This window comes from Rouxiella sp. T17 (genome assembly GCF_036663475.1).
In the GTDB taxonomy this organism is placed as follows: Bacteria; Pseudomonadota; Gammaproteobacteria; order Enterobacterales; family Enterobacteriaceae; genus Rouxiella.
The window spans coordinates 1-57,671 of record NZ_JAWUEA010000033.1; the positions used below are offsets into that span (position 1 = coordinate 1).

Consider the following 57,671-nt stretch of genomic DNA (forward strand, 5'->3'; position numbering starts at 1 on the left):
GTGGGGGTCCAGGGGGTGTTGGCCTTGGAAGACCCCATGGGCGGTCTGCGCCGCCGCGCAGTAAGCGAAGCGCATGCAGTTGAATTTGAACTTGAACTTGAACTTGAACTTGAACTTGAACTTGAACTTGAACTTGAACACAAAAAAAGGGATTTTGATTTTAAAGAAGAATTTTAATTTAAAAGAAGAGATTTTGAATTTAAAAAATCCAGCTTTGATTTCTCAAAGCAAAAAAAAACCCGCTTTCGGCGGGTTCATTTGCGATGGGCTTATTTAACTGCTCGGGTTTACACCGTCTTCGCTATCGTAAATACGCCCCGCTGTTCACTTATTACAGTGCAACAACGTTTACAGCTGATGGGCCTTTAGCGCCGTTCTCGATAGAGAACTCAACTTTTTGACCTTCATCAAGAGTTTTGAAATCGCTGCTCTGAATGGCAGAGAAGTGTACGAACACGTCTTTGCTGCCGTCTGCAGGAGAGATAAAACCAAAACCTTTACCAGCGTCAAACCACTTTACCAAACCAGTCATTTTAGTAGACATAATAATTTCCTTTAATTTAAAACCGCCATAAGGCGAGGGAGGTCTGTTTTTTTAGTTGTGATACTTATGGGGCACTAAAGAAGGAAATTCGCGGTGAAGAGATATCTAGTGAGGATAACGCTAATACAGTGAACTACTTTACTAAAATTGCTTTCATAAGGTCTGTACTACAAACCGAGGAGTGCATTAACGCACGGCAGAAAATTTTACGCAAGCTTTATTTTAGTAACGCATTTAGGCTGCTTTGTTAAACATCTTTTAAAGATTCGATAACAAATTTGCCAGAATTCTATCTAGCTCACATAAAAATCTCTGTTTTCGTACCACTATTTGTCTAACAAATGGAGGCACACTATGAATATCACACACGGTAAAGCGCTTAGCAAAGTCACTATTCAAGATGTTGAAGTCATGGTAGCCATGTTGGCGATTATCGGGATCATTCTTTGGGAGCTGCTGGCATAGCACTTATTAATGTTAAAAGCGTTTAATTACAGCGTTAGCTGCATTCAATGCTTCATTCAATAAAGTGGAAATATACGCGTGAATGGATTTCAGCGTGGTCACTTGGGTTTGGGGATCCCCTACCCGTTATGACCGCGCCGTAAAGGCTATAAACCGCTAGCTTGCATAACAAATGGCAGGTCAATCACCAGATTGGCAAACAGCACGGCCAGGCTGGAGTAAATCACTAATTTCAACATTGAAACCTCGAAGCGCAGCAACAATGACGAAGAAATCAATTCTGTTCGCGAGTCATTTGCCGTAAACGTTTAGTTAGCTACCATGAACCGCCAATCCATCATGACCAACAACGCCAGACTCGCAGCACAGGCAATAAGTGTTAATTTCATTTTAATCCTTTAAAAACAATCAAATAAAATCAAGCCAGCTTAGCTTTTCACGTTGAGACAAGGCTTCATGCCTCGGGTCATTTTCACTTGAAAACGCAAAACCCTCAATATTTGCGCTAGTAATATCAAAAAGCTTAATTGTGATCAATATCACAATTAGCGATGAGCACTTTTTGATTTTTGCTTAAGCACTGTACAACCCACAGTACGATTTTCGTTCGGGTTGCTGTCGATTCTTGCGTCATGCAAAATGGTCCCTTAAAGCGTTACTTAATCTGAACACTAACTGCCTTTCAAGGATCCTCGCGTGACCAAATTGACTCAACAACAGTGCATCATTCTGACTGGTTTTACCGGCATCCTGCACGGCGAATTCGAGTGGTTTTTCAGCGATCTGCAAAATAGATTGGGCCGCGATGTTCAAACCTCCGAACTGGGCTATCCCGAGTTTATGGAAGAGTGCAAAGCGTTATATGAAGAAGATTTCTCCGCCCTAATGCCTGATTAACGAATTTGCCACACTGGCCAACGCCAACAGTTGGCCATAACCTCTTAAAAATCTTTCTTTTGTCTGACTTATTCCGCACCGTTTGCGCCCCGATATTTAATTATTCTTACCTCAGTCCATTATCATTAAAGAAATACCAACGATAGGACGAGTACGGAAAACGCTCGCGATCTCGAAATCCCGTTGTAGAACATCTCACATTACTATTTAATACCTGCAGTTTAACAAACGAAGGTTATCTTAAAACCCTTATTTGAACGAGATATTAAAGGGCAAGAAATCCTTTACCTTCGTAAATTCAATTTAATTAAATTCGGGTGATAATGTGATAATAAAATCTGCAATACCTACTGTTTTACTTAATGATCCGTTTGAAGATTTTGCCATGGTTGATTGTAAAGGAAATACGATGACCATTAACAATCAATCTTTCGAGGTCACTGAAAAGCATAAACGATTGGTTATTTGCCTTCTCAAAGATATAACGCTAAAAAATGACATTATTAATGTCGTCTGGTTTGAGCAGGCAGGAATGGTGAGTGATAACAATTACCATCAATTAATTCACAAGTTCCGCAATTTACTTTGTGCCAATAATTTACCTAAGGCAATGTTAAAAACTATTCCACGCCACGGTGCGATGCTCGACCTGTCGCTGCTGCCCGCTATTCAAAACGCTGTACCTTTAGAGACAAAAATTCGTGAGAAAAAAACCAACAATCTAACCACGATAAGCAATTTTTTCACCGCGACTTTCTCTATGATTTCAAAATCAATTCACCGGTAAACGCTTTAATCTCAGCATGTTGAGAAAAATAGTGAAAGATATTTTCATATTTGCAGCTAAACAATGAAATGAATTTTTTTAAATGTGTCAATCTACACTGACCACTTATTTTACGGGACCGAAAATATATCGAGATGAAAACGCCATATTCAGGATTTCGAGACCCTTTACCTCACGCTTTTTCGAATGAAAGCCTGATAACGGCATGGCCTTTGCCGGTAAAGTGGTTTCTTTTTGCGGTGAGTTATTTCTTTTTGGCTTACCTGTGTCTCGAAACTCGTGATTCTGGCAGTCTTTCATCAACAATCTGGTTACCTGCCGGACTTACTTTGGGCGTACTGAGCCGATCCCCCCTTTCGCGCTGGCCGCTGTGGATTATTAGTGCGGGTTTGCTGCACGTGCTGGTCAGTTTCCTGCACGATCGTCCTACCGATATTGCGTTAATCTTTGCTTTAAACGATTTGATGACGCTTAGTCTTACTGCCTATATATGGAAAGTTTTCATAAAGCACGGTGATAATCATCGTCGTAAAATCAGCATGATTTTCTTTATAATTTTGGTATTCTTAGCCAGTATTTTAGGGGGAATTTCAACGATAATTTCTTTAAATGCGCTGGCCTATCCTACCGTTTTCCTGCACTTTGTTATTTGGAGTATTTCCAATGCCACAGGATGTCTGGCAATAGCGCCTATTTTTGTATTGCATAATAAATATCAGGCACAGGAAATTTTCAATAGAAGACCTTGGCAACTGTTGACTCTTTTTATTGCCATTGTAACGACACTGTTAATATTCATCCCCTCTGCCGAAGAAATACAGCGCTTTAACCAAATAGAATTCGCGCTTTATTCCCTTATCGGAATTATGTTACTTTGCTCGTTCTTTTTAAACGCTCATCAACTTTGTTTTGTTTTCATTGTGTTAGCTATTATTACCAGCACGGCTACGCTTTATTCTCACGGCCCTTTTTCCACACAAGATTACTCAGCCAACGAATTTATTACGTCTTCTCAGCTTTATTTACTGATTATCTTTACTTTCGGCTTACTGTTTCATAGCCTTGTTGGTCATTTACAAAGCTTTAGAAAAATAAGTCAGCAACAGGTTATGCTCATTTCTGCTGGTTTGAGTCAACAAAAAATCTATTCTTTTAGTATAAACATGACCACACAAAGCATAATCTGGTCGAAGAACGGTAATAAAGAAGATCAAAACCCATTCTTTTCAGTGAAAACTGCCGCTCAATTATTAGGTAGAGTACATACTGATGACCGTTTAATCCTTGCTCCCTGGTTTAAGGGTATTAAAACCGTTTTTTTGCAGCCACATTCATGCCCTGTGCGACTATTATTTACCTGTGAACCCTTTTCTTTAAACAGTAATACTTTTACTCAAGCCCATTTAGCGTTGATAAATGATTGTGATGATGCCGCGAGCCTGTTGTTAAACGGTGTACTGATCGTTTTCGAAGACGCTATCGTTAAGCCCATAGGAACCACAGAATGAAAACAGTGCTGATTGCCGACGATCATCCCGTCTATCTTCTTGGGCTTAAAACGCTGCTAGAAACACAATTTGCTGCCGATTTTAGTCTGCACGGAACAGCGAGTACCGTTGATGGACTCCTTGCCTCGCTCAAAAATAGCCTTCCCGATCTGTTACTTACCGATTTCACTATGCCCGGCGTTCAACATTCGGACGGACTACACCTTATTCAGTATTTGCGCAGGACTTACCCCGCGCTGCCGATCGTCGTCATCAGCGTATTGTCTAACAAAGCGATTGCTAATTTGATGCTCAAATCCGGCGTTATTGCCGTTATCAATAAACAAAGTTTAAGTACCGAGCTGAATGCCTGTCTTAAATCATTGCTTAGCGGAGGCGATTTCGCGTCCAGTAGTAAAATGAAGATGTTTAAGCCGTTGATAAATAACAACGCAACGCAAGTGCTGCGGATTAGCCCGAAAGAAACTGAGGTGTTGCGCTTAATGAAGCAGGGGCAAACCGTCAATCAAATCGCACAGATGCTTCACCGCTCCAAACAGACTATCAGCGGCCAGAAGAAAAGCGCCATGAGTAAGCTGGATCTCGTTTCCGACGCCGAACTTTTCGAATACCTGCTCAAGATAGACCTCTAATGCGTTGCCTAACGCTCTGGATATCCTGGCTGCTGCTCGGCGCGTTATTCCCGGCTCATGCCGAAAATTTGCGGATAGGTATCGATAACGTCAGTGCGCGTTACAGTGAAATTAATACCCAGATTCAAAATGACGATACCGAACCCGCTCTACTGGCTTTGGTTAATGAGCAGCTTCGTTCGAAAGGCAGCGTAGACGCTTTACTCGATGCCGTGCCTTTGAAAACGACTGAGGAAAAGCTACAACTACTCCTCACCAATAAAATTGATGGCTTCTTTGCTGAAGAAACTGTTACGGGCCCAACCAACGCTCTGCTAGCGTCGCAGCCGCTCTATTCTACGCATTGGCGCATCGTCTCATTGGCCGACAGTCATTCGAGAACCGATTTTAATGCTCAAGACCTCAACAAACGCAAAATTATTGTGGTCAGTGATGCGCCTATCCAAACCTTGAAGCAGCGTTACCCTGATATTTTCCTGATAATTACCCCGTCGTTGTCAGAAGCGATAACATTACTCAGGGCCGGAGCAGCCGAGGGCGTGCTTTGCCGACAGGTTGCAGCGAACGTGTTGGCAGAGAATGTATTCCCCGACCTGTTAAAAGTCAGCGCTATCGATAGCCTAACCACTGAAACACGTTTGATAGTTCAGGCAAGGCATTCGAAAGCGTTATCAGCGTTGAATAATGCTATTGAGCAGTTACCCCAAAATACCTTTCAGAACTTGCTCAGCCGTAATTTTACCGTACTTACGCTGATGAATATTGTTCCCCCGTTAAAGCAGAATCACCGCAACTTTGATCTTGCCGCTATCATCGTTGGCGTAGTGTCGCTGTTTCTTATTGCCTATCTTATTGATCAAATTGCCCATCGCCGCACCACGGAACGACGCCTCAATGACGGCGTACTGTTTTGGCAAACCTTGTTAAACAGTCTTTCAACGCCGGTGTTGGTATGTGACTCGGCGGGAATGGTGACGCACGTCAATCAGGCACTGTGCGACGACCTGCAAGTTTGCCGCGTGACGTTGCGAGGTAAGTCGGTTGAGCATTTTAATCAGCTATTTTTCAACAGCATGGCGCTGGATACGGCTGGCTTGCTGCAAGCCAGCAGCAAAAATGAGCCGACTTTTTTTGAAGGAAAATATCTGCTTAACGGGCAATCTCACAGCATTAGTGGTTGGATAACGCCTTATACCAACACGAATAAGGTACCGCAGGGGTTGGTCATTGGTTGGTTTGATTTAAGTGAAAGAATCGAGCTTGAGGCAAAATTGGCGTTAGCGCTGACGGAGGCAAAACGCGCCAGTCAGCAAAAAGGGGAATTTTTGGCGCGAATGAGTCATGAGATCCGCTCGCCGATGAATGTCATCATGGGAATATTGGAGATGGAGAATCAGCGTGCATTTTCATCTGAAAATCGGCTTTCCAACCCTTTACTTTCAAATTCTTCAATTTCAAATGCTTCGCTTTCAAGTCCTTTACTTTTGACTCCTTCACTTTCAAATACTCCATTGCCAGCCTCTCCTCCCCTTGCCATAGCGTATCAAGCGTCGCGCAATCTGTTGCAGATTATTGGCGACGTGCTTGATTTGTCGAAGATTGAAGCGGGTGAAATGCTATTGGCACCCCAACCCGTTTCGCTACATGCTTTGCTGACCAGCAGCGCCGAAACGTACAAGACGCTTGCCGCTAAAAAGGGGCTAGGTTTTGAAACCGACCTTACGGCCTGTTTTGAACAGTATTACCTGCTCGATAAAGGCAAGTTAGCCCAAATAGTGAACAACCTGCTGAGTAACGCGATTAAATATACTCAACGAGGTGAGGTTGCGCTTTCTGTAGTGACAGACTTCGCCGATAAAACCGATCCTCAGGAAAAAAATCAGGAAATAATCATTAGCATCAGGGATAGCGGCGTCGGAATCGACCCTGCTTTATTGCCGTCGTTAATCAAACCTTATCGGCAAATATCGGCTTCCAGCCCTGATAGCAGCGGGCTTGGGCTAACTATTTGTCATCAACTGATTGAACTGATGGGCGGAAGATTAGAGATGATCTCCACACCTGATATTGGATCTGATTTCAGGGTAATCCTGCCCTTAAAAACGGCCATTCCAGATGTTTTGCCGGCGCCACATCAGGCGTTGCCTGTAGACACTCCCCGTTATCAACTGTGGATTATCGATGACCTGCCGGCGAATTTACTGGTCATGCAATTACAGCTTACTGCACTCGGGCATCAGGTGACCTGCTTTGACAATGCTCGAGAGGCTTTAAACCTTTTAAAACAGCACCCCGTTCCGCCGGTAGATTTAATCTTCACGGATTGTCAGATGCCCATACTTGACGGTTATCAATTCGCCACCGAACTTAGGCTGGCTGAATGCGCAAACGAAATTCCACAGCATCTGCCACTGATTGGTTGTACGGCCAACGCATTTTCGGATGAAGAGAAAAAGTGCCTGTTTGCCGGCATGGACGGGCAGTTAACCAAGCCTGTCGCACAAGCGGATCTCGCTGATTGTCTGCGTAATATGCTGCAAAACCGCCGGGTCGATCTTGCAGAAATCGTGGCGCTCTCGGGGGGACAAGCCAATATTATTGATAAACTCATCAGCGAGTTACAGAAAAGCAGTGCTGAAGATATTCAACTGATTGAAAATGCCTGGCGACAAGAGAACGCGTCAGAATTGAAAAGCCGAGTGCATCGATTGAAAGGTAATTTTGCGCTCACGCAGTTTGCCGAAGGGCAACGTCTTTGCGTGGCTATCGAACAAAAAATAGAGTCAGATGAAAGGGTTTCAGAGCGGCAGATATTGCGGCTCCAGCGCGTAACCCAGCATTTTACTAGCCTGCTACAGCGTTTTTCGTCCATTTAAGGGCTGCACGGCTTTAATTTGTCTAAATTTCGTCCTATTATCTTATAAGAGATTTAAAGCTTTAATAGATTGAAAGCCGCTGCCTCTAGAGAGAAAATAAGGTTGGCTGATTTATTCGCATCCCGTTCAAAAACACATTTTCGAACAAAAATTATGAGCTTGAGCAAACCCCGTCGTCCCCATGGGCGCTGGACCTATTACATTCTTTATGAAGACATTCTGTGGCCTTGCCCAGTCCGTTGGGAGTGGGAAACCGGCTACGGCGGCTGGCTGCCTTTTTATTACTCCCCCACGCTCGAATTCGTCGCTGGCGATCCGGATAAAGCGACCAAAATGCCGCCCGCTCGACGTACAATGCCTCCCCGTACTCGTCAGCTCGCCTATCACTACGACGATTAACCCGTTTACGCTTAGCGCACGCGAACGAGGGCAAACATCCTTTTGATTGATTCGGCTTATTTAGATAGTCAGCCATTTTGAAATGACGGTTTATTTTTAATGAATCTCGCACAAAAAGACTTTGCATAATTACTGTTCTTTGATCATGCTTATTTAGTGGAATTCACCTTCTGTTAAAGCTGGAACTATTTTGCAAAACCTTAGAGCCTCTGCGCTCAACGCTATCAAGCGTACTCCATGGTATCCAAAACGGCGTTCCTATCGAGTCTTGTTCTGGCGAGAAATCACTCCGCTAGCCGTGCCGATTTTCTTCGAAAATGCCTGTGTGCTGCTAATGGGGGTGTTAAGTACCTTTCTGGTCAGTTGGTTAGGCAAAGAAGCGATGGCCGGCGTCGGTCTGGCTGACAGCTTTAACATGGTCATTATCTCCTTTTTTGCCGCCATCGATCTCGGCACAACCGTGGTGGTCGCCTTTAGTCTCGGCAGGCTAAATCACGAGCGCGCCCGCGATGCTGCCCGCCAATCGCTAATCATCATGACGCTGTTTGCCGTGGTATTGGCCATTGGTATCGAGTTTTTTGGTCAGAGCATTATCGATGCGATAGCCGGAAACGCCGCGCCGCAGGTTAAAGCGCTGGCACTGAGCTATTTACACGTCAGTGCGTGGAGTTATCCTGCCGCCGCCATCGCCCTGATTGGCTGTGGTGCACTGCGCGGGGCGGGCAATACCAAGATCCCGATGCTTATCAACGGCGGGATGAATATTCTCAACATCGTTATTACTACCGTGCTGATTTATGGCTGCTTTTCGTGGAAAGGGCTGGGTTTTGTCGGTGCGGGACTAGGTTTGACGATTTCCCGCTACATCGGTGCGGCGGCTGTCATTTATGTCTTAGCCATCGGTTTTAATCCAGCGTTGAAGATCTCCCTAAAAAGCTATTTCACCCGTATCAATACCAGCATTTTGGTTGAAGTGTTGGGCATTGGTATTCCCGCCAGTATCGAATCGGTACTGTTTAACGGCGGTAAATTATTGACGCAGGTTTTCGTTGCGGGAATGGGCACCAATGTCATTGCCGGTAACTTTATCGCTTTCTCAATCGCCTCATTAATCAACCTCCCCGGCAATGCACTGGGTTCTTCTGCCACTATTATCGTTGGAACCCGGCTCGGAAAAGGGCAGATTGCGCAATCCGAATTTCAGTTACGCCACGTCTATTGGCTTTCGGCGATCGGCATCTGTTCGCTGGCGCTGCTCTCCGTGCCGCTGGCAGGATTACTTGCTTCGTTTTATACCCGTGAAGAAGACGTCATCGACGTTGTAAAAATTCTAGTCTGGCTGAATGCCGCTTTTATTCCTTTCTGGGCGGCGTCATGGGTGCTGCCTGCGGGGCTGAAAGGCGCGCGCGACGCCCGTTTCACGATGTGGGTTTCACTGCTCGGCATGTGGGGCTGCCGTATTGTGGCGGGTTATACCCTGGGTGTGGTGCTTGGTTTTGGCGTCGTTGGCGTCTGGCTTGGCATGTTCCTCGACTGGATCGTGCGCGGCGCGTTTTTCTATTGGCGCATGGCGAGCGGCCGCTGGCTGTGGAAATATCCACGTCCCGAAAAAAACGTAATTACAGAAACAGTTTCAGTTGAAAACGACACGACTTCTGGAAAACAGCACACGACCGTGGAGGGATAAATGGCCGAAAGTTCTAAAAAAACGTCTCACCCGCCCTATCTCAAGCCCGGTGAACGGGTGGTCATCTACGATGGCCAATGCAAACTGTGCAACGGCTGGGTAAATTTTTTGCTGCGTCACGACAAACGGCACAGCGTGCGATTGTCGCCGGTGCAGTCCGAGGCGGGCAAAGCGTTGTCGACGTGGGCAGGAATGTCACCTGAAAATGTTAACACTATCGTTTTGATAGATAACGAAAACGTCTACAAGCGGTCAGATGCCATTTTTCGCGTGATGTCTTTCTTGCCTCAACCCTGGCGCGCCGTTTCGGCACTGCGAGTATTTCCCCTTAAATTCAGGGATGCCTGCTACAACCTGATTGCGCTTAATCGCTACAAAATTTTCGGAAAATATGACAGCGTCAAGCATCTCGAGGCCGATCATAGCGATCGCTTTATCAAGGATTAAGTTAGGGATTAAATAGGGAATTTAGTAAGTTAGTAGACATTTCAGAGGTTTAATAGAGACCACTGAGAACCCAGTGGCCTTTAAAGCGATTTACTGCTTTTTCTACATGCTTCATTTTGCATGCAAAGTTCTGCATGCAAAGTTCTACATGCCTAACTCTAGGTGCTTAGTTGGTCAGGGTGTACTCAAGGCTGATATCAGCATTAAGAACCTGTGACACTGGGCAACCTTCTTTGGCTTTTTTGATGATTTCATCGAACTTGTCATCAGAAATGCCCGGCAAGGTTACTGCACTTTCTAACTTGATCGCTGTGATAGCAAAACCGCCACCGACTTTATCAAGTGAAACCGTTGCTTTGGTGTCGATGCTTTCCGGCGTAAAGCCTTCTTCACCGAGCATCAGGGAAAGCGCCATCGAGAAGCAGGCTGCGTGTGCGCCGCCAATCAACTCTTCCGGGTTGGAACCCGCTTTGCCTTCGAAACGCGTATTAAACCCGTAAGGTTGGTCTTTCAGAGCGCCACTTTCTAACGTGATCGTTCCTTTACCTTTCTTGATGTCGCCTTCCCAATGAGCCTGTCCATACTTATGAATAGTCGCCATAATTTCCTCTGCTCTGTTTAACACAGCGTTAAGTATAGACACAGATTTGCAGCTCTATGGAAAGAGAGGTTAATTTAGGACAATCCCTTACGTAAACTCATTCAGAAACCAAGGATCCCTTATGGAAAAGCTTCCGGCAATCACCATCAAATATTGTTCCCAATGCAACTGGATGCTGCGCGCCGCGTGGATGGCGCAGGAGTTGCTCAACACTTTCAGTACCGATTTAGGGTCGGTAACGCTGGTGCCGGGCACGGGCGGCATTTATGAAATTACGCTCGATGAACACCTTATTTGGGAACGAAAAAGAGACGGCGGCTTTCCAGATGCGCCACAAATTAAACAGCGCGTGCGCGACATCTGTTTTCCGGAACGTTCTTTGGGCCACGTCGATGGCAAAAAGATTGAGAAATAATTGCATCAGTTCAGTTGATACTTTTTTTAAATGCAGTTAATACAGTTATCTAAGTAATACCGTTATTTAAGCTGATAACGTTTGTCCGGCAAAAGCTTTGCAGGCAGTTCGGTTTCGTCATTCATCTCTAACAGATTGATTTCCATATTCTTACACATCGCGTTTAACGGGAGATCGTTAGGCGCGGTGCCAAAAGGATCTTCAAGCTCTTCGGCGAGCGCGTCGAGCGAGATGAACGTGTAAGAGATAAATACGGAAACCAGCGGCGTCATATAGTGCAGGTCAGGCACCAGCGCAAAAGGCAGCAAGGTACAAAATAGATAAACAGTACGATGAACAATCAGGCTATAGGCATAAGGGATCGGCGTATTGGAAATACGTTCGCAGCCTGCCAGTACGGCCGACAGCTTGTTTAAATTTTCATCGATACTTTGAAATATAATATCCGAAATCTCTCCCGTCTGGCGTTTTTCGCCCAGCCATTCGCCCATCAGCAATAGAATTCGATTACACGGCGCACTGCTCGCCACCAGCGTTTTCCAGTCATGATCAGGCAAAATTCGGGCTAAATCGTCATTCATTGCCGTGCCACGCAGTTGGTGCTTCAAGCAGTAGCTGAAAGCAATTTGTAGCGCTGAAAACTCCTGTGCCAGCTCCCGTCGCTGCGGAAAGATACTTTTGATTTGCCTTAACAGTGAGCGGTTAACGATGAGCAGGCTGCCCCATAACACCCGCGCTTCGGTAAAACGGGCATAACTTACGCTGTTTCGGAAACCAAGAAAGATAGCGATCGCCACGCCAAGCAGGCTGAAAGGTGCAAGCGTCAGCTTAATGCCGAGCGCTTCATACCATTGAAAGCAGAGAATCGCGACTATCGACATTCCAAGGTTAAGACTAAGACGGAACAGGATTTCGGAAAGTACGGATCCGTGCCAAACAAACAGTCTTCTAAACCAGTGTTGCTTTGGTCTGACAATCATAAAATTAATAAAATAAAGTGGGGTTAAGTTTCTGTTATAGCAGATTGAATTGAGAAAGTTCAAATAAGCGGTTAAGGAAAAATTAAGGACGCCGATGAAGGAGAAAAAGGCGTTAAGGGATGAACAAATTTTTATTAATCGCTCATAACTCTCCTTAACCGTTTAAAACACCTTAATTTAAGGGCAGAAAACGTGCAAGCCAAAAATTGCGGAGATAAAATACTGACTTATTAAGCAAACTCAATAAGTTAAGGAATTTTTAATATGTCGTTCAAAGGCAAAGTTTGGCTTGGGATATTTATCTCATTGGCGATTTTTTGGACCTCCGTGGTGTACGCTGCTTTCGCGCTTTTTGCTGTCTAGCAGGCAAATTTCCCTCTTTGCCTGCAACTTTTAGCGCCCAATCTTAATCATTACTATTAGCCATCAACGCTAGCCATCAATGCTAATCATCAGTGTTTAGCATCATTGTTAAACGTTAATACCCATAAGCTTTCGGTAAATTAACCGCGCTTAAATTTCAGTTTGGTTTAAAACGACCGAGTGACCGTTGACGAGATTCGCGCGCACGGTTTGCTATCTCGGCATCTGAAGAGCCATTAAAGCCGTGGAATGCGCCCGGATAAACGTTTAACTCCACTTCAACTCCTGCACGAATCAGCCTTTTCGCGTAGTCCATATCTTCATCCAAAAACAGATCGATGCTGCCAACGCCTATCCAAACTGGAGGCAAACCCTGTAAATCCTCTGCCCTTGCCGCCGCCGCGTAGCACGACACCTTTTCGTCGCCGGGCCGCTGCTGGCAATCCGTTCCAGCTGCCAACGCTTTCGCCAACGTTTCCAAAGGCTGCCGCTGTGTTTCCGAAGACCTGCCCGAAAGATAGGCTTCCCAACCAAAAGCGTTGCATTGTCGGGTCCAGACAAACTCGCCGGTCACAGGATTCGGATGGCTTTCAACCACGGTTCGGTCATCCAGCATGGGAAACATCAGGTTCTGAAACGCCAGTTTCGGACCATTATGATCGCGAGTATAAAGCGCTAACGCCGCCGCCAAACCTGCCCCAGCACTGTCGCCCATAACGCCAATAGATTGCGGATTAATGTCTAATTTCTCGGCATTATTGGTCATCCACACCAGCGCTGCAAAGCTGTCATCGAGGGCGGCCGGATAAGGCGATTCGGGGGCCAGACGGTAATCAACGGAAACTATTACGCAATTTTGACGGGCCGCCGTCGCGCGAGTCAGGCTAAGCGATTGTTCAGGACTGCCAAAAATATATCCTCCGCCGTGAAGATGCAGAATCCCCATGCAGGCAGGGTCAGCATTTTTCGCGCTGACGATCAGCACTCGCACTGGGGTTGCGCCCTCTTTTGGCGTGATGATCTGCTCCCGAACCGTGACTGCCAGACCATCATCGACGGCGGCATTTTGCAGCGCCGCATTCTGCCGCCTGTCGCGCACTTCCTGCAATGTATGGTGTTCAAGCTTGAGTTCGGGGTAGCTTTCCAAAAGCGGTTTTAACTGCGGATCGACCAGCGAATAAGTGCTCATTTTTGAAAATCCTGTTCAAATGGAGGTGAAAACTGAGTCAATCTCACCATAACTTTTTTGACCCCCTGAGAAAATAGAAACCTCGACTGTGTCACAAAATTCATTTTTCGCTTTCTCGTTAAAACAAGAAACCTATTTAATTACAATCAATTATAGCTTAATTTCTTTTTTTCAAACGATTTCATAATTTGTAGCCGCCCTCACATTTGTGAAATGAATCATTCACTATTATTTGTTTGCGAATTTTTATTTCAATTTGAAATTTAACCAGAACGTCTCATCAACCTGTACAGAAACCTTTCATCATTCAGCTGTTCACTGAAGGTGATAAGGGAGGGTAAAAATGGCTACAAACAAGACACAATACAATATGGTTTACCTGATGCTCTGTTGTACCGTCGCCGCCTTTGGTGGCCTGCTGATGGGTTACGACAGTTCAATCATCTCCGGGGCGATTGAACCTCTCAGTACTTATTTCCAACTTTCTCCGGCCGAAACGGGCTGGGCAGTCTCCTGTATTCAGTTGGCGAGTCTAGTAGGTTGCTTGATTGCCCCTAAAATCAGCGACCATTTCGGCAGAAAACGTTCACTTTGCGTGACCGCATTTATCTTTGCGATATCGATTATCGGTACCGCGCTGGCGCACAACTTCACCACCTTCATCCTCTTCCGCCTGTTCGGTGGCTTGGCAATTGGTCTGGCCTGCGTTATTTCGCCTATCTATCTAGCCGAACTTTCGCCTTCCAGATATCGCGGCCGCACCACGGCGCTGTACTCCATCTGCTGCGTTGGCGGTCAGAGCGTGGTGATGCTGACTAACTTCTTTATCAGTAAATCAATGACTTCAGACGCACTGGTTGATACCGGCTGGCGTGTCATTCTCTCCTCGGCGCTGGTGCCGTGTGCTGCGCTGCTGGTGTTTATAGCCTTTATTCCCGAATCGCCACGCTGGAGCGTATTTAAAGGCCGCGACAAAGAGGCGATGAATACGCTGGGCAAAATCTCCAACCCCGAGCATGCAAAAACCGTGTTTAGCGAAATCAAAGATTCCATCAAAGTTGACCCAACCAATTTGAAAGGCAAACTGCGCCTGAACAAAAAAACCATTCCACTGCTGATTATCGGTATTGGTCTGGCCTTGGGTAACCAGCTTAGCGGCGTCAACGTGATTCAGTATTTTGGCCCAACGCTGATGAAAAACATCTCCAGCGATAACAACACCGCCATGTTCCTGGCCTTTGTGCTGGCATTTGCCCAGTTTATCGGGGTCGTAGTCGGGATGATGCTGCTCGATAAAATCGGTCGTCGCAAACTGCTGCTGTGGGGCGCCCTGGCTTCTGCTGTCTGTCTTGCTTACTCGTTCGCGGCGTTCTATCTGCGCTTTCCGGGCGCATTTTCGGTGCTGGGGCTGTTCGGCTTCATGTTCGCCTTTGGCTTAACCTGGGGTCAGATTGTCTGGACCGTGCTGGGTGAAATCTTCCCGATGGAAATCCGATCTGTTTGCGTCGGTATCTCAATTTGTGCCATGTCTTTCGCCAACTTCGGCGTGAGCACCACTTTCCCAATGATGAACAGTAACCCTTATCTGCAAGAAGTCTTCCACGGCGGCTTCCCACTGCTGCTGTTCTCAGGCTTCTCGCTGCTGATGTTCCTGTTTACCTATCGCTTCGTACCAGAAACCGCCAACGTGCCGCTGGAAAGAATCGAAGGTATCGTGCTGCAGAAATACTATGGTCGTGACATCGAGGAAGATGTTGTTCCTGTTAATGCCAAGATTATCAGCAACCTGGGTGACAGCATCAAGTAAGTCATAATCTGTAACCTACCCTCAATGGCCTGAATTCGCTTTAATGAATTCGGGCCATTTTTCTTTTTGGAAAGCGTGAATGACGATTTGGAAAGCGTAAATGGCGACAAAATGGACCGTAAAAGCCAAAAAAGGAAATTTCATTTCATTTTGCTTGCCACATCACACTTTTCATTTAATCCATTTATTTTCAACTAATTAAATAAAAAATACTTATCTGCAATGCTTTTCATTTCGGCAATTTGTGACCCTGATCATAAAAACAATAGGCTATAAAATTTCATTTTTATTGAAAATGAAATATATAATCCTTAATATACTTTAAAGGCCAATCAGCTTGGGTTGAGGATAGGATCAATGAACAATACGCAAAAGAAATTGGATGTTATCTGTTTGGGACGCATAGCTGTCGATCTCTATGGACAGCAAATTGGTGCGCGTTTGGAAGATGTCGGTACCTTTGCCAAATATCTTGGCGGCTCCTCGGGCAACGTCGCCTACGGCACCGCTATTCAAGGACTGCGCTCCGGGATGCTGGCGCGCGTCGGTGACGAACACATGGGCCGCTTCATTCGTGAAGAGCTCACCCGCGTCGGCGTTGACACTCAATATTTGATCACCGATAAAGATCGTCTGACCGGCCTGGTGCTGCTTGGCATCAAGGATCAAGACACCTTCCCGCTGGTTTTCTACCGTGATAACTGCGCAGACATGGCGCTGAAGCCAAGCGATATTGATGAAGATTACATCGCGTCTTCACGCGCGCTGGCTATCACCGGCACCCACCTTTCTCACCCCGATACCCGTCAGGCTGTATTGACCGCGCTGGAGTATGCCAAAAAACATGGCCTGCGCCGCGCGCTGGATATCGATTATCGTCCGGTGCTTTGGGGTCTGACTTCTTTGGGCGACGGCGAAACCCGTTTCGTTTCATCCGAAAAAGTAACCCGCGAAATTCAGGAAGTGCTGCATCATTTTGACCTGATTGTCGGCACGGAAGAAGAGTTCCACATTGCGGGCGGCAGCACCGACACGCTGACCGCGCTGGCTCGCGTGCGTGAAAAAACCAACGCTACGCTGGTCTGTAAACGCGGTGCGCAGGGTTGTTCAGTATTTGAAGAGCAGATTCCTTCGTCCTGGGAAGAGGTTAAATTGCAAAGCGGCGTGCGCGTCGACGTGCTGAACGTGCTGGGCGCGGGCGATGCGTTTATGTCTGGCCTGCTGCGCGGCTACATGAATGATGAAGGTTGGGATCAGGCCTGTCGCTATGCCAACGCCTGCGGTGCGCTGGTGGTTTCGCGTCACGGCTGCGCGCCTGCCATGCCGACCAAAAAAGAGTTGGACGACTATCTGCTGCGCGACAAATCCGTGCCGCAGCCTGACAAAGACACGCGCCTCAACCACCTGCACCGCGTCACCACGCGTAAACAGCAGTGGCCCGAGCTGTGCATCTTCGCCTTTGACCATCGCAAACAGCTGGTGGACATGGCGCAGGAAGTTGGCGCTGATATTAATGAAATTCCACGTCTGAAAGTCTTGCTGCTCGAAGGCGCACGTCAGGCAGCTAAAGAAGCCGGATTGCGTAACAACAGCGGTATTCTTGCCGACACGACCTTTGGTCAGAATGCACTAAACGCCATTACCGGCGAAGGCTGGTGGATTGGTCGCCCAATCGAGTTGCCAAGTTCCCGTCCGCTGCGCCTCGAGCACGGCAATCTGGGTTCCCAGCTGATCGACTGGCCGTTGGAACACGTGGTGAAATGCCTGATGTTCTACCATCCACACGACGACGCTGCCATGCGTGCAGAGCAGGAAGCGCTGGCGCTCGAAGTTTATCAGGCGTGCTGCAAGTCAGGTCACGAGCTGCTGCTTGAGCTGATTTTACCGGCCGATAATCCTGATCGGAACGAAAAATATTACGCGCAAATTGTCGAACGCTTTTATTCGCTGGGCATTCAGCCAGACTGGTGGAAACTGCCGGCGCAGAGCGTTGAAGGTTGGAAAGCGATTAGCCAGCTGATTGACGATAACGATCCTGAGTGTCGCGGCATCTTGATTCTGGGGCTTGATGCCCCGGAATCTACGCTGAAAGCCGGTTTCGCCGCCGCCGCCGACATTCCGTGGGTGAAAGGTTTCGCAGTTGGACGCACTATTTTTGGCGAAGCTTCCCGCCAGTGGTTAGCCAATAAATATGACGACCAGCAGCTTATCAATGACGTGAAACAACGTTATCTCACGCTGATTAAATACTGGCGCGAATACCGTCCGGCACGTTAATTCCCTGCCCTTTCGGCCTGACTGTTTACGCAGTCGGGCCGATTGTTTTTGCTGAGTTTTTCACGTTCAGCTTTCTACTTTATGCCCCACACTTTCTATACTCACTCTCTGTACCTTTCTTTTAATTTCTTACAACGGTAATCGCCGATGAGCACATTGATTCAGGAGCAACACCCGCGCCGACTTTTATTACGCATCAGCATCGCGATGTTTATCGCCTATCTTTCCATCGGGCTGCCGCTCGGCATTCTTCCTTTATATGTTCACCAGCAGCTTGGCCTCAGCGACGTACTGGTCGGCATAGCCATTGGCGCGCAATTTATTACGACCCTGCTCACCCGCAGCACCGCCGGACGTCTGGCCGACAGTCACGGCGCGCGGCGCACCGCGTTTATGGGCATGGCAAGCTGCGCCGCGTCGGGAGCCGTTACTCTGGCTGCCGCGCTGATGCCGCAAGGATCGGTCGAGCTGGCGTTTAGCCTGCTGATTCTGGGCCGCGTGCTGCTCGGCGTGGGTGAAAGTCTGCTGCTGACCGGTAATCTCACGTGGGGAATGGGTCTGGCGGGCGACGGGTTGGCGGGCAAAGTGATGTCGTGGAACGGCATGGCAACTTACGGCGCGATGGCCGCCGGTGCGCCACTCGGGCTGGCGCTCTACCATTCACAGGGCATGGCGACCACGGCGGGCGTTATGCTGGTGCTGCCATTGATTGCCTTGCTGGTGGATCGCGGCGTGCCGCCGGTGGCACCTCACGGTGGAAAACGTCAGCCTTTGAGCAGCATCTGGCTTAATATCTGGCGACCGGGATTAGGGTTGATGCTTCAGGGGATCGGCTTTTCGGTGCTCAGCGTGTTTATCACCTTGTATTTCAACCAGTTCGGCTGGTCCTACGCGGGTTTTGCACTGACGGCCTTTGGCTGCGCCTTTATTGCCGTGCGCATGGTTTTTGGTCACCTGCCCGACAAGTTCGGCGGTATTCGCGTGGCGCAGTACTCTTTATTGGTCGAATGTGCCGGACTGCTGCTGATTTGCCTGGCCGTCAATCCCTTAATGGCCTTGGCTGGCGCGGCGCTTACCGGCTGTGGCTGCTCACTTATCTTTCCGTCACTGGGCGTGGAAGTCGTGCGGCGCGTTCCGCCGGAAGCCAGAGGCACCGCGCTGGGCGGCTATTCGGCCTTTCAGGATCTGGCGTACGGCGTTACGGGCCCTTTAGCGGGCATCCTTTCGAGCCATGCCGGTTATCGCAGCGTGTTTATGCTGGCGGCGGCCTGTGCCTTTATCGGCATGCTGCTGGTAAAACTTGGTCTAGGTCGGCGACGTCCATAAAAAAACCGGTGCTTTATGCACCGGTTAGTCAAGTATTCTCCTGTTAATATCAGAAAACTCATAACAATATCAGACAAAAATCAGAGAAAAATCAGGTCTGATGTTGCTGATTTTTATAATCTTGGGGTGTTTTCGATAATCCGCATGGTCGCCAACGCCTGCTCGACTTTCACCGGCGGCTCGCCTTCTCCGCGCAGCGCATCGCGCAGCTGCAAATAAAAGGCCGGATAGTTACCACTAACGCCCTGATAAGTCGTTTCGATCACCTGATCGCCTTCGCGGCGATGAAGTTTACCCGGCTGCTCGTCATAGCCCCAACCCGGACTGCCCGGCTGAGTGCCTGCCACCAGCGCCTCTTCCTGCGGATCTTGTCCATATTTCACAAAGCTGCCTTCAGTCCCGTTGATACGAAAACGTGGCGGCTCCCACGCGCTAAGCAGCGTGCCGTGCAACACGACGCGCAGCGACGGATAAACGAAAGTGCCGTGGAAGAAATCAGGGCTGCTGGCGCCTTCGCGCTGGGTGTCGAAGGTCACAAAACTCTGCTGCGGCTCGCCGAACAGCTGCACCATCTGGTCAATCAGGTGAGCCCCCAAATCGAACCACACGCCCGAACCCTGAGTATTTTTCTCGCGCCAACCCGCATTCACGCTCGGCTGGAACATGGTGTAGTTGGATTCGAAATAGCGCACCTCACCCAATGCCTTTTCTTGCAGCAGCTTACGCACGGTCAGAAAGTTATTGTCGTAACGACGATTCTGGAACGGGCACAGGATGCGCTGTTGAGTAATGGCCAACGCAGCCAACTCTTCGGCTTCGGCTACTGTCACGGTAAAAGGTTTGTCGACCACCACGTTTTTACCCGCCAACAGCGCGGCTTTGGCGAGGGGGAAATGGGTAATATTGGGCGTGGCGATCACCACCAGCTCAATCTCGGGGTCTGAAAACACCGCCTCGACATTGTCGACCAACGTAAACGGATAGTCATCTTGCAGTGACGCGTGCTGATCGCAGACTTTTTTGATTTCAAGCCCGGGCGTCGCCGCTATCAGGCGTGAATGAATATTTTTACCGGAAAATCCGTAACCAATAATGCCGACTTTGATGTTCGGCGATGAGGCATTTTTATCTAAATTTATGTTATCTGACATGGCTCAAATCCTCTGCGTGGAAATGCTTGGCTTTGCAAATTAACTCAATAATGAACTTTTTATACCGTTTTTTTGAAATAAAAAACGTTGTCTGGATCATAAAACCCGTTTGACACGCTTGCCGCAGCATTGAAAGCATAGGATAAACTTCTTTATGAAATTAAAGAGCTTAAATCAATGGTATAGCGATTTTAACCCCATTAATAAGCGGGTAAATCCGCCGTGTTGCAGACCAAAATTCAGCTACCGATCACAGAAAAATAAATTCTATAAAATTTAATTTGAAATATTTAGTTCAAAGTAATATGTTTAATTCTGTCGGTGACCCTTAGACGGGTCCAAAAACTCATCACGGTCCTGAGGTAAGGTAGAAGATGGAAACAATCGCGAATTTCATTAATGGCCAACGTACTATCAGCAGCAGCAAAGAAACGCTGCCGGTCACTAACCCGGCCACCGGTCAGGTTATCCGCCAGGTAACACAAAGTTCCGAACAGGAAGTGTTGCAGGCTATCGAACATGCACATAACGCCTTCCCGGCGTGGGCGAAAACGCCTCCGCTGCGCCGCGCGCGCATCCTTTTTGAATTTAAGGCGCTTATCGAGAAAAACCGTGACGAGCTGGCCGACCTGATCGTTAGCGAACACGGAAAAGTGTTCTCCGACGCACTGGGCGAACTGACTCGCGGTCTGGAAGTCGTAGAATTTGCCTGTGGCATTCCGCACCTGCAAAAAGGCGAATATTCCGGCAACGTCGGGACTGGCGTCGACAGCTTCTCTGTCATGCAGCCGCTGGGCGTTGTGGCGGGTATCACGCCGTTTAACTTCCCGGCGATGGTGCCGATGTGGATGTTCCCTGTCGCCCTCGCCTGCGGTAACACCTTTATTCTGAAGCCGCCAGCGCCTGCGCCTTCTGCCTCTCTACGTCTGGCCGAATTGCTGAAAGAAGCCGGTCTGCCGGATGGCGTATTCAACGTGGTTCACTGTGGCAACGACGCAGCCAGCCTGTTGACTACCGATGAACGTATTCAGGCGGTGAGCTTCGTCGGCTCCTCTTCCGTTGCACAGCACATTTATGCTACTGCCAGCGCGCACGGCAAACGTGTTCAGGCGTTTGGCGCAGCGAAAAACCACGCAATCGTGATGCCGGATGCCGATCTCGATGCCACCGTGCAGGCGATTATGGGCGGCGCATTCGGTTCAGCCGGTGAGCGTTGCATGGCGTTGCCAATCGTTGTCGCCGTGGGTGATGATACCGCCGACAAACTGATCGCCAAACTGACCCCGCTGGTTAATGCTCTGCGCATTGGCCCGGGCAATCTGCGCGGCAAAGAAGAGAATGAAATGGGCCCGGTGATTTCCAAGGCGCATCAGACCAAAGTGCTCGGCTATATCGATCACGGCGTATCTGAAGGTGCCAAACTGGTTATCGATGGTCGTAACCATAAAGTGGAAGGTCATCCGGAAGGTTTCTACGTGGGCGGCACGCTATTCGATAACGTCACCACCGATATGAAAATCTATCGTGAAGAGATCTTCGGGCCTGTTCTCGGCATTGTGCGCGAGAAGGATTTCGAATCGGCACTGGCTACGGTAAACGGCCACGAATTCGGAAACGGCAGCGCAATTTTCACCACCAACGGCCATTACGCGCGTGAATTTGTGCAGAACGTTGAAGCCGGCATGGTTGGCGTAAACATTCCCGTGCCTGTGCCTGTTGCTTTCCACTCCTTTGGCGGCTGGAAACGTTCCGTATTTGGCGCGCTCAACGTGCATGGTCCAGACGGCGTTCGCTTCTATACTCGTATGAAAACCGTGACCACGCGCTGGCCGACCGGACAACACACCGTTGCCGAGTTCAGCATGCCTACGCTGGGTTAAAATTTTCAACACAAGGAGAGGAACATGTCCCGCTTGCTCAGTAAGTACGCGCCGTCGAAAGACGGGCGTATCCAGCACGTTACGCCAGAAAGTGCGGGCTGGAAGTACGTTGGTTTTGACGTTTATCAGCTCGAAGAGGGTCAGACTTTAACCCTGCCTGCGGATGATAAAGAACGCTGCCTGGTACTGGTATCAGGTCGGGCAAGCGTGGTCACGCCGGCAGAGACTTTCGAAAATATCGGCGAAAGAATGAGTCCTTTCGAACGCATTCCAGCATGGTCAGTTTACGTGCCGCACAATACAACTTCGCAAGTGAAGGCGGAAACGGCACTCGAGCTGGCAGTATGTAGCGCACCCGGTTTTGGTTCGCTGCCGGTGCGTTTGATTGCTCCGAAAGACGTAGGCGTAGAGCGTCGTGGCAAGGGTCGCAATCGTCGTCTGGTTCACAATATTCTGCCTGACGATCAGCCTGCAGACAGTCTATTAGTGGTTGAAGTTTATACCGATGAGGGCGACAGCAGCTCTTATCCGAGCCACAAGCACGACACGCCGGTTGAGGGTAAGGAAACCTATCTCGAAGAGACTTACTACCACCGTTTTGATCCGCCACAGGGTTTTGCGATGCATCGAGTTTATACCGACGATCGCAGCCTTGATGAATGTATGGCGCCTTACGATCGTGACGTGGTGCAGGTCCCTCGTGGTTATCATCCGGTAGCCACCATTGCCGGATACGATAATTACTACCTGAATGTGATGGCGGGTACGGAGCGTAAATGGCAATTCACCTGGGAGAAAGATCACGCCTGGGTCAATACGGAAGAGTATCCTCGCAACAAGGATTAGTCTTCTCGGTGACATTCCCGCTCTAAATTTCAAGGCAGCCCTCGGGCTGCTTTTTTAAGAAATTTTTTTGAGGAAAAGACAATGTCTCTACAGCACGACTCCCCTTTTCAACTGGCCGTTTGCGCCGAAATGGTCTTTCTTGACCTGCCTTTTGTCGAGCGTGTAAAGCGCATTCATGAAGCCGGATTTGCGGTTGAAATCTGGGATTGGACGAAAAAGGATATTGACGCGTTAGCCGCCACCGGCGCGCGTTTCACCTCAATGACCGGCTACATCAGCGGGAATCTGCTTGATGACGATCAGATTGAAAAGCTGCTGGAAACGGCCGAAATTTCTATCGAGATCGCTCAGCGATTGAATTGCCCCTGCCTGAATCTGCACGGCACTGGCCTCGACGGTCAGGGCTTGCCTATCGCGCCATTGAGTGAGGTCACAGGTGCGATGTGGATCAAAGCCTATAAAACGTTGTGTAAAATCGCCGAGCTCGGGAAACGTTATCAGAAAGTCTTTCTATTAGAGAATCTCAACACGCTGGTGGATCACCCCGGCACGCCGTTCGCCAAGGCAAGTGATACGTTGGCCCTGATTTCAGCGGTAGACAGCCCTTGGCTGAAGATGAATCTTGACCTCTATCACGCGCAAATAGGCGAAGGGAATCTTATCGAGATCATCCGCAAATCGGCGCCATACATTGGCGAGATTCAGGTCGCCGACGTTCCGGGCCGCAGAGAACCCGGCACAGGAGAAATCAACTACCCTGCCGTAGCGAAGGCGTTATACGAGACGGGATATCGGGGAGTGGTTGGGATGGAGGCATGGGGAGAAGGGGACGAGGCAATCGAACGCTTTTCAAAAGCTTTTTCTTTTTAGGTCAAGGGATTGATTTAAGGTCTTTTGATTCAAAGTCTTTTGGTTCAAGGTCTTTTGGTTCAAGGTCTTTTGGTTCAAGGTCTTTTGGTTCAAAGTCTTTTGGTTCAAAGTCTTTAAAAGCAAAGTCTTTAAATTCAACTGCATGCGCTTCGCTTACTGCGCGGCGGCGCAGACCGCCTCAAGGATGTTCCTAAGCGAACACCCTTGAGAATCCCGCGCTTTTTCCACAGCTGCAACTTGAGGACTACATTCGTAGATCTTTCCAGCAGCCTCCGCGCGTGGCGTAGGTCGCGGTGCTTCGCACTCCCTTCATTACGTTCGCAAGCCAAAAACGTCTTGCTCGACTCCATTCCGCGCCGCCCTGAAGCCGCCAATTACGGCCTCAAAAGAAAAACCGATAACTCTTAAGCGGTCAAAAGCCGATCCCTCAAACAATAATTTTTAGGTTAAAAGATCGGTCCTTGACCGCTTAAAAGTATCCGCCCTTATCGTAAATGCTGTAATTGCTTGAGGAGTCGGTTCTTGACCTCCCGAGAGTATCCGTTTTTTCTGTTTAGGCTGTAATTGGCGGGATCAGGGCAGTGCTGAGCGGAGTGGAGGGAGACGTTTTTGGCTCCCGACCGGAGTGAAGGGACCGCAGAGCGGCACGACCAACGCCACTCACCAGTGTGTCTGAAACGATCTCCCTTTTTAGTCCTCAAGTTGCAGCTGTGGAAAAAAAGCTTGGGATTCACAAGGGGCGAGCGACTGCGACCCTTGTGGCGGTCTGCGCCGCCGCGCAGTAAGCGAAGCGCATGCAGTTGAACTTGAAGTTGAACTTTGACTTAAAAGTTTGCTGTTAGATTTTCAAATCTAAACCCGATTGTGCCTCTTTGGGCGGTCTGCGCCGCCGCGCAGTAAGCGAAGCGCATGCAGTTGACCTTAAAAACTTTGATTTTAGAGATTTAGAACTTAAAAAATTGCCTTTAGATTCCAAATCTAAAAATCAGTTTGCGCTATTCAGCGCAAGCGACACTGCTATGGTTTGCGCCAAACACATTGATGCCACCTGAGATCGGAATCCGTCGAGCTGGGCTTCTCGCACCACAAAACAGACATCGCTAAACGCCGCCAGCGGGCTGACCTGACTGTCGGTAATCACAATCTGTTTCGCACCTCGTCGAGCGCCGAGTTGCACCAGCTCCATCGCTTCGCTGGCATAAGGAGAATAGCTAATCGCGATGATTACGTCGTTAGGGCTGACCATGCTTAACTGCTCGGAAAACATTCCGCCGAGACCATCAATCAGAAACGCACGGCGCTCTAAGTGACGTAACGCGTAAGTCAGATAGCTGGCAACGCTAAACGAACGGCGCAGGCCAATAATGTAGATGTTGTTTGCCTTGGAAAGCATGGCAATGGCTTCGTCGAGCTGATCGGCGGTTATCTGCGAAGGTAATTGCTGAAGAGCCTGCGCATTGACCATCGAAAACATGTTCAGAACTTCATTCGGTTTTTCAGGCGTAGTGATCCCCTCATCAGAAGAGGATTTTCTAAATAAGCGCGCGCGTTCCGTATAACTGACCGTCTCTTCCATTAGCTGCTGACGGAATACCTGTTTCATTTCGTTGAAACCGCTGAAACCGAAGGCGCTGGCAAAACGAATCAGCGTCGAAGGAGGAACATCCGCACGTTGCGCGATAGACGCCACCGTATCAAACGCCACGCTATTGCTATTATCAAGAATATAGCGTGCCACCTGTTTCAGACGCTTACTCAAGCTGTCATAACGGGTACGAATGTCTTCCTGTAAAATAGACAATTGAGTTGTATGTTTTGACACGGGAATTCGCCCTTTTAAAAACATCGAGTTGAATGTTTCAGTCTAACAAAATGAACAAAATATTTCATTCGTAGACCCCGAGCCGGATCCCATTTTGAGAACGTCCTTGTTCACTGGCTCATCTATCCCTGCTCTATTCGCCACTTATCAATGCAAGCGCTAACCTGTTTCAGCTAATCTTTAGCGGCTTGTCCATTCGATCAGACTGTCATAATTGTCTTTACCAATCTGGAACAGGTCATCTTCCCAATGCGTTGGGCTAAGCTGCTCAGGGCACCACACGCCGTCATAACCGGTGGCGCGAACGGCTTCAATCCAGGCGGCGATGTCTACGTCCCCTTCTCCAGGCTGGTAATCGCGCTGTACCCATTCGTCCCACTCTTCACCCGGACGCACCGCACGGCCATCGCAGAAATGAATGCCGTAAATAAGATTGACGTCCATGCGCGCCACTTCGTCAGGCTGAGTATTACCGCCAGCATGCAGATGCCAGAAGTCGATGACCAGACCCACGTTGTCGCGGCCGACGCGTTTGATAACGTCCAGTCCCTGACTCAGGCTATTGAAACGAGTAAAGGCAACGACTTCGATTTGCAGCTTGATGCCATACTGTTTGGCAATATCGGCGATATCCCCGATGTTGCTGATTAGAATTTCGTTGCGCGCGTCTTCGCTTAAATGATCCAGCTCGTTCAACGCCATGATTTGCACTACCGGACACTTGAGGAACTGCGCCGCGTGGCAAATTTTATGCGCTTCCTTAAGCATTTCAGCGCGCTCTTCTGGCTGATGACGGCCAATACGCTTCAAGGCGTTAATGCAGCTGATTTCGATGCCGTGCTGCTCCATTAATGCCAAAAATTTCTCAAGTGAACCGCCGTTATCAATATAACGGAACAAATGTTCCGGCAAGATTTCCAGCGCATCGAAACCGGCTTCTGAAGCGATTCTAAGCTGTGTTACCGCATTGCTGTACCAAACGGATACACCGTGGAATGCTGTTTTCATGATTTCTCCCTAAAAACCCATGTGCTTTAAATAAGATAAACTTGCGGTAACATCTGCCAGACTGCCGGCGACATTACGCGGATCGCGTTCCTGCTCAATGGTTATCCAACCCTGCCACTTATAACTGTCGAGCACGGCCTTCACTGCGGCGTAGTCAATATCACCCTGCCCCAGCGGACACATTACGCCCTGCGCACAGGCATTGAAAAAATCAGTCTGCTGCGCGATAACCTGTTGAAATACCGATTTATTGACGTCTTTAAAATGCAGATAATCCAGACGATCGATATAGCGTTCAATCCATTTTTCAGGCGACAGGCTAGCGTAATAAAGGTGGCCCGTATCAAGACACAGGCCCGCCTCGGCGTAAGGAATTTCTTCTGCAATACGTTCTATTTCATCACCAAACTCGATACAGCCACCGGCATGCGGATGAATGACCGGGCGAACCTGATATTCGTGCATCGCGATGCGTGAAATTTCGCGAATATGGTTCACTAAACGCTGCCAATCCTGCTCGTTTAACCTTGGTGCTTTTTCAGGCTGGCCGGCATATTTCGCGCGATCGGGATTGCCAAAATCGATAATGACTAAATAAGGAGGCGCAAATTTACCGAGATTTTTGGCAATGCGCGTATTGCGTAATGACTGGCAAACTTTATGGGTCAATTCGACCATTTTTGGAAAGTTGGCTTCTGAAACTAAATCGTCAAACAGCGTGCCGGCGACCAAAGACAGCGCATGCTCATCTAAAGCACGTGAAAGCGTAGCCGGATCCTTCGGTAAAAAGCCCCACGGGCCGAGCTCCAAACTCGAATATCCTGCCTGCCCGGCCTCCAGCAATACTTTCTCGAAAGGGGGCAAGTAAGGATTTTTAGGATCATCTACGCCCCAGCTACAGGGCGCGTTGGCAATCGCGTACATAGTCGACCTCATCAATTTTTCGCCTTATATGAGGTATACTTTGCACATAATGAAACAAACAAGCCATTTATTTAATCAATGAAATATTGATATCGTGATGCTCATCAAATTAAACGGTGGATAACCCTCAAGATAGCGCTGGACTTCCGCATTTTACTAGCGCGACTGACTGAAACGTTCGTTCAATCGCAAACACAACACATAGAACCCTTCAAGCAACTCCTCGAGCCGCGATTCTTCATCAAAACAAATATCGTCAACCAGTGCCTTGAGCTCGTACCCTTCACTTCCCAACCCTAATACGGGCTGACCCGTCACCACCCAGCACAGTGCGGCCTGCAACTCTTCCCAAAGCTCGGTGCCCCAAGAGGTAAAGGTGGAACTCTCCATCCAGGTTAATGCACTCCACAACCACAAACGATCGTCGATGACCGAGAAAAATAGGCTCGGAATATTCGTGAAGCTAATTTCAATGGTGGAGTGGGCATCAAATTGGCTTGAGTCGACCGGATACCCCATATTACTCAGTGTGTTACGTAAACGTTCAGCGATGTTATAGTTCATCTCTTTTTTCCTTGAAATTTATAATCTTTTTAAGGAGAAACGTCTCCCTGCCAGCGGGTACAAACTAGACCGGTTCTGACCTGTAAACAGCTATAAATCGCTCATAATTCGGAGGAATAATGCAACCCGAGCTAAAACACAGTTTCTCAATCGAGATAAAAGTCGATAAACCCGTGATGGTTAATGGCACTGCCGAAGGAGGTAAGCGCCAACTTATTTCGATTTTGGAGGGCAAAGTCAGCGGTAAGATTTCAGGAAAAGTGTTGCCAGGCGGCATCGATAGCCAAATCATTCATCCAGACGGCACGTGTCATCTTTCAGCACGCTACGGGATTCAGACCGATCTTGGCTGCGTGTATATTGAAAACAACGGCATACGCCGAGTGCCCGCGCATTGGCGAGACAGGCTGTTTGACGAAGATATGTCTTTCTTTAACGAGATACCGCAAGATGAAATTTACTTCAGAGCGGTGCCAAAATTTGAGGTATACAGCGAGGCACTGCGGTGGCTGAACGAGGCTATTTTTATCTGCACAGGACAACGCACGGCGCAGGGCGTTTCCTTAAAGTTTTATGAATTGCTGTAAAACGAATTTTCGGCAAGCCGCGTGGCGAAAAACTCGGCTATGCCTTCGTCATTGCCATCAGTGAAACAGGCAACGGTGACGGGGTCGGCGCGGTCAGGAAAATGATAGACCGCGTTGACGCAAAAAGGCCCTGCCCCAGAATGCCCAATAACGCGGCCCAGTCCTTCAACCGTTCCGCTCATCAAACCTAGCGCGTAACCACATTCGCGCCACGGACGCCCCGGAATCGCGCCACCCAAAGGCGTGCAAATTAACATTTGCTGTAACGATTCTTCGCCAAGCAGTTTTCCAGAAAATAAGGCGTGCAGTATTTTTGCGGCTTCCGTTGGTGTACCCGTCAAGCAGCCGTGATAGACCCAACCCGGATGATATAACGCCGCCGCTTTCCAATGCAGTTTCGCAAACTGATGGGGAAGCGTTGCAAATTCAACGTGACGTAATCCTAACGGCAAAACGATTATTTCATTTACCAGGGAGGCAAAGTCTTTTCCAGAAGCTTTTTCAATATGCTCCCGTGCCAGCATATAACCCGTGTTGGAGTATGACCAACCCTGTCCGGGCGAGAATAATTGCCCTTGCGCCAATACGGCTGCGAGTAGTTTATCGCGAGGCCAAGGCAGAGAGTTGCTCGCAACATCACGATGGTAATCAATAATTTGACCATAGTCCGCCAAACCTGACGTGTGGCGAAGCAGCTGCCGTAAGGTATAAGGTTGGCCGTCAATAAGACTATCTAGCTGAATTACGCCCCTTTCAGCAAGTGTAAGGGCGCAAATCGCAATAACGGTTTTAGTAAAACTCCAATAAGGAAAACGCAACTCTGCCTCAGCGCTACCCTGCTGATCCTTTACTTGCGCAATGCTGCACCAGTGAAACTCGCGCTCCATTACTTTCGACGATTGATATTCCTGCTCTTCATGCATCATGACTCCTTGTTCATTAATTGCTAAAGTTGATTATCTTTATCATCACAGCCTCCGCGATCATTCACAGGCATGAGTCATAGATGAGTGATTGCAGGGCGTGGTACATCACGGACAGATCAAGGATAGGATTATTGTTATGACTAAATACTTGAACAAAAACACCACGGTTTGCATGTCACTGGCAGCGCGACCGAGTAACTTTGGTACCCGTTTTCATAACTATCTTTATGATGCATTGGATCTCGACTATCTCTACAAAGCTTTTACCACAAAAGACTTGGCCGGAGCTATTGGAGGCGCACGCGCTTTGGGTATTCGTGGCTGCGCAATTTCAATGCCTTTCAAGGAAGAATGTATTCCAATGCTTGATGAGTTGGACGCTTCTGCAAAGGCTATCAATTCAGTAAATACTATCGTAAATAGCGATGGCTATCTCAAAGCTTATAATACCGACTATATCGCTATTGCGACCTTGCTGAAGCAATATCAAGTAGATCCCAATTTAACATTTGCACTTCGTGGCAGTGGTGGAATGGCGAAAGCGGTTGCCTGTGCGTTAAAAGATGCTGGGTTTAATAAAGGCTATATCATCGCCAAGAATGAAAAAACCGGGCCGGAGCTTGCTGGGCTTTACGGTTTTGAATGGCGTCAGGAGATGGACGATATTCAGGCTGATGTGCTCATCAACGCGACGCCCATCGGAATGGCCGGTGGAACGGAAGCCGATTCACTCTCCTTCTCTGAGCAACAGATTGATAAAGCACAGGTTGTATTTGAAGTCGTTGCGCTCCCTGCTGATACGCCTCTGGTGAAGTATGCCAAGAACCAAAATAAGACGGTGATTACCGGTTCGGAAGTATTCGCTATTCAAGCCGTAGAGCAGTTTGTTCTTTATACCGGCGTAAGACCAGATGAGGCGTTATTCCAGCAAGCAGCCAAATATGCTCGTGAAGGAGCATAAATAAGAGTAGCAAGACTGCCGTTAAAATAATCACAGGAGGATTTTAACGGCAAATCTATTAACTCACCTCATTTTATTTAATAACAATTTATAGCTTATTCCCTTATTCAAACATTCCGAGTTGAGTATTTTTTTCACAGAAATATTTTTCTACAGAATAATCACTAATCACTCTACACAACGCTTTTTCAAACCCTATCCCTTTCTCTATATTTTTAGCAAATGAGTGTAAAATTTCTGGTCCATTGCCATTCATTACCATCGAACAAAAAAGCTTTTTTGTTAAAATACCTGCATCCTGAAAATCGTGGGCTGTTATATGACCGCTTATTTTCTCTTCTATAATATTTGAAAAATTAATTCCTGCTGTATTTTCATCTAGAGAAAATTTTTCATAAAAAACTTCGCCTAACGTTTCAAGAGGATGATTTTTTGGGCGAGCTGAATTATTAACAACTCTCTTCTCATCCACTGCCTGCCTTAAATAACTCTGTATTATTTTAGGAAGTAATGTTTCTTTATCAATATGTGCATCATCTTTTTCAAGCATACTTAAAGTATCATGAACAGCTTGCTCAATCAGTGTCCACACTTGAGAAATACTGTATTTATGAATAGCTAAATGTAAGGCATTGAATAAAATATCCGAAATATCAGTAGGCCAAGTTAATTTTAGTGCATTGCATTTATTTACTAGAAAGTACATGCATTCAGATAGTGCATATTCGACCCAAAGATCTTTAATAAGACTACTGTTTTTATAAACCCTGTTCTCTAATAAAAAAAAGGGATCTTCAGGAAATTTTGAACCGCTGTGTGGTACCAGTGAGTAAACAACATTATGTGAGTAGTGTAGAAACTCGCCATCATTGAGATATAGCGGTTTTAATTTGGATTTTGATGACTCTTCAATGACGGCTTGATGTTCTATAAGAATAGCAATGAATTTTGCCTGAGAATAATTAACCACCGTATGGCAATCGTCTATCCTGAAGTTTTTATACAACTTTTCATCATTGATCGCACGCATGATCGACAAAAGAATAATTGCAGCATCATCAGGCAGTAAGTTGTAGTTAATTGAAGCTGCGCGATTCACTTTATCCTTATTAGCTATCTGTGCTTTTGCTCTTACTTCATCCTTTTTATGCTTTTCTGAAAGGTTTTGTATACATGATATACATTTAATAATTGAAATACATGGGTAAGCCGAGGTAGCGGTGCGACAATGTACGGGGAAAGCACCGCCACATCTTGGACAAGTTTGATTCGGATCATAAGCACGGGCAAGCTTTGATAAAAAAGGGAGGAATTGATGAACCGTAATCATATTTTTATAAGGAAGAATCTTATCAACCCTTTCTCTAAACTTACCCTTTTCATCTCTAGACCAATAACGCTTTGCCAATACTATTTCATTTTCGTCTTTGGTCAAAAATTCTAAAATAATCATTATTCCCTCATTGATAGTATACGTTTGTTAGCACATTAAAAGGAAAATGCAAATATCATTCCTTTCAACTGAAAGCATCATTGCAGAATAAAATATTATTATCCACGTGTAATTTTTTAATCATTTACAACTTGCATATTAAATCCTTTGAATACAACCAAAACGATATAATAAAATGCCAAAACCTTTCCTAATACCGGTCCAAATCCTTAACTATTATTTAGAAAATAAAAACACCGTCTCTTTGCTACCCCCCGCAACCAAAAACCCCCACAGTACTTACTAAAAAACCACTAAAGCAGGTCATTTAATAACTTAAAAAATCACAATTTATTTATTTAAAACCTTTCCATTTGGGTTTAATAATGGCTAATAAGTGTTTTTAATCTTTCTCAAAAATACCCTGTTAATTCATTCAATTATTTTTTCGAGTAACACGGCTAATAGTTAAATTGAGAGTCTCAATCAGCTTGAAGGTGTAGGACTAACTGTGATCCCTCCCACGTTTTAAACACTGTATTAACCTAATTCCCCTCCCAGTGATCCTCCTCACATTTTTAAATTGTTTAAATTTGTAGGCTGCACGTGGTTAAAGCTAAATCAATTCAGCAAAAAGGGACGTGTGATGAAAAAACAGATTTTGGCAGGGGTTATTCTGGCGTTGCTCAGTGGTCATGCCGCAGCAAAAACGTGGGTGCTGACGGACGTCGACAACAATACCGAGCTGGGAAATTGGCAGGTAAACAGTTCACAGCTGAAACCTTCCAGCGACGCCTTCAGCATCGAGCAAAAGGTGCTGCACGGTGGCAAGCAGGAAGGGTCGAAAGTCATTACTTTGACCAGCAAAAATGGTCTGACTATTATGCTCAGCCCTACGCGCGGTATGGACTTGTTGCGGGTGACGGGTCACGGCGTGCGACTAGGCTGGGATTCGCCGGTTAATGAAGTGGTTAACCCTGCCTATATCAATTTAGAAAGCCGTAATGGACTAGGCTGGCTGGATGGTTTCAACGAAATGATGGTGCGCTGTGGATTCGAATGGACAGGCCATCCGGTAACCAAAGACGGCGTTATTTACACTCTGCATGGCAAAGCGGGTAATACGCCGGCTTCGAAAGTTGAAATTACGGTCGATGAAAAAGCGCCTTATGAAATTCGTATTCGCGGTTTGCTGAAAGAACATACCTTCAAGAAAGCTAATTTGGAAACGTGGACCGAACTTCGTTACGTTCCGGGCAGTGATTCCTTCACCATTCACGACGTGCTGACCAATCAGGCTGATTATCCGCACGATTACCAAATTATTTACCACAGCAATTTTGGCACGCCAATTTTAGAAGAAAATGCGCGCTTTATTGCCCCGCTCGAATCTGTTTCACCTTTCAACGATTATGCCAAAAAAGGTCTGGATCATTGGGCGACTTATGGCGCGCCAACCAAAGACTTCGACGAAATGGTATTTAATCTGAAACCTAAAGCCGATAGCAGGGGTAAAACGGTGGCGGCGGTCATTAATAGCAAAGGCGATAAAGGTGCCTCCATTGAATTTGATACCCATCAGCTGCCGCTATTAACCATGTGGAAAAATACCGATACCTTAAAACAGGGTTATGTTACTGGCATTGAACCGGGCACTAACTATGCTTATCCGGTTACTGTCGAGAAAGAACAGGGTCGCGTGAAACAGCTACAACCCGGTCAGAGCACGGAATTTACGCTGACCTATTCACTGTTGAAAGATGCCGCTGCGGTGCAAAAAGTCGAGCAGCGAGTTAAAGATATCCAGGGTAATGAACCCGCAAAAGTTGATGAAAAGCCGATTGCTGTAGAGTGATTTAAATAAGCCGGCATGCTTTCACAAACGGGCATAGTCCGGCATATTTCAAGGGTGTTTGATCACTTGAAACAACGCTGACTGTGCCTGTTTGCTCTATTCAAATCGAGATTATTTGCCAGTAGAAAAGAGATCGTCGATTGACCAGTCATCGCGATATATCTCTCGAATCATGGCATCACTTAATTGTTGATCAAACGTTGGCGAGGTTGGGCGAGCCTCATTTATCTTCTCTCTTTGTCTAAGCAGATGGGTATTGAATATAGTGATGAAATCACCCCATTTATTATTATATGAACCACTTAGTGCCCAACAGTCTAAAGCGGATATTTCTGGATGATTGATCGTAAGCCTTCTTGCATACTGACTATTAGTTTCATCACAAAGACGCTTTATTTTTTGCCCTATTTTTATAGCATTGGGCGATATAGTTTTAAACATCATTATTTTCATTAAATAATACTTGTCAGCCCCCGAAATAGCGCAATAATCATCGACGGCAAGATGTGGTTGTTCAACTCTCAGACGTTTTGCATAATTTAAATTATTTTCCCCTTGTATTCTTGGCGTTTCTTCTTGCGCTTTTATAGACGCTGGCATTAACGTTTTGAGTATTTTCATGCGCATCAAAACGGGCCTGTCTATCAAAGATATACAGCTCAGCTCCTTATAATTTAGAGACGGGTTTTCTTTATGTACGCGCTTAACATAATCAATAGGATTCTCGTGAAGATTGCGTGGCATGGCTAACGCGACTTTTTTAGCCTCGGCTGACATCACCATAAATTGGGGAATATTTCGTAATGTACTGGTGCTGACCCCGACAAACTTTGCGCACTGTCGGGTCGTCAGGCTGGGATGTTCGGCTTTTATTCGCCTGGCATAATTCGTATTGCTCTCATTTTCCGTTTTGGTCAGAGTGACTTTTTTCAGGCAGTGATCGGCGGAAATCTTTTTTAACTTTGCCTTAGTTTTCTTAAACGCCTCTATTCCAGAAGCCGGCATGATATTCGTTTGCACCACGTTTACGACATTGTTGATAGATAGATCATTATGAGCGCTTTCATTCGAAAATATAAATCTATTACAAGGTAAAGCTAACGGTAAATGCAATGGAAAATTAGCAGGAGTAAAAATTAACATATCACTCATTTTTTACTTTTCTCACGTGAGTTATTAACAATAATTGGAAATATAAAAATATTAAATTTGAAAGCTGCATTGAATTAATCTTGCGAAGAATTAAACAATATGCAGGCGCCAAAATTGATGAATAATATTATTTACAATGATAATTATTGCTCTAACAAAACGCTTTTTACTGCTTAACCGGAACCTGTTTTCCATAAAAAAAGCCGGCATCGCGTAATACGACTCTCCGGCTTTATATTTTGTAAAATTTTGACGTGAATCTATGGGCGAACTAAATCGTCTCCGTAACCAATCCACTTATAGGTAGTCAGCGCTTCCAATCCCATTGGGCCGCGTGCGTGAAGCTTTTGCGTGCTGACAGCAACTTCAGCGCCAAGACCAAACTGTCCGCCATCGGTAAAACGGGTGCTGGCATTCACATAAACCGCCGAGGAATCGACCTCATTCACAAAGCGTTCGGCGCTGCTAATAGAACGCGTCAGAATCGCATCGGAATGTTCGGTACCGTATTGGCGGATGTGCGCCACGGCAGCGTCCAAATCCGCGACCACGGTAACGTTCAAGTCCAAAGATAACCATTCGTCCTGATAATCTTCTTCGTTTACTTCAACCACGGTCGCAGGACCATTTTGCAGATAAGGCAACGCGCTGCTGCTGGCATGCAAAGTGACGCCGGCAAGATGCATCTTTTCAGAAAGCGCAGGTAGGAAGCGGCTGGCGATTGCCTCATGCACTAATAAGGTCTCCAGACTATTACAGGCACTCGGGCGCTGTACCTTAGCGCTTTCGATTACGGTCAACGCCTTGTCGAAATCGACGCTTTCATCAACGAAAGTATGGCAGACGCCAATACCGCCGGTGATTACCGGAATGGTCGACTGTTCGCGACACAGCTTGTGCAGCGCCGCGCCACCGCGAGGGATCAGCATGTCGATATACTTGTCGAGACGCAGCATTTCGGCCACCAGCGCGCGATCGGGGCTTTGAATCGCCTGCACGGCAGCGGGCGGCAACCCGCTCTCTTCCAACGCTTTCTGAATCACGTTTACGGTCGCGAGATTGGTATGATGGGTCTCTTTTCCGCCGCGCAAAATAGCCGCATTGCCGGTTTTCAGACACAGGCTGGCGACATCAATGGTCACGTTAGGGCGCGCTTCATAAATCACCCCAACCACGCCCAGCGGCACGCGGCGGCGTTGCAGTTTCAGGCCGGAATCCATCTGTGCGCCGTCGATAACCTGACCGACCGGGTCGTTCAGGCGACACACGTCGCGCACGTCGTTGGCGATAGCGCTCAGTCGTTCTGGCGTCAGCAACAGGCGGTCGAGCAGCGAGGCTTTCATGCCACTCTCGCGCGCGGCGGCCATGTCGAGCTCGTTGGCCTGAATAATGCTCTGGCTGTTCGCCTCAAGCATGTCGGCAATCAGCATCAGCGCGTTATTTTTCTGCGCCGTGTTTAATGTAGAAAGCTGGTAGGACGCCTGTTTGGCGGCCTTACCCATTTGCTCCAGCATAATAACTCCTTAACTTACAATCATATCGTCGCGGTGAACGGCGACCGGACCGTATTCGTAGCCGAGAATATCGCTGATTTTTTGCGAATGGTGACCGGCAATCATGCGCATGGCATCGCTGTTATAACGGCTGACGCCGTGAGCCAAATCGCGTCCGTTAAGGTTGCGAATGCGGATCACTTCGCCGCGCGAGAAGTCACCTTTCACGTCGCGGATACCTTTTGGCAACAGCGAGCTGCCTCGTTCCAGCATGGCCGACACTGCGCCATCGTCGACGGTGATTTCTCCGGCTGGCGGCGCGCCAAAGATCCAGCGTTTGCGGTTCTCAAGCGGGGTTTCCATCGCGTGGAAACGGGTGCCGACGGAGTTACCGGCAATAACGTCGCCCACCACGCCCGGCAAGCTTCCGGCGGCAATAATGGTGTCGATGCCCGCGCGACAGGCGATATCGGCCGCCTGCAATTTGGTTGCCATGCCGCCCGTTCCCAAGCCAGAAACGCTGTCACCGGCAATGCCGCGTAGCGCGTCGTCGATACCGGTCACTTCACGAATCAATTCAGCTTCAGGATTAGTGCGGGGATCGGCGGTAAACAAACCGGGCTGATCGGTGAGCAGCAGCAGTTTATCGGCACCGGCCAAAATCGCTGCCAGCGCAGAAAGATTGTCGTTATCGCCCACTTTGATTTCAGCTGTTGCTACGGCGTCATTTTCGTTAATCACCGGCACAATGTGGTTGTCGAGCAGCGCGTTCATGGTGTCGCGAGCATTCAGAAAACGTTCGCGATCTTCAAGGTCGGCACGCGTTAGCAACATCTGACCAATGTGGATGCCATAAATGGAAAACAGCTGTTCCCAAAGCTGGATCAAACGGCTTTGCCCTACCGCCGCCAACAGCTGCTTGGAGGCGATGGTGGCGGGGAGTTCGGGGTAGCCAAGATGTTCGCGTCCGGCGGCGATAGCGCCAGAAGTGACGATAACAATACGATGCCCTGCCGCGTGTTGCTGAGCGCACTGGCGCACCAGTTCAACAATGTGGGCACGGTTAAGGCGGCGCGAGCCCCCTGTGAGCACGCTAGTGCCCAGTTTTACAACCAGCGTTTGGCTGCCACTCATAATCTTTCTGCCGTTTGTCTTGAGGATAAAATCGAAGGTCGCTGCCATCTGCTGCGCACTGTTTTATAAACTGTCGCCTTACGATATTGCCAGGCGACGTTAAAGCAGCTTGGGCGCGTTATGCCTACTGACATAACGCTAAATAATGACATACAAACCGGATAGAACGAAACTGACTTTTCTTATGCGGGGAGCTTGATGGGGTCGTGCGCTAATTCTGCTGCGGGTTCTAATTTAAGTTCCATTTCAACAATCATGGCGTGCAGATTTTTGAAAAAGGTCTGCAGCGTGGTTTCAACTCTGTCCACGGCTTCGGCATTTTTGATTGTCTGTGCTTTCCAATCGCCTTCTTTGTCGAACAGGCCGTACTCATAGACATAAGTAAATCTGTCGCTGTGCGCTTCCAGTTCAAGCCACCAGCCATAAAACTCGCGTTTTTCCGGCGCTGGCTTCACGTTGACGCAAAAAGCCAAACAGTCGAAGAAAAAACGTTCGTTTTCACATTTCGCTTCACGGATATAAGGTCCGAGCGTGCCGAAACGTTTCATCAGTCTGCTTTTAGGATGACCACTAGGTAACGTCATTTACAATCTCCTTATGTAGACATCCTTTTTAGCAAACCGTTAAGAATTAGCAAACTATTTCGTTAGGACAATTTTAATTTCAGCCAGTGGCAAATGTCCTTCAGCGCCTTGTCATAACTGCCGTAGAGCGGCAAAGAGGGAATGGCGATGACTTTGCCGTCCTGGCTTGAGCCCGCAATCAGCCTCGATTCTTCTTTGGGACTAAAAGGATCGTTTTCCCAATAACAGGAGAGCAGCGGCACGGCGGTCCTGCGCCCGACCAGCCCCTGCATTTTCAGAGAATACCTATTAAGTTCAACCCTTAACGCGGCGTTGGAGGCGTAAGGCATGCCGATGCGACTAGCCAGCACGTCCATGTACATCGAAGGCACACGTTTTTGGCATTCGGTATCAGTAAGTAATTGATGGACAACAGGACCGAGACAGGCGACGGCGCGAATTCGACGCGGTTCGAGATACGCCAGACGCACGGCGACATTGCCCCCAAAACGGGTGCCAAAAACGCCAATACGCGTTGAATTGACCCACGGAATTTTGTCCAGCTGCGTTAACACCTGCTGATGCAGCACGCTGGTATCCTGAGTCAATTTTGTATGCGCCGAAAATCCGACCGACGGCATGTCGATGGTTATCATCGCGATGCCAAGGGGCGCAAGGTAACTGCGAAACAGCCGATGATAATCGCTTTGCAAGGTATCTAAACCGCCGCACACCAGCACCGCCGGAAACGGCGCGCTGCCCTCGTTTGGCAGATGAACGAATCCAATGATCGGCTTGCTGCCTTCAATCGGCAGCGTGAACTCTTTGAGTTTGTAAGGCGAGCCTTCGGAGGATTTCTCAAACGCTTTATTGGCCAATACTTCGGCCTGTTCGGCCAGTGCATCGCCTTTAATGTGCGGATAGCCCGCCACGCTATAGAGGTTCGCGGCCCGCAGCCAGTATTCGCTCGCCTTGTCGTTATCCTGTTGATCCTGCGCCTTTTGCTGCCAGATCATCGCCTGATTTGACCACTCATAAATCCAGTTTCCGCCTCGATAACCCACTACTGTATCAAGCTTTTGCGGATCGGTGCGTTCGGCGGTAGAGACGGCGATGCGCGATAACACCTCTTCCACTTCAAGGGGATCGATGCCGCGCCACAGCCACATCAGGCGATTAATCACCCGATACCAGCAGGGCGCAGAATCGCCTTCCAGCGCGGAATGGACTTCAGCCGAAGCCTCGCGACGCGCGACCAGCGTAGACGTTTCGGGATATTTGAAGCGGGGTTTAAACAGCGTTTCAGAAAGGTTTGCGGGTGCCATAACAGTTAACATCCTCTTCGGCGGCCACGAAAGCGCAGGCGCTCCCTCTTGTGCTAAGGATTATAACAAAGTCTCACCACCGCGGATCACGACATAAATCAAAAACGCCCGCAGAAGCGAGCGTTTAAATATTTTGAACGGATTGATAAGCAGAATCTTTACACCGATCTTATCCGCAATATCATTCGAGTTGCAGGAAGGCGGCAACCGAGTGTGTCCCCAGGAGCTTACTCAAGTAAGTGACTGGGGTGCGCGAGGGCGGCCAACGCATCTGCGACTTGAATGATGACGCGGATCATTTGCCGGCGATAGGTGGGATAAAGGCTAATCCCATATCCCAAGGCTGTTCGATCCAGGTATCCTGTGGAATATCAATCACGTAATCATCTACCAGCTCACGTCCTGCCGGTTTGGCGAACATGGTGATGAAATGTGCTTTTGGATACATTTCACGAATCGCTTTCGCGGTGCCGCCGGTATCGACCAGATCGTCAATCACGATAAAGCCTTCACCATCGCCTTCAGCACGTTTCAAGATTTTCATCTCGCGCTGGTTATCGTGGTCATAGCTTGAGATGCACACGGTATCAACGTGGCGAATATTTAATTCACGAGCCAGCAACGCTGCTGGAACAAGGCCACCGCGGCTAACGGCAATAATGCCGGTCCATTGTTCTACCGGCAGCAGGCGCTTGGCCATTGTGCGGGCGTGAATTTGCAGCATGTCCCAGGTTACAACGTACTTTTCGCTCATTTTTTAACTCTCAAAAAAGGGATTTCCCAGCCTGTAAGATTAACGGCTTTTACACAAAATTTTCAGGGAAAAATTGTTGCGCGAGATTATAGTGAGTCCCGACACTAAAAACCAGCGCTTATCCCGCACGTAAAGGCCAAAATTAGCCGATTATCTGTTTTGGCTAGCGCGCACAGGTGGGGAGAAAATGTTATTCTGTCCCCTATTTCGTCATCTCATTCGTCATCCAAAAACGGGAGACTTACCGTGTCTGAACTGTCTCAACTTTCACCACAGCCGCTGTGGGATATTTTTGCCAAAGTCTGTTCCATTCCGCATCCTTCTTATCATGAAGAAGAGCTGGCAAATCACATCATGGGCTGGGCCGCTGAACAGGGTCTTCACGCCGAACGCGATCAGGTCGGCAACATTTTGCTGCGTAAACCTGCCACCGCCGGCATGGAAAACCGTAAACCCGTGGTGCTGCAAGCGCATCTGGACATGGTTCCACAAAAGAATAACGACACCGTTCACGACTTCCTGACGGATCCTATCCAGCCTTATGTTGATAATGGCTGGGTAAAAGCGCGTGGCACTACGTTGGGCGCCGATAACGGCATTGGTTTGGCCTCTGCGCTGGCGGCGCTGGTTGCCAAAGACGTTGAGCACGGCCCGCTGGAAGTGCTGCTGACCATGACGGAAGAGTCTGGCATGGATGGCGCATTCGGCCTGCAGCCAAACTGGCTGCAAGCTGAAATTCTGATTAATACCGATTCAGAAACCGAAGGCGAAATCTATATGGGCTGCGCAGGCGGCATCGATTTCATCTCCTCCCTGCCCCTCCAGCGCGAAGCCGTTGCGGCCGATTTCACGGCGCTGAAGCTGACTCTTAAAGGGTTGAAAGGCGGCCACTCCGGCGCGGATATTCACCTGGGTCTCGGCAATGCCAACAAGCTGCTGTCACGTTTTCTGGCTGACTACGCCGATAAACTCGACGTTCGTTTAGTTGATTTCACAGGCGGTACGCTGCGCAATGCTATTCCGCGCGAAGCCATCGCCCAACTGGCGGTGCCTGCGGCCCACGTTGACGCTTTCAAAGCCGCTGCGCAAGAGTTCGAAGCGGTGTTGCAGTTTGAACTGGCCGCCGTCGAGAAAAACATCAAGCTGGTGGTTGAAGCTTCAGACAGCGCGGCCAACGCGTTGAACAAAGAGAGCCAAAACCGTTTCATCGGCCTGCTGAATGCCACGCCAAACGGTGTGATCCGCATGAGCGACGACGTAAAAGGCGTGGTTGAAACGTCGTTAAACGTTGGCGTAGTGTCGATGAAAGAAGACGAAGCTGAAATCATCTGCCTGATCCGTTCGCTTATCGACAGCGGCAAAGATTACGTGGTGAGCATGCTGACCTCCGTGGGCCAGCTGGCGGGCGCGAAAACGGCACCTAAAGGCGGCTATCCTGGCTGGAAACCGGATCCGGAATCCCCGGTGATGGCGCAGGTTCGCGAGGTTTATCAGGGCTTGTTCAACAAGACGCCAAACATCATGGTGATCCACGCAGGTCTGGAATGTGGTCTGTTTAAAAAACCTTATCCAGAAATGGACATGGTCTCGATTGGACCGACCATCACCGGCCCGCACTCGCCGGATGAACAGGTTCACATCGGCAGCGTCGACCTCTACTGGCAGCTGCTGACCGCGCTGCTAAAAGCTATTCCTGTCCGTGGCTAACAGCGATTAGTTTTTAAAAAGCCTTTGAATTTAATGAAATACCCATAGTACCTATAGATTTCGAATGGCAGGAAGGCGGTAACTGAACGAATCCCCAGGAGCTTACACAGGTAAGTGACTGGGGTGAGAGAAGGCAACCAACGCATCTGCCGTTTGAAAGATATTAATATAATACCTATAGATTTCGAATGGCAGGAAGGCGGTAACTGAACGAATCCCTAGGAGCTTACACAGGTAAGTGACTGGGGTGAGAGAAGGCAACCAACGCATCTGCCGTTTGAAAGATATGGGTATTATTCCCAAGGAAGTAAGAGCTGACGCTCTATTTGGGGATCTTGAAGCGTGACATGTAATCCCACCAGCCTTACACCGCGCCCTCCGCGCCGCATCTCCCACGCCTCGCGCGCGACCTTAAGCAAATCGTCTTTATTGAGCACCGGCCACACGTGTTCCTGCGTGGTCTGTTGAAAATCGTGAAACTTGAGTTTTACACCCTGACGGGCAATGCGCAGATCTGGGCTCACCCGCGTCAGCCGCGTTTCCAATTCGGGATAGAGCCGGTCGATTAATTCGACACAGCTTTCCCAATCGTGGATATCTTCCGCCAGCGTGCGCTCGACGCCAACCGATTTACGTAAACGCTCGGGCGAGATTTCCCGCTCGTCGATGCCCTGACAGCGCTCCCAAAGTACCCGTCCAAACTTGCCAAATCGCTTTAATAACAATGCCAAATCATAGCGCTGCACGTCACCGCAGGTCAGCAGCCCGTGCTCTTCGAGTTTTTTAGCCGTGACTTTCCCGACCCCCGGAATTTTCGCCAAGGGCAAATCTTTCAGAAAATCGTCTACTTTATCGGGCGTGATAATAAACTGGCCGTTCGGCTTATTGAGATCAGAGGCTATCTTGGCGAGAAATTTGATAGGCGCAACGCCCGCCGAGGCGGTCAGATTCAGCTCATCAGAGATAGTTTGACGAATTTCTTTGGCAATCAACGTGGCTGAACCGCTGCACTGGAGACTGTCGGTGACATCGAGATAGGCTTCGTCGAGAGAAAGGGGTTCGATTAGCGCCGTATAACGGGAAAAAATCTCGCGGATATGCTCGGACGCTTCTTTATAGGCTTCCATACGGCCCGGAATAACGCGTAAATGCGGACACAGTTTGAGCGCGGTCGCCGTTGGCATGGCGCTGTGAACGCCGTAAAGTCGGGCGGGATAGTTGGCGGTACTGATGACTCCGCGACGATCGCGGCTGCCGCCAATGGCAATCGGAATATCGCGCAGAGAGGGATCGTCGCGCATTTCTACGGCTGCGTAAAAGCAGTCCATATCAACGTGAATGATTTTGCGCATACCCCCCCTTTTCGATCCGACTTTCTGTTTTACGACAACTGTATAAGTATACAGTCGGCTTGCTAAATCTCAACCCTCGTTATGCAGCAGTTTGCGTCGCCTATTAAGATAAATGCCAAGAGATTTGTAAAAATAGGCAAATAAAAGCCATTATTCCCCTCATTAAGAAATAAATTACATTTCAGCCCATTGATAAAAATTTAATCAGTATTAAGATGGCAGCGTTCAAGATAATTGAAAATCAGTGGTAGTCCGCATGCTTTTTACGGCGGACATATAATAATAGAGTTGTCATTTAAGCAGGATTAAGAATGGTCAGAATCGCGCTGCTGCTTGCGATGCTTTTTAGTTTCCCCGTCTTCACCATGAGCAGCGCTGTCGCCAGCGAACAGGCTCCGTTTGAGACCGGCGTTCAGCAACAATTATTAGGTTCACCCGTTTATATTCAGATATTTAAGCAAGAGCGTACTCTCGAGCTCTATGCCAAAGTCGAAAATAAATTCCAGCTGGTCGGCGCATTTCGCATCTGCGATTTCTCCGGCGGGTTAGGCAATAAACGTCGCGAAGGCGATTTTAAAAGCCCGGAAGGTTTTTATAATATTGATATTCATCATTTGAAACCGGACAGCCGTTTTTATCGCGCCATTAATATTGGTTTCCCAAATGATTATGATCGCGCTCAGGGTTATTCCGGTAAATACTTGATGATCCACGGCAACTGTCTGTCAATTGGCTGCTATGCAATGACCGACGTCAATATGAACGTTATTTTTAATTACGTTCAGGCCGCGTTCAATAATGGACAGCGTAACGTCGAAATCAGCATCTATCCGTTTAAGATGACTGAAGCCAACATGAAATTGAATAAATATTCGACTTATATCAATTTCTGGCGTCAGCTTGAGCCGGGTTATGCCTACTTTGAAAAGTACCACCAGCCGCCGAGCGTGTCAGTGATTGGTGGTAATTATGTGGTTAATCAGACGCAAACCCTTACGCCGCAGCCTTCACAGCTGGCGTTCGCCACAGTGAAATAAAGCAAATTCGCCTGGAGCAATCTTGTTCCAGGTTTCATTGCCCGTCAGCGGCTGGGTCGCAATGACCGTGACGACATCATTGGGTGTCGTCTGCTGCTGAAAATCAATTTCAACGTCCTGATCCAGCAACGTCGCCTTGCCAAACGGCGCGCGGCGGGTGATCCAGTGGAGATTGGTCGAGCAGTACGCCATCACGAAATGCCCATCCGACAGCAGCATGTTAAACACGCCCTTCTGCCTTAACTCATCCGCCAGCGACGCAATATAGCGAAACACCGACGGCCAGCTGCGCGGCGTGCGCGGATAGCGTTGGGTCAGCTTGTGCAGCAGCCAGCAAAAGGCGTATTCGCTGTCGGTTTGACCAATCGGGCGCAGCGTGCCGGTATCCAGCTGGCGATAACCGCGCAGCTGGCCGTTATGCGCGTAGGTCCAGTTACGGCCCCAAAGTTCGCGAGTAAACGGATGGGTATTTTCCAGCGCCACTTCGCCCCGATTAGCCTGACGAATATGCGAAATAACGGCCAGTGACTTTATCGGGTATTCCTGCACCAGACGAGCAATCGGCGAATTAAAGCTAGGCTGCGGATCTTTAAACGTCCGGCAGCCATTGCCTTCATAAAAGGTAATGCCCCAGCCATCTTTATGCGGGCCTGTCAACCCGCCACGTTGCACCAACCCGGTAAAACTGAAGCAAATATCGGTAGGAACATTTGCGCTCATCCCGAGCAATTCGCACATCGCCAGTCTCCTTAAATTCTGTCTACACGTCTTAACGACAGGCTTGGGCCATGTTCGTTAAGCGGCCATCTCTTTCTCAATCAGCAGAATCAAAATGTGGATAATCTTGATGTGAATTTCCTGCACGCGATCGGCATAACCGAAATGCGGAACGCGGATTTCAACGTCTGCGCCCAATGACGCCATTTTACCGCCATCTTTACCCGTCAGGGTCACAACTTTCATGCCCTTGGCTTTGGCCGCTTCCAACGCTTTGATAACGTTGCCGGAATTGCCGGAAGTTGAGATACCCAGCAGCACGTCGCCTTTTTGGCCCACGGCTTCGAGATAGCGCGAAAAGATGTATTCGTAGCCAAAATCGTTGCTCACACAGGAGATGTGGCTGACATCGGAAATGGCGATCGCCGGATAGCCCGGACGGTTGTCACGATAGCGGCCGGTCAGCTCTTCGGCGAAATGCATTGCATCACAGTGTGAACCGCCATTGCCGCAGGACAACACTTTGCCGCCGGCTTTGAACGAATCGGCAATCAGTTTTGCGGCGCGTTGGATAGACGCGATGTTATTTTCGTCGCTGATAAATTTATTCAGAACGTCAGCAGCTTCGTTCAGTTCAGTTCGGATGATATCCAGGTACATGGCAGCCTCTTGGGATTTCTTGTGCGGCGAAAAGCGCGCCACACCACATTATTTGCTGTGCAGTGTAGCGGAAACGGCAAAAGGCGAGAAGAGCTCCGGCCTTAATGCCCGCGATACTTTGCGCTTTTGCGACATCGGGCAATGACTTTGTGACGTAAGTTGTAATTAGGATGTAAACGCGTTGATAAAGCATTTAGCTTGGACTAAAAACATAGTATCAGCTTAACAGGTCAGACCTCTTACGACTTAGGAGTTTTATTATGATGGTTCTAAGCATTGTCATCCTGCTGGTTCTTGTCGGCGCCTTGTTTTATCACCGCATCAGCCTGACGATGGGCAGCATTATTCTGCTGGTTTATACCGCTGCAATGGCGATAATCGGCCTGTGGACCGCGTGGCTGCTGCTGCCGCTGGCCATTATCCTGCTGCCATTAAATGTCACTTCACTTCGTCGCTCGCTGTTTTCCGCTCCCGCCCTGCGCAGTTTCCGAAAAGTCATGCCGAGCATGTCACGTACCGAAAAAGAGGCGATTGAGGCGGGCACCACCTGGTGGGAAGGCGATTTGTTTAGCGGCACGCCAGATTGGCGCAAGCTGCACGACTATCCGCAGCAAACATTAACAGAAGAAGAGCAGCGTTTTATTGACGGACCCGTTGAAGAAGCCTGCCGCATGGCGAATGATTTCCAGATTACCCACGAGCTGGCCGACCTGCCGCCAGAGCTGTGGGCGTACCTGAAAGAGCACCGTTTCTTCGCCATGATCATCAAGAAAGAGTATGGCGGGCTTGAGTTTTCAGCCTATGCGCAGGCGCGCGTGCTGCAAAAGCTGGCGGGCGTTTCCGGCATTCTGGCGATTACCGTCGGCGTGCCAAACTCACTCGGCCCGGGCGAACTGCTGCAACATTACGGCACTAAAGAACAGAAAGATCACTACCTGCCGCGACTGGCAAAAGGGCTCGAGATTCCGTGCTTTGCGCTGACAAGCCCTGAAGCAGGTTCCGATGCGGGTGCTATTCCCGATTTTGGCATCGTCTGCATGGGCGATTGGCAGGGCGAACAAGTTCTGGGAATGAAACTGACCTGGAACAAACGCTACATCACGCTCGCACCTATCGCAACGGTGCTGGGTTTGGCGTTTAAATTGAAAGATCCGCAACACCTGCTGGGCGACGTCGAAGAGCTGGGCATTACCTGTGCGCTTATCCCGACGAATACCCAAGGCGTTGAAATCGGCCATCGTCATTTCCCGCTGAATATTCCTTTCCAAAACGGACCTACGCGCGGCAGCGACATTTTTGTGCCGATCGATTACATCATTGGCGGCCCGAAAATGGCGGGTCAGGGCTGGCGGATGCTGGTTGAATGTTTGTCGGTTGGGCGCGGGATCACCCTGCCCTCCAACGCGACGGGCAGCCTGAAATCTCTGGCACTCGCGACCGGGGCTTACGCCTATATTCGTCGTCAGTTCAAATTGCCTATCGGTAAAATGGAAGGGATTGAAGAACCGCTGGCGCGCATTGCCGGTAACGCCTATGTGATGGACGCGGCGGCAACGCTGATTACCAACGGCATCGGGCTTGGCGAAAAACCTGCCGTGCTGTCGGCGATAGTGAAATATCACTGTACCCATCGCGGCCAGCGCGCGGTGATGGATGCGATGGACATCACCGGCGGTAAAGGCATCATGCTCGGCGACAGCAATTTCGTGGCGCGAGCCTATCAGGGCGCACCGATCGCGATTACGGTTGAAGGCGCCAATATTCTGACTCGCAGCATGATTATCTTCGGACAGGGCGCGATTCGCTGTCATCCTTACGTGCTTAAAGAGATGGCGGCGGCAGATACCAATAATCTCGCGGCCTTCGACGACGCGCTGTTTGGCCATATCGGCCACGTAGGCAGCAACAAAATACGCAGCCTGTGGCTCGGTTTAACGCGCGGTCGAACCAGCCGCGTGCCGGTCAACGATGCAACCCGCCGTTATTATCAATATATCAATCGCTTGAGTGCCAATCTTGCGCTGCTTTCTGATGTGTCGATGGGCGTATTGGGCGGCAGTTTAAAACGTCGCGAACGTATTTCGGCGCGGCTGGGCGATATTCTCAGTCAGCTTTATCTGGCGACGGCGACTCTTAAACGCTATGACGAAGAAGGCCGCAACGAGGCCGATCTGCCGTTGGTGCATTGGGGCGTGCAGGATTGCCTTAATCAGGCGGAAACGGCGATCGCCGATCTGCTGCGTAACTTCCCGAATGGCGCGGTGGCGGCGTTAATGGCGCTGGTGATTTTCCCGCTCGGACGCGTGCATCGCGCCCCGTCCGACCGACTTGATCATGAATTGGCGCGCATCCTGCAAATTCCGTCCGCGACACGCAGTCGCCTGGCGCGCGGTCAGTATCTGGTGGCAAGCGAGCACAATCCGGTGGGTCAGCTTGAAGAGGCGCTGAGAGATATTATTGCCGCCGAGCCGGTGCATAAAAAACTGGGTGAAGCGATGGGCAAAAAACTGTCGTTTACTCGCCTCGATCAGCTAGCACAAACCGGGCTGGAAGCGGGTCATTTAACGGCTGACGAAGCGCGTATTTTGACCCGTGCCGAAGAGAGCCGCCTGCGTTCAATTAATGTTGATGAGTTCGAACCTGACCAGCTGGCGCAGCAGAAATTGCAGGAAGAAAAACCTGAAACCAAACATACGGAAGCGGCCTAATTGATTTAATGAGGTAATTATTTCTAAATAAATACAACTTAGGTAAGTCAGCTTTAAATAAATAGATTTTAAGTCTGTAAGATTTTAATCAGTGTACTTTTATAAGGTTGAAATAAACAAGTTTAAAATAAATAGGTTCGCGTTAAATAGGTTCTAATAAAAAAATAGCCGCCCTTTTAAGGCGGCTATTAGCTTACTTGGTGGTTGTAGTAATGATTACATTGAAAGAGTTATTGGAAACGGTCCAACTGCCCTTGCCAGCGTTCATGGCTACAGCCGATACCATGATGAAAATACACAAGTATTTTATCAAAGTGCGGTCCTTGCTTAGACCGCTTCACGGCATGACCACCGGAGATAATACCGTGAACCAAGCACGAGGTCGTGCTTGGTTTTACGGCCGTTAAATATCCTTTTCAAAATCCAGTGCCCACTTGCTTAAGGTGGCGAAAAGGCCAGCGCTCATCTTACACGGATTTGACTTAGGAATCTTTTGACAGATAATTATTAAAAGACCAAAATTATTTTCAATAATTTACGCTTGCGTTAATTTAGTTAAAGTCCGCTGGAAAGCCGCTTACCCGACCAATATAAAAACCTTAAATTAAATATAAGCAGCGCCCTATTCCACAATGATATTCAAATTAGAATGCTTGACATAAAATCGTATAAAGATGAAACTAACTCTACGAGGTCGTGCTTGGTTATGTAGTTGTCCGAGCTGGAAAGGCCGCTTACCTGACCAGCACAAAAAAACCGCCAAATTGGCGGTTTTTTTGTGGGCGTCATTTTAACTTTTCTCAGAATCAAATTAGGAAGAGAAACTTAAAATTAAATATATGCATGCAACCTATCTCACAACAATATCTGACAAGAATGCTTGACAGAAAATCGTATAAAGAAGAAGCTGAATCCACTGGGTCGTGCTTGGTTATGTAGTTGTCCGAGCTGGGAAGGCCGCTTACCTGACCAGCACAAAAAAACCGCCAAATTGGCGGTTTTTTTGTGGGCGTCATTCTGATTTTGTTAATAACGAAATCAGCCATCACTCAGAGAAAATTAGTTTTTCTTTGGGCGAACGCGCATTGTCAGGCCTTTCAGGAAGTAGCGAAGCACCTGATCGCCGCACGGACGATAGTTCTTGTGGCCTTCCTTGCGGAAAAACGCACTCAGCTCGCCTTCAGAAACTTTAAAATCTGCTGCCGCGAGTACGCTTTGCAGATCTTCGGTTTTCAATTCAAAAGCCACGCGCAGTTTTTTCAGCATCACGTTATTAGTGACACGTTTTTCAACTTCCGGCGCAGGGAAGCGATCGTCTTTACCACGTTTGAAGAAAATCAGACCATTCAGGAAGTTTGCCATGACTTCATCAGGGCAAACCATGTAGTCCGCTTCGTCTTCTTTTTTCAGATAACGCGACATCACCGGTGGGCTAATGATCGTGCCGGTAGACGCCAAAATCTCAATCAGCCTGCCTTCGCTCAAGTCGAGCATGTAGCGTACGCTGCGCAAGACGTCGTTATTCATCATAATTCTGTATTCCCGTGTGGGTGGTAGGTAAACCGAGGAACCACACTGGGTTTACCCGCTGGCGCCTCGTAGCCGGGCATTATACAAGTCTGGGGCAAAATATCAGCCGTTTTGACGAATACGTGCGATCAACGCTTCAATAGTGTCGATTTGCGGCGCGGTAATGATAAGCCACTGGCCCAAACTCACGGCGTGGCGCTGACATTCGTGGCGCATCTCTTTATCGGCGATATTCTTGAGATCGGCAACGTGCGAGAAGCCAATAGTTCGACGGATAAGTTCAGAGCCGCAGTAACCAACGGCGTCGTGCCAGACCTGTTTCAGGAAATATTCCGCATAGCCAGGCACCTTGAAAGCCACGTCCTGCGTCTTGTCGCGCGCCAATTGCAAGAAACGCTCGGAGAAGCTCAGCCACAAATCGCGTAAATCCTGCAAGCGCTGTTCGCGGCCATCGGCGGCTTCACGGGTAGCGACCAATCCCGGCAACGCGCAGTAGTTAATCAACAAATTGCCCATCGCCGAGCCCGGATCAAAGCCTATCGGCCCATAAAATCCGAATTCGGCATCAATAACTTTCAGGCTACCTTCGGCCACAAAAATCGATCCGCTGTGAACATCGCCATGCAACAAAGCTTCAGCATTGCTCAGAAAACGCTGCTTCAACGCGGCAACGGCAATCCGCAGAGGAAGATCGGCTCTGATTTCATTTACCACCGGCTGCAACTCTGGGTCGAATCGGTTACGTTCATGCTCGATATACGGGTCGGTAAAGAACAAATCTTCCGTAATCAGGCAGAGTTCAGGGTTGATAAAGCGCGCAACCTCTGACTTTTTACGTTGAGCGTCCTGATAAAAATCTGAAGTGTGGAACAGACTTTGCGCCAAATATTCACCCAACTGGCTGGCGGCCTGCGGGTAATATTTCCCTTTAACCAGCTCGCCGCGCCAAATCTCATGATCCGACAGGTCTTCCTGCACCATCACGGCTAATTCAGGGTCGTGATGCAGCACTTTTACGGTATGTTGCGGGCAATATTCGCCGTGAACAATCAGGGTTTCAGCTTCGATTCGAGAGCGATCAATAGTCAAAGGCCAAGACTCGCCGACGCAGCGTACATACGGCAACGCCTGCTTGACGATGACGCGACTCACGCCAGCGGTATCGCGGATTTTGAACACCAGATTCAAATTGCCATCGCCGATCTCTTCGGCACTGACCAGCGATTGTGGCTCTTCCACGCCACCAAACTGGCGGGCATATTCCACGGCATCTGCGGCATTAAATGTGTAATAGCGTGACATCCTAACCTCTCGTAATCTTTCTTGTGCAACACGACTGAATCAACCGAACCCCGTTTAGTTCGCCTTGCCTTTGAGAAAAAGAAAAACGGCGGATAAACTAAATTCGATCGGCTCACGGCAAATAGCCATAAAAGCATTTAGACGTCTATACATCCGAAACTTATGTTGGCAGAATAAGTAATCAGATGCAACCGCGCAACAGGGATTTAACTCACAATGCAGACACTTACTACGACCAGTTTACGTATCCGTAAAAGCCAGCTGTGGATCCTGGATCAACAGGCGTTGCCGCAGCGCGCCGATTGGCATTTATGCCGCAACGTTGAAGACCTTGTCGGGCACATTCACGCCCTGCGAGTGCGCGGTGCGCCGCTGATTGGATTGGCTGCCAGCCTGTTGCTCGCGCAGTTGGCCGAAGCAGGCATGCCGGTTCCCGAGTTGCATCAGGCGTTGAATACCCTTCGTGCCTCGCGTCCGACCGCAGTAAATCTGATGAACAATCTGGATCGCATGAAAATCGCCCTTCAGGAGCGTTTTCATATTCCGGCGATGGTGCAGGAGGCCGAGCGACTGGTCGGTGAAGATCGCGAGCTGTGCGATCGCATTGCCCATCACGGCGCAGAATTGGTTGTCCCAGGGAGTCGCCTGCTAACGCACTGTAATACTGGCGGTCTTGCCACAGCGGGCGTTGGCACGGCGCTCGGTGTGATTCATCACGCGCACCGTCAAGGAAAAGTATCGCAGGTGTGGGTGGATGAAACGCGTCCTTTATTGCAGGGCGGACGTCTTACCGCGTGGGAGCTGGGCCAGCTGGACATCCCTTATCAGTTGATTTGCGATTCGATGGCGGCGAGTCTGATGGCGAAAAAGCTGGTCGACGCCGTCTGGGTTGGCGCCGATCGCATTGCGGCTAACGGTGACGTGGCGAATAAAATCGGCACTTATAATCTGGCCGTGCTGGCGCATTATCACGGCATTCCTTTTTACGTCGCCGCGCCCCACACCACGTTGGATCCGGACTGTCCGAACGGTGATGCTATCCCTATCGAGCAGCGCGCCGCGAGAGAGGTCACTGGCGTGTCCGGCAGTTTTGGCGACGTGCAGTGGGCACCGGCGGAGGCGCAGGTTTACAACCCGGCGTTTGACGTTACGCCAGCGGCGTTGGTAACAAAATGGGTTCTAGACGCAGGGAGTTTTGCGAACCCTACCGAGGCCTTTGGGATGTAGATTTGGAATCTACAGGCAATTTTTTAAGTTCAAGTTTAAGTTCAAGTTCAAGTGCATTCGCTTCGCTCAATGGGCGGCGGCCCATACCGCCCAAAGAGGCGCAGTCGCTCGCCCCTTTGGAATCCCAAGCTTTTTTTCCACAGCTGCAACGTGAGGACTACATTCGTAGATCTTTCCAGCGACCACCGCGCGTGGCGTTGGTCGCGGCGCTTCGCGCTTCCGTCACTTCGTTCAGAAGCCAAAAACGTCTTCCTCACTCCGTTCCGCGCCGCCCTGAGGCCGCCAATCACAACACTTAAAGCAAGGGCGGGTACTTTTGGGCGGTCAAAGGCCGATTCTTCAACCAATTACTACCCTTAAAGCAAGGGTGGATACTCTTGGGCGGTCAAAGGCCGATTCTTCAAACAATCACAACACTTAAAGCAAGGGCGGATTCTCTTAGGCGGTCAAGGGACGATCGCTCAACCAATCACAACACTTAAAGCAAGGGCGGATACTTTTGGGCGGTCAAAGGCCGATCCTTCAACCTAAAATTTATTGTTTGAGCGATCGGTTCTTGACCGCCTAAGAGTTATCGGTTTTTCTTTTTAGCTATTATTGGCGGGATCGGGGCGGCGCTGAGTGGAGTGATTTGAGACGTATTTGGCTCAAATCCGTAATGAGGGAACGGCGAAGCCGCGCGACCTACGCCACGCGCGGTGGTCACTGGAAAGATCTAACTTTCTAGTCCTCAAGTTACAGCTGTGGAAAAAAAGCGCGGGATTCTCAAGGGTGTTCGCTTAGGAACATCCTTGAGGCGGTCTGCGCCGCCGCGCAGTAAGCGAAGCGAATGCACTTGAATTTAAAGTCTTTGCTCCAAAAGTCTTTGAATTTAAAGACTTTGCCCCAAAAGACTTTGAATCCAAAGACTTTGCCCCAAAAGACTTTGAATCCAAAGACTTTGACCCAAAAGACTTTGAATCCAAAGATTTTGACCTAAAGAAAATTGCCTTTAGATTCCAAATCTAAACCAGAATCTTATTCTTCAAGTCTTGGATAAGCATCGGATATGGCATCGCCCGTAAAGTGCGCGATCCATCCTTCCTGATTATCGAATAAACGTATCGCCGTAAACGACGGGGATCCGCCCATGTCAAACCAGTGTTTAGTGTTGGCCGGTACCGAAATCAGGTCGTTTTTCTCGCACAAAATCTGGAAAATCTTGCCTTCAAGATGCAGGCAGAATAAGCCCGCGCCATCGACAAAAAAGCGGACTTCGTCTTCACCGTGAGTGTGCTCGGAGAGGAATTTAGTGCGCAACACCTGACGCTGCTCGTGGTCGGGACGCATGCTGATAACGTCCCAACTTTGATAACCCTTTTCCGCCACCAGCTTGTTGATTTCATGCTGGTAAGCCGCAATAACCTCGTCCGACTGCGGATTGCTGCCCAGCTCGCGATCGGCCTGCCAGCGCTCGAAACGCACGTCGATTTTGCTCAACTCTGCGGCAATTTCATTGCCATCGCGGCTTTCCCAGATAGGCGCGGAAGGATCGCTGTCGCTAAAGATAGTTAACGCACTCATTGCAAACTCCTGGTTAGTGAATCAAATCGTTAATCATTCAAACCATTAATCAATTAAACAATGACGACCTGATCAAAACGATTAACCTGCTTGTGATCGCTCTCTTCGTCAGGCTCGTCGCGAATAAGCTGACAGGTCAACCAACCGGCCTCGCGCGCCGCGTCCAACTCTTGACGAACGTCAGATAAAAACAGAATGTCGGCAGCCGGCAGACCCAGCTGTTTCGCAATATTTAGATAAGAGGTGACCTCGCGCTTGGCCCCTACTCGCGTATCGAAATACTCGGTAAACAGCGGCTGCAAATCGCCCTCTTCGCTATAACCAAACAATAACTTTTGTGAATCCACCGAGCCGGATGAATACACATAAAGCCTGATCCCTTCCTGCTGCCACTGCACCAGCTGCGGCGTGACGTCGGGATATAAATGTCCCCGGAAATCCCCTTCCGTGTAACCTGTGCGCCAAATAATGCCCTGCAACGTTTTTAGCGCAGGGGATTTTTCGTCTTTATCCATATAAACGTAGAGCTGGTCCACCAGGTCGACGATCGCGGCTTGCGGTTCGTTCATCTCTTCACGCAGGGCGTCGAGCGCCTGCAATACTTCTAAGTCCTGAGCATGCTGGGTAATAAAATCAGCGAGTCGCGCGCGGGCATAGGGAAAAAGTACCTGATGCACAAAGCGGATGTCGGTGGTCGTCCCTTCAATATCAGTGACAATGGCTCGGATCATTTGGCCTCCAACAGGCGAAGTTGCAATTCACATTCGAACAAAAATTCCAGTCCTTCCAGATGACGGCGCGCCTCGGCAACATCTTTGCCCCAGCAGGTCAGGCCGTGTCCGCGGATCAGGAATCCATAGTGTAGCGGATGTGTTTGCGCCCATTTGGCAATCTCGGCTGCCAGAGCCGGAATATCCTGACTATTGTCGAAAATTGGGATTATTACCTGCTCCAAATGGCTACTTTGGCCCGCCAGAGACTTTTGCATCTCATAGCCTTGCAACACCAATCCATTGGAACGCTCGACGCGCGAAAGCACCGTCGAATTCACCGAATGCGTATGCAAAATAGCGCCGACGTGAGGATCCAGCCCGTAAACCAGCGTATGCAGCCCGGTTTCGGCAGAAGGTTTTCGGCCACTCGGCACGCGATTGGTCGCAATCTCGACCTGCAAGAAGTTTTCCGCCGTCAGCTGCCCTTTGTCTTTGCCCGATTCGGTTATCAAACAAAAATGGCTATCTTCGCGCACGGACATATTGCCGCCCGTTGCCGGACACCAACCTTTCTCGCCAATCCAGTGGCAGGCGGCCAACAGGGCCTCGAGAGGATTTTTTTCGCTCATTGTTATTCCTGAAAGCCATGCGTTGAAGGAAGTATATCGCGCGCAAAATGGCTGTTTAGCGTGATTCGCTATGAGCTAGACTAAAAAGCTATTTAGCCGTTTAACCATCTATGCGTCTTGATTGCCAAATATTATCATCGTGCGGTAGTATCAACAAACAGGTATCGCCCATTTGGACTCGGCAAAGCAGTTTTCCGAGCCCCTTTTATCGCGCTAAAAGCGACTGGAGCAGGAACAGCCATGACGACAAACACCACAACACCATCCGCATCAGCGACTACCGCCACAACGAGCGCCGCGCTTATTCCACAGAGCAAACTGCCCGCGCTGGGCACCAATATTTTCTCGCAGATGAGCGCGCTGGCGCAAAAGCACAACGCAATCAATCTGTCGCAGGGCTTTCCCGATTTCGATGGTCCGGAATATCTGCGTCAGCAGCTGAGCGTTCACGTCGCGGCAGGCTCGAACCAGTACGCGCCGATGACCGGTACGCCTGCGCTGCGCAACGCTATCGCCGATAAAACCGAGCTGGGCTATGGTTATCGTCCCGATGCCGAAACCGACATTACTATTACCTCCGGTGCGACCGAGGCGCTCTATATTGCGATAACTGCGCTGGTCTCGCCGGGCGACGAAGTGATCAGTTTCGACCCAAGCTACGACTGTTACGCGCCTGCGGTTCAGCTGGCGGGCGGCGTAAGCAAGCGTATTCAGCTGCTGCCGCCGGAGTTCAAGGTTGACTGGTCACACTTTGCCGACCAGATTACCGATCGCACCAAAGTGATCATCATTAATACGCCGCACAATCCGACCGCGACGGCCTGGACTCACAGCGATGTCGATCGCCTGTGGCAAATCATCGCCGATCGCAATATTTTCGTGATTAGCGACGAAGTGTATGAACACATTTGTTTCGCCAAAGAGGGTCACGCCTCCGTGCTGCGCCACCCCGAGCTGCGCCAGCGCGCCATTACCGTCTCCTCGTTCGGTAAAACGTTTCACATGACCGGCTGGCGCGTGGGTTACTGCGTGGCGCCAGCGGCAATCAGTCTCGAGCTGCGTAAAATCCACCAGTTTCTAACCTTTGCGATTACCACGCCGGTGCAGCTGGCGCTGGCCGATATGCTGCGCGAACAGCCTGAACACTGGCAGGAACTGCCGGAATTTTATCAGGCCAAGCGCGATCGTCTGGCCGCCGGTTTAGCCAACAGCCGCCTTAAAGTGTTGCCAAGCGAAGGCACCTATTTCCTGCTGGTGGATTACAGCGCCGTCTCCGATCTCGACGACGTAGCCTTCTGCCATTGGCTGGTTGAGCACGTGGGCGTGGCGGCGATCCCGCTGTCGGTATTCTGCGCCGATCCTTTCCCGCACAAACTGATTCGCCTGTGCTTCGCCAAGAAAGAAGCCACGCTGGACGCCGCCGCGGAGCGCCTGTGTCAACTTTAAAAATTTCAGTATTACAGCAACCGTTAGTCTGGCTCGACGGCGAAGCCAACCTGAGCCATTTTGATTCGCTGCTCGGCTCGCTGCTTAATCGCGACCTGATTGTGCTGCCCGAAATGTTTACCACCGGTTTTGCCATGCAGGCGCCGGGCCGCGCGCTGCCTGAATCGCGGGTCATCGAGTGGCTCCAGCAGTGGGCGAACAGGCTAAATGCGATGATTGGCGGCAGCGTGGCGCTTGCTACGGCGAAAGGAGCAGTGAATCGATTCCTGCTGGTGGAGCCGAATGGCGAAGTGCATCGCTACGATAAACGCCACCTGTTCCGCATGGCGGGCGAGCACAACTATTATGTGGCGGGTACGCGTCGCGAAATCGTTGAATGGCGCGGCTGGCGAATTCTGCCTCAGGTGTGTTACGACCTGCGTTTCCCGGTCTGGTCGCGTAACAATCAGGATTATGATTTGGCGCTTTACGTCGCCAACTGGCCTGCCCGTCGCACGCATCATTGGCAAACGCTGCTCACCGCGCGCGCCATTGAAAATCAGGCCTACGTCGCCGGTTGTAATCGGATTGGCGACGACGACAATGGTCATCATTACAGCGGCGATAGCTTAATCATCAATCCGCTCGGCGAAG

General features: G+C 49.0%; 49 protein-coding genes (1 of these 49 running past the window's edge). 24 read left to right on the forward strand and 25 right to left on the reverse strand.

Translation table 11 applies throughout. The annotated features are described in order from the left end of the window. Positions 1-331: 331 nt before the first annotated feature. Positions 332-544 (reverse strand): transcription antiterminator/RNA stability regulator CspE, encoded by a 213-nt coding sequence (gene cspE, locus SC206_RS12450; RefSeq protein WP_009637564.1) that lies wholly within the window; start codon positions 542-544, stop codon positions 332-334. Positions 545-1,705: 1,161 nt separating this feature from the next. On the opposite strand from cspE, the gene SC206_RS12455 reads away from it, so the two are divergent. From SC206_RS12455 to SC206_RS12490, 8 genes are all read left to right on the forward strand, one after another. Then, complete coding sequence (locus tag SC206_RS12455) at positions 1,706-1,906, forward strand: DUF7736 domain-containing protein (protein WP_332737681.1); 201 nt, start codon at positions 1,706-1,708, stop codon at positions 1,904-1,906. Positions 1,907-2,315: 409 nt separating this feature from the next. Further along, entirely contained in the window at positions 2,316-2,693 is a 378-nt protein-coding gene (locus tag SC206_RS12460) for a winged helix-turn-helix domain-containing protein (RefSeq protein WP_332737683.1), read from the forward strand. 134 nt (positions 2,694-2,827) lie between these two features. Continuing rightward, a complete protein-coding gene (locus tag SC206_RS12465; protein ID WP_332737685.1) occupies positions 2,828-4,201 on the forward strand; it encodes an MASE1 domain-containing protein in 1,374 nt (457 codons plus the stop codon). Continuing rightward, the gene (locus SC206_RS12470) at positions 4,198-4,833 is read left to right on the forward strand and encodes a response regulator (RefSeq protein ID WP_332737687.1); all 636 of its coding nucleotides are present in this window, start codon (positions 4,198-4,200) and stop codon (positions 4,831-4,833) included. Before SC206_RS12465 ends, SC206_RS12470 begins: the two co-directional genes overlap by 4 nt. Before the next feature lie 212 nt (positions 4,834-5,045). Then, positions 5,046-7,709 carry an ATP-binding protein gene (locus SC206_RS12475; RefSeq protein WP_332737689.1) on the forward strand — a complete coding sequence of 888 codons (2,664 nt, stop codon included), beginning with the start codon at positions 5,046-5,048 and terminating at the stop codon, positions 7,707-7,709. A 153-nt stretch (positions 7,710-7,862) separates the two neighbouring features. Further along, entirely contained in the window at positions 7,863-8,108 is a 246-nt protein-coding gene (locus SC206_RS12480) for a hypothetical protein (protein ID WP_332737842.1), read from the forward strand. 190 nt (positions 8,109-8,298) lie between these two features. Then, positions 8,299-9,795: an EmmdR/YeeO family multidrug/toxin efflux MATE transporter gene (locus SC206_RS12485; protein WP_332737691.1), complete on the forward strand. Its 1,497-nt coding sequence runs from the start codon at positions 8,299-8,301 to the stop codon at positions 9,793-9,795. Beyond that, positions 9,796-10,242, forward strand: a complete 447-nt coding sequence (locus tag SC206_RS12490; RefSeq protein ID WP_332737693.1) for a thiol-disulfide oxidoreductase DCC family protein — start codon at positions 9,796-9,798, stop codon at positions 10,240-10,242. Positions 10,243-10,408: 166 nt separating this feature from the next. Here SC206_RS12490 and SC206_RS12495 read toward each other — a convergent pair whose 3' ends face one another. Then, positions 10,409-10,843 carry an OsmC family protein gene (locus SC206_RS12495; RefSeq protein WP_332737695.1) on the reverse strand — a complete coding sequence of 145 codons (435 nt, stop codon included), beginning with the start codon at positions 10,841-10,843 and terminating at the stop codon, positions 10,409-10,411. Positions 10,844-10,964: 121 nt separating this feature from the next. Here SC206_RS12495 and SC206_RS12500 point away from each other — a divergent pair, with 121 nt between their 5' ends. Next, the gene (locus SC206_RS12500) at positions 10,965-11,258 is read left to right on the forward strand and encodes a SelT/SelW/SelH family protein (protein WP_332737697.1); all 294 of its coding nucleotides are present in this window, start codon (positions 10,965-10,967) and stop codon (positions 11,256-11,258) included. A gap of 62 nt (positions 11,259-11,320) precedes the next feature. Here SC206_RS12500 and SC206_RS12505 read toward each other — a convergent pair whose 3' ends face one another. Together SC206_RS12505 and SC206_RS12510 are read right to left on the reverse strand one after the other, a co-directional pair. Next, positions 11,321-12,238 carry a bestrophin family protein gene (locus tag SC206_RS12505; protein ID WP_332737699.1) on the reverse strand — a complete coding sequence of 306 codons (918 nt, stop codon included), beginning with the start codon at positions 12,236-12,238 and terminating at the stop codon, positions 11,321-11,323. A 520-nt stretch (positions 12,239-12,758) separates the two neighbouring features. Further along, positions 12,759-13,790, reverse strand: coding sequence for an alpha/beta hydrolase (locus tag SC206_RS12510; RefSeq protein WP_332737701.1), 1,032 nt, complete (start codon positions 13,788-13,790; stop codon positions 12,759-12,761). A gap of 343 nt (positions 13,791-14,133) precedes the next feature. On the opposite strand from SC206_RS12510, the gene SC206_RS12515 reads away from it, so the two are divergent. The 3 genes from SC206_RS12515 to SC206_RS12525 all read left to right on the forward strand — a co-directional run bounded on the left by SC206_RS12515 (position 14,134) and on the right by SC206_RS12525 (position 19,200). Next, a complete protein-coding gene (locus tag SC206_RS12515; protein WP_332737703.1) occupies positions 14,134-15,597 on the forward strand; it encodes a sugar porter family MFS transporter in 1,464 nt (487 codons plus the stop codon). Between the two features lie 357 nt (positions 15,598-15,954). Further along, entirely contained in the window at positions 15,955-17,874 is a 1,920-nt protein-coding gene (locus tag SC206_RS12520) for a bifunctional 5-dehydro-2-deoxygluconokinase/5-dehydro-2-deoxyphosphogluconate aldolase (protein WP_332737705.1), read from the forward strand. A 147-nt stretch (positions 17,875-18,021) separates the two neighbouring features. After that, the gene (locus tag SC206_RS12525; protein WP_332737707.1) at positions 18,022-19,200 is read left to right on the forward strand and encodes an MFS transporter; all 1,179 of its coding nucleotides are present in this window, start codon (positions 18,022-18,024) and stop codon (positions 19,198-19,200) included. 113 nt (positions 19,201-19,313) lie between these two features. Here SC206_RS12525 and SC206_RS12530 read toward each other — a convergent pair whose 3' ends face one another. Further along, entirely contained in the window at positions 19,314-20,351 is a 1,038-nt protein-coding gene (locus SC206_RS12530; RefSeq protein WP_332737709.1) for an oxidoreductase, read from the reverse strand. A 374-nt stretch (positions 20,352-20,725) separates the two neighbouring features. On the opposite strand from SC206_RS12530, the gene SC206_RS12535 reads away from it, so the two are divergent. The 3 genes from SC206_RS12535 to SC206_RS12545 all read left to right on the forward strand — a co-directional run bounded on the left by SC206_RS12535 (position 20,726) and on the right by SC206_RS12545 (position 23,947). Beyond that, entirely contained in the window at positions 20,726-22,231 is a 1,506-nt protein-coding gene (locus SC206_RS12535) for a CoA-acylating methylmalonate-semialdehyde dehydrogenase (RefSeq protein ID WP_332737711.1), read from the forward strand. A 24-nt stretch (positions 22,232-22,255) separates the two neighbouring features. Continuing rightward, positions 22,256-23,077: a 5-deoxy-glucuronate isomerase gene (gene iolB, locus SC206_RS12540; protein WP_332737713.1), complete on the forward strand. Its 822-nt coding sequence runs from the start codon at positions 22,256-22,258 to the stop codon at positions 23,075-23,077. 81 nt (positions 23,078-23,158) lie between these two features. Continuing rightward, positions 23,159-23,947 (forward strand): TIM barrel protein, encoded by a 789-nt coding sequence (locus tag SC206_RS12545; protein WP_332737715.1) that lies wholly within the window; start codon positions 23,159-23,161, stop codon positions 23,945-23,947. Between the two features lie 985 nt (positions 23,948-24,932). Here the strand turns inward: SC206_RS12545 and SC206_RS12550 are convergent. The 4 genes from SC206_RS12550 to SC206_RS12565 form a co-directional block, all read right to left on the reverse strand. Continuing rightward, positions 24,933-25,769, reverse strand: coding sequence for a MurR/RpiR family transcriptional regulator (locus SC206_RS12550; RefSeq protein WP_332737717.1), 837 nt, complete (start codon positions 25,767-25,769; stop codon positions 24,933-24,935). 180 nt (positions 25,770-25,949) lie between these two features. Then, positions 25,950-26,777: a sugar phosphate isomerase/epimerase family protein gene (locus SC206_RS12555; protein ID WP_332737719.1), complete on the reverse strand. Its 828-nt coding sequence runs from the start codon at positions 26,775-26,777 to the stop codon at positions 25,950-25,952. Positions 26,778-26,786: 9 nt separating this feature from the next. Further along, the gene (locus tag SC206_RS12560; RefSeq protein WP_332737721.1) at positions 26,787-27,713 is read right to left on the reverse strand and encodes a TIM barrel protein; all 927 of its coding nucleotides are present in this window, start codon (positions 27,711-27,713) and stop codon (positions 26,787-26,789) included. A gap of 144 nt (positions 27,714-27,857) precedes the next feature. Continuing rightward, positions 27,858-28,265 (reverse strand): type III secretion apparatus InvB, encoded by a 408-nt coding sequence (locus SC206_RS12565; protein WP_332737723.1) that lies wholly within the window; start codon positions 28,263-28,265, stop codon positions 27,858-27,860. Between the two features lie 119 nt (positions 28,266-28,384). Between SC206_RS12565 and SC206_RS12570 the strand changes: the two genes are divergently transcribed. Then, positions 28,385-28,852 (forward strand): DUF3237 domain-containing protein, encoded by a 468-nt coding sequence (locus tag SC206_RS12570; RefSeq protein WP_332737725.1) that lies wholly within the window; start codon positions 28,385-28,387, stop codon positions 28,850-28,852. Here SC206_RS12570 and SC206_RS12575 read toward each other — a convergent pair. Next, complete coding sequence (locus SC206_RS12575; protein ID WP_332737727.1) at positions 28,837-29,778, reverse strand: serine hydrolase domain-containing protein; 942 nt, start codon at positions 29,776-29,778, stop codon at positions 28,837-28,839. The two genes, SC206_RS12570 and SC206_RS12575, sit on opposite strands and share 16 nt — an antisense overlap. 136 nt (positions 29,779-29,914) lie before the next feature. Between SC206_RS12575 and SC206_RS12580 the strand changes: the two genes are divergently transcribed. Further along, the gene (locus tag SC206_RS12580) at positions 29,915-30,739 is read left to right on the forward strand and encodes a shikimate 5-dehydrogenase (protein ID WP_332737729.1); all 825 of its coding nucleotides are present in this window, start codon (positions 29,915-29,917) and stop codon (positions 30,737-30,739) included. 103 nt (positions 30,740-30,842) lie between these two features. Here SC206_RS12580 and SC206_RS12585 read toward each other — a convergent pair whose 3' ends face one another. After that, positions 30,843-32,192, reverse strand: a complete 1,350-nt coding sequence (locus tag SC206_RS12585; protein WP_332737731.1) for a hypothetical protein — start codon at positions 32,190-32,192, stop codon at positions 30,843-30,845. Between the two features lie 625 nt (positions 32,193-32,817). Here SC206_RS12585 and SC206_RS12590 point away from each other — a divergent pair. Further along, positions 32,818-34,026 (forward strand): aldose 1-epimerase family protein, encoded by a 1,209-nt coding sequence (locus SC206_RS12590; RefSeq protein WP_332737733.1) that lies wholly within the window; start codon positions 32,818-32,820, stop codon positions 34,024-34,026. A gap of 111 nt (positions 34,027-34,137) precedes the next feature. On the opposite strand, the gene SC206_RS12595 is transcribed toward SC206_RS12590, so the two are convergent. From SC206_RS12595 to gpt, 6 genes are all read right to left on the reverse strand, one after another. Beyond that, positions 34,138-35,178, reverse strand: coding sequence for a hypothetical protein (locus SC206_RS12595; protein ID WP_332737735.1), 1,041 nt, complete (start codon positions 35,176-35,178; stop codon positions 34,138-34,140). A 260-nt stretch (positions 35,179-35,438) separates the two neighbouring features. After that, positions 35,439-36,692 carry a glutamate-5-semialdehyde dehydrogenase gene (proA, locus tag SC206_RS12600; RefSeq protein WP_332737736.1) on the reverse strand — a complete coding sequence of 418 codons (1,254 nt, stop codon included), beginning with the start codon at positions 36,690-36,692 and terminating at the stop codon, positions 35,439-35,441. Positions 36,693-36,701: 9 nt separating this feature from the next. Beyond that, positions 36,702-37,805, reverse strand: a complete 1,104-nt coding sequence (gene proB / locus SC206_RS12605) for a glutamate 5-kinase (protein WP_332737738.1) — start codon at positions 37,803-37,805, stop codon at positions 36,702-36,704. A 182-nt stretch (positions 37,806-37,987) separates the two neighbouring features. Beyond that, positions 37,988-38,389 (reverse strand): sigma factor-binding protein Crl, encoded by a 402-nt coding sequence (gene crl / locus SC206_RS12610; RefSeq protein ID WP_332737740.1) that lies wholly within the window; start codon positions 38,387-38,389, stop codon positions 37,988-37,990. A gap of 62 nt (positions 38,390-38,451) precedes the next feature. Continuing rightward, a complete protein-coding gene (gene frsA, locus SC206_RS12615; protein ID WP_332737742.1) occupies positions 38,452-39,693 on the reverse strand; it encodes an esterase FrsA in 1,242 nt (413 codons plus the stop codon). A gap of 295 nt (positions 39,694-39,988) precedes the next feature. Next, positions 39,989-40,447, reverse strand: coding sequence for a xanthine phosphoribosyltransferase (gene gpt, locus SC206_RS12620; RefSeq protein ID WP_332737744.1), 459 nt, complete (start codon positions 40,445-40,447; stop codon positions 39,989-39,991). Between the two features lie 246 nt (positions 40,448-40,693). On the opposite strand from gpt, the gene pepD reads away from it, so the two are divergent. Next, positions 40,694-42,154: a beta-Ala-His dipeptidase gene (pepD, locus tag SC206_RS12625; RefSeq protein WP_332737746.1), complete on the forward strand. Its 1,461-nt coding sequence runs from the start codon at positions 40,694-40,696 to the stop codon at positions 42,152-42,154. 293 nt (positions 42,155-42,447) lie between these two features. On the opposite strand, the gene dinB is transcribed toward pepD, so the two are convergent. Further along, positions 42,448-43,506, reverse strand: a complete 1,059-nt coding sequence (gene dinB / locus SC206_RS12630) for a DNA polymerase IV (RefSeq protein WP_332737748.1) — start codon at positions 43,504-43,506, stop codon at positions 42,448-42,450. Between the two features lie 311 nt (positions 43,507-43,817). Between dinB and dpaA the strand changes: the two genes are divergently transcribed. Then, positions 43,818-44,543: a peptidoglycan meso-diaminopimelic acid protein amidase gene (gene dpaA, locus SC206_RS12635; RefSeq protein ID WP_332737750.1), complete on the forward strand. Its 726-nt coding sequence runs from the start codon at positions 43,818-43,820 to the stop codon at positions 44,541-44,543. On the opposite strand, the gene SC206_RS12640 is transcribed toward dpaA, so the two are convergent. Together SC206_RS12640 and lpcA are read right to left on the reverse strand one after the other, a co-directional pair. After that, a complete protein-coding gene (locus SC206_RS12640) occupies positions 44,514-45,281 on the reverse strand; it encodes a class II glutamine amidotransferase (RefSeq protein ID WP_332737752.1) in 768 nt (255 codons plus the stop codon). The two genes, dpaA and SC206_RS12640, sit on opposite strands and share 30 nt — an antisense overlap. 57 nt (positions 45,282-45,338) lie before the next feature. After that, positions 45,339-45,920, reverse strand: coding sequence for a D-sedoheptulose 7-phosphate isomerase (gene lpcA, locus SC206_RS12645; protein WP_332737754.1), 582 nt, complete (start codon positions 45,918-45,920; stop codon positions 45,339-45,341). Positions 45,921-46,180: 260 nt separating this feature from the next. Between lpcA and fadE the strand changes: the two genes are divergently transcribed. Beyond that, positions 46,181-48,628, forward strand: a complete 2,448-nt coding sequence (gene fadE / locus SC206_RS12650) for an acyl-CoA dehydrogenase FadE (protein WP_332737756.1) — start codon at positions 46,181-46,183, stop codon at positions 48,626-48,628. Between the two features lie 1,059 nt (positions 48,629-49,687). Here fadE and SC206_RS12655 read toward each other — a convergent pair. Next, positions 49,688-50,158: a DUF1456 family protein gene (locus SC206_RS12655; RefSeq protein WP_332737758.1), complete on the reverse strand. Its 471-nt coding sequence runs from the start codon at positions 50,156-50,158 to the stop codon at positions 49,688-49,690. A gap of 102 nt (positions 50,159-50,260) precedes the next feature. Beyond that, positions 50,261-51,460 carry an S-methyl-5-thioribose kinase gene (gene mtnK / locus SC206_RS12660; protein ID WP_332737760.1) on the reverse strand — a complete coding sequence of 400 codons (1,200 nt, stop codon included), beginning with the start codon at positions 51,458-51,460 and terminating at the stop codon, positions 50,261-50,263. 216 nt (positions 51,461-51,676) lie between these two features. Between mtnK and mtnA the strand changes: the two genes are divergently transcribed. Further along, a complete protein-coding gene (gene mtnA, locus SC206_RS12665; protein ID WP_332737762.1) occupies positions 51,677-52,687 on the forward strand; it encodes an S-methyl-5-thioribose-1-phosphate isomerase in 1,011 nt (336 codons plus the stop codon). Between the two features lie 1,017 nt (positions 52,688-53,704). Here the strand turns inward: mtnA and SC206_RS12670 are convergent. From SC206_RS12670 to SC206_RS12680, 3 genes are read right to left on the reverse strand one after another with little or no spacing between them, the layout of a single operon-like run. Then, positions 53,705-54,250, reverse strand: coding sequence for a 1,2-dihydroxy-3-keto-5-methylthiopentene dioxygenase (locus tag SC206_RS12670; protein ID WP_332737764.1), 546 nt, complete (start codon positions 54,248-54,250; stop codon positions 53,705-53,707). Between the two features lie 53 nt (positions 54,251-54,303). Continuing rightward, positions 54,304-54,981 (reverse strand): acireductone synthase, encoded by a 678-nt coding sequence (mtnC, locus tag SC206_RS12675; protein ID WP_332737766.1) that lies wholly within the window; start codon positions 54,979-54,981, stop codon positions 54,304-54,306. Continuing rightward, entirely contained in the window at positions 54,978-55,592 is a 615-nt protein-coding gene (locus SC206_RS12680; protein WP_332737768.1) for a methylthioribulose 1-phosphate dehydratase, read from the reverse strand. Before SC206_RS12680 ends, mtnC begins: the two co-directional genes overlap by 4 nt. Before the next feature lie 240 nt (positions 55,593-55,832). On the opposite strand from SC206_RS12680, the gene SC206_RS12685 reads away from it, so the two are divergent. Further along, entirely contained in the window at positions 55,833-57,038 is a 1,206-nt protein-coding gene (locus SC206_RS12685; protein ID WP_332737770.1) for a pyridoxal phosphate-dependent aminotransferase, read from the forward strand. Then, positions 57,026-57,671, forward strand: partial view of an amidohydrolase gene (locus tag SC206_RS12690; protein ID WP_332737772.1) — the 5' portion only. The gene runs 128 nt beyond the window's last position; 646 of the gene's 774 nt are visible here — the first part of the coding sequence; its start codon is at positions 57,026-57,028; its stop codon lies beyond the right edge, outside the window. Before SC206_RS12685 ends, SC206_RS12690 begins: the two co-directional genes overlap by 13 nt.

Coding starts and splice junctions, on each gene's coding strand:
- cspE (WP_009637564.1), bottom strand. CDS start 544: ATGTCTACTAAAATGACTGGTTTGGTAAAGTGGTTTGACGCTGGTAAA.
- SC206_RS12460 (WP_332737683.1), top strand. CDS start 2,316: ATGACCATTAACAATCAATCTTTCGAGGTCACTGAAAAGCATAAACGA.
- SC206_RS12465 (WP_332737685.1), top strand. CDS start 2,828: ATGAAAACGCCATATTCAGGATTTCGAGACCCTTTACCTCACGCTTTT.
- SC206_RS12470 (WP_332737687.1), top strand. CDS start 4,198: ATGAAAACAGTGCTGATTGCCGACGATCATCCCGTCTATCTTCTTGGG.
- SC206_RS12480 (WP_332737842.1), top strand. CDS start 7,863: ATGAGCTTGAGCAAACCCCGTCGTCCCCATGGGCGCTGGACCTATTAC.
- SC206_RS12490 (WP_332737693.1), top strand. CDS start 9,796: ATGGCCGAAAGTTCTAAAAAAACGTCTCACCCGCCCTATCTCAAGCCC.
- SC206_RS12495 (WP_332737695.1), bottom strand. CDS start 10,843: ATGGCGACTATTCATAAGTATGGACAGGCTCATTGGGAAGGCGACATC.
- SC206_RS12500 (WP_332737697.1), top strand. CDS start 10,965: ATGGAAAAGCTTCCGGCAATCACCATCAAATATTGTTCCCAATGCAAC.
- SC206_RS12505 (WP_332737699.1), bottom strand. CDS start 12,238: ATGATTGTCAGACCAAAGCAACACTGGTTTAGAAGACTGTTTGTTTGG.
- SC206_RS12510 (WP_332737701.1), bottom strand. CDS start 13,790: ATGAGCACTTATTCGCTGGTCGATCCGCAGTTAAAACCGCTTTTGGAA.
- SC206_RS12515 (WP_332737703.1), top strand. CDS start 14,134: ATGGCTACAAACAAGACACAATACAATATGGTTTACCTGATGCTCTGT.
- SC206_RS12520 (WP_332737705.1), top strand. CDS start 15,955: ATGAACAATACGCAAAAGAAATTGGATGTTATCTGTTTGGGACGCATA.
- SC206_RS12525 (WP_332737707.1), top strand. CDS start 18,022: ATGAGCACATTGATTCAGGAGCAACACCCGCGCCGACTTTTATTACGC.
- SC206_RS12530 (WP_332737709.1), bottom strand. CDS start 20,351: ATGTCAGATAACATAAATTTAGATAAAAATGCCTCATCGCCGAACATC.
- SC206_RS12535 (WP_332737711.1), top strand. CDS start 20,726: ATGGAAACAATCGCGAATTTCATTAATGGCCAACGTACTATCAGCAGC.
- iolB (WP_332737713.1), top strand. CDS start 22,256: ATGTCCCGCTTGCTCAGTAAGTACGCGCCGTCGAAAGACGGGCGTATC.
- SC206_RS12545 (WP_332737715.1), top strand. CDS start 23,159: ATGTCTCTACAGCACGACTCCCCTTTTCAACTGGCCGTTTGCGCCGAA.
- SC206_RS12555 (WP_332737719.1), bottom strand. CDS start 26,777: ATGAAAACAGCATTCCACGGTGTATCCGTTTGGTACAGCAATGCGGTA.
- SC206_RS12560 (WP_332737721.1), bottom strand. CDS start 27,713: ATGAGGTCGACTATGTACGCGATTGCCAACGCGCCCTGTAGCTGGGGC.
- SC206_RS12565 (WP_332737723.1), bottom strand. CDS start 28,265: ATGAACTATAACATCGCTGAACGTTTACGTAACACACTGAGTAATATG.
- SC206_RS12570 (WP_332737725.1), top strand. CDS start 28,385: ATGCAACCCGAGCTAAAACACAGTTTCTCAATCGAGATAAAAGTCGAT.
- SC206_RS12575 (WP_332737727.1), bottom strand. CDS start 29,778: ATGATGCATGAAGAGCAGGAATATCAATCGTCGAAAGTAATGGAGCGC.
- SC206_RS12580 (WP_332737729.1), top strand. CDS start 29,915: ATGACTAAATACTTGAACAAAAACACCACGGTTTGCATGTCACTGGCA.
- SC206_RS12585 (WP_332737731.1), bottom strand. CDS start 32,192: ATGATTATTTTAGAATTTTTGACCAAAGACGAAAATGAAATAGTATTG.
- SC206_RS12590 (WP_332737733.1), top strand. CDS start 32,818: ATGAAAAAACAGATTTTGGCAGGGGTTATTCTGGCGTTGCTCAGTGGT.
- SC206_RS12595 (WP_332737735.1), bottom strand. CDS start 35,178: ATGAGTGATATGTTAATTTTTACTCCTGCTAATTTTCCATTGCATTTA.
- proA (WP_332737736.1), bottom strand. CDS start 36,692: ATGCTGGAGCAAATGGGTAAGGCCGCCAAACAGGCGTCCTACCAGCTT.
- proB (WP_332737738.1), bottom strand. CDS start 37,805: ATGAGTGGCAGCCAAACGCTGGTTGTAAAACTGGGCACTAGCGTGCTC.
- crl (WP_332737740.1), bottom strand. CDS start 38,389: ATGACGTTACCTAGTGGTCATCCTAAAAGCAGACTGATGAAACGTTTC.
- frsA (WP_332737742.1), bottom strand. CDS start 39,693: ATGGCACCCGCAAACCTTTCTGAAACGCTGTTTAAACCCCGCTTCAAA.
- gpt (WP_332737744.1), bottom strand. CDS start 40,447: ATGAGCGAAAAGTACGTTGTAACCTGGGACATGCTGCAAATTCACGCC.
- dinB (WP_332737748.1), bottom strand. CDS start 43,506: ATGCGCAAAATCATTCACGTTGATATGGACTGCTTTTACGCAGCCGTA.
- dpaA (WP_332737750.1), top strand. CDS start 43,818: ATGGTCAGAATCGCGCTGCTGCTTGCGATGCTTTTTAGTTTCCCCGTC.
- SC206_RS12640 (WP_332737752.1), bottom strand. CDS start 45,281: ATGTGCGAATTGCTCGGGATGAGCGCAAATGTTCCTACCGATATTTGC.
- lpcA (WP_332737754.1), bottom strand. CDS start 45,920: ATGTACCTGGATATCATCCGAACTGAACTGAACGAAGCTGCTGACGTT.
- fadE (WP_332737756.1), top strand. CDS start 46,181: ATGATGGTTCTAAGCATTGTCATCCTGCTGGTTCTTGTCGGCGCCTTG.
- SC206_RS12655 (WP_332737758.1), bottom strand. CDS start 50,158: ATGATGAATAACGACGTCTTGCGCAGCGTACGCTACATGCTCGACTTG.
- mtnK (WP_332737760.1), bottom strand. CDS start 51,460: ATGTCACGCTATTACACATTTAATGCCGCAGATGCCGTGGAATATGCC.
- mtnA (WP_332737762.1), top strand. CDS start 51,677: ATGCAGACACTTACTACGACCAGTTTACGTATCCGTAAAAGCCAGCTG.
- SC206_RS12670 (WP_332737764.1), bottom strand. CDS start 54,250: ATGAGTGCGTTAACTATCTTTAGCGACAGCGATCCTTCCGCGCCTATC.
- mtnC (WP_332737766.1), bottom strand. CDS start 54,981: ATGATCCGAGCCATTGTCACTGATATTGAAGGGACGACCACCGACATC.
- SC206_RS12680 (WP_332737768.1), bottom strand. CDS start 55,592: ATGAGCGAAAAAAATCCTCTCGAGGCCCTGTTGGCCGCCTGCCACTGG.
- SC206_RS12685 (WP_332737770.1), top strand. CDS start 55,833: ATGACGACAAACACCACAACACCATCCGCATCAGCGACTACCGCCACA.